Genomic DNA, 57,671 nt, shown 5'->3' on the forward strand with positions numbered 1-57,671 from the left:
AAAGACTCTCTTGCTTTTGTAACATGTAATCACCCGCTACTTTCATCGTTATTACTTTGATTATAAAATAGAACAGCTAACAAATCATTTTTGTTAGCTGTTCTAAGGAGACTTTTTCAGTGGCCTCGCTCTGACCCCAATGTCCCGTTCTTCCTATACTAGTGGTCTATACATCCTTACAATTATACATGTTGTCGTCTTTTTGATACAATTAGTGAAGATAAGTAGGGGGGGTTTTTAGTATGATTGATAAAGATTCACCAATCCCAATTTATTATCAATTAGAAGTACGAATCAGGCAATTAATTGAAACGAACGAGCTAAAACCTGGTGATCTATTGCCATCTGAGCGAGAGTTCACAGAGAAATATAATATTAGTCGGATGACTGTAAGACAAGCGATCAACAATCTTGCAAGCGAAGGACTTTTATACCGTCAAAAAGGAAAAGGCACCTTTGTCGCGGAGAATAAGTTCGAACAAGATCTTTCCGGTTTAACTAGTTTCAGTGAAGATATGACAAGCCGCGGACTCATCCCATCGAATAAACTGATCAGTTTTAAAACTATTTCAGGAAACACCGAGCTTGCCTCTATTTTAAAATTAAATGCAGCGGATACCATTTACGAAATCAAACGAATCCGCCTTGCAAACGATGAACCCGTTGCCCTTGAGACAGTGTATACTCCCAAAAAACTTGTCGGGGAAATGACGAAACAAGATGTCACAACCTCATTCTATCACTATTTGGAAAACAAGCTTCAATTGCAAATAGGGTACGGCACCCAGAGCATCGAGGCTGTACTTGCCACAGATAATGAAATCAACCATTTACGCATCAAAGAGGGGAATCCGATATTACTCATGAAACGGACAAGTTATTTACAAGAAGACTTAGAAACCCCTGTTGAATACGTGAAGTCCGCTTACCGTGCAGATAAATATATCTTCCATTTACAGATGAAACGGGAATCCTAAGGTATCCCCGTTCCATCTTTTTTCCGCTATTTTTTATTTCGGATGCTCCTTACCTCATCTGCCACTGCTTGCACCTGGGTACCAACGATAACCTGAACATTGTTTTTCCCAACAATTTGGACGCCCGGCACACCAGTTGCTTTAATTCTTGGCTGATCTACCTGTTGTGCGTCTTTAACTTCCAGCCTGAGCCGCGTCGCACAATTATCAACGGAGAGAACATTTTCATCCCCACCAAGACCTGCGTAAATTTCACGAGCCATCACTGCAAAGCGATCACCTGCACCAGAGGCTGATTCAGTCGCCGCTTCCACAACTTCATCATCATCTTCCCGGCCCGGCGTTTTCATATCGAACTTAACGATTAAGAAACGGAACAAGAAATAATAAATTACCGCAAACACAAGACCCTGCACAATAAGCATCCATGGCTGATTCGCAAGTGGCAACCGCGAACTCAAGAAAAAGTCGATTGCTCCGGCACTGAAACTAAAACCTGCAGTCCAGCCAAAGGCCGATGCAATAAATAAGGATAATCCTGTTAAGGCTGCATGCACAACATACAAGAATGGAGCTAAGAACATGAAGGAAAATTCAATTGGTTCGGTTACACCTGTCAGGAAAGCTGCAAAAGCCGCGGCCATCAGTAGAGAAGCAACTTGTTTTCTTCTTCTCGTTTTAGCCGTATGATACATTGCTAATGTTGCTGCTGGCAAACCAAACATCATAATTGGGAAAAATCCGGCCTGATACATTCCAGTTATCCCTTTTTCCCCTTGACCGGACCAGAAATTAGCAATATCGTTAATCCCAGCCACGTCAAACCAGAATACAGAGTTTAGGGCATGATGCAGTCCAGTTGGAATTAATAGCCGATTAAAGAAGCCATAAAGCCCAGCACCAACAGAACCTAAGTTACTAATTGCCGTACCGAATGCTACTAATCCAGAATAAGCAATTGGCCAGATTAACAAAAAGAGTAAAGACAAAAGAAGCATCGTACCAGCTGTCATTATCGGAACAAGCCGTTTTCCACTAAAGAAAGCGAGCGCATCAGGAAGTTTCGTCTTACTAAATCGATTATACATCGCGGCAGCAATAAGACCTGAAATAATACCGACAAAGACGTTCTCAATATTGGCAAAAGCCGCATTCACACTTTCCGCTTCAATCCCCTGAAGGAGAGCCACATTATCAACAGAAAGCACTGTAGTAACAATCAAAAAGCCTACCAAACCACTAAGCGCTGCAGATCCATCCCTTTCCTTGGCCATACCGACTGCGACACCAACTGCAAATAAAACAGGGAGGAAATCTAAAATAGCACTACCGGCACTAATGAGGAAAGCTGCTACCTTATTCGCCTCACCCCATCCTTCCGGGTCAATCCCGTAACCGATCCCCATCAGGATCGCGGCAGCCGGCAGTACAGCTACAGGGAGCATGAGCGATTTACCAAGGTTTTGTAAATACTTCATCATAATAATCATCCTCTTCTAGAATTTAATGATGATAAAGCTTGTTCTTGGTCATTTTCCTTTCATCTTTCATGTTGGATTAATAAAAAACGCAATATGATAGCGCTGTCATTTAAAAGGAAAATTTAACTTTTGCTACTGCCCTCCCTTCCATCTTCAAACTGATTGGTAGCACGTAAAAAAAGATTTATTCATATTTATTTTATCAAAATACAGTATGGTTGTCTATACAACTATACGTATGCAAATCCATCATTATACCTAAGAAAACAGCTCTTTATGCTTTTTCATTAATTACTCATTATGCTCATCAGCTCCATCCACATTCCCACTAAGGAAAACAGGCGGAGTAATCCCTTTCTCTGCCAGTGAGGCGATAGCTAGTGCGATAACACTATTTATAATCGCGGCTCTTATAATCGTCGAGCTTGGAGCAAACGGAACCGCAACGTTATCATGCTCCAAGAGTGCATCTCCAAACGGGACATGATTGTCGATATGAAGGTCGCAGTACATAAATCATTTCCTCTTGCGCTTTCTTAAAGAGTTTCTTCAATATCATACTCTTTCCACCTCCGACTTTATAAGTGAAAAATTTACAATCACAGTTTAGCATCCAATATTGCCTGTCTATACATAAGTTGGACATTTAACCTCAAAGTCATCGAGCAAATAGTGAATTAAAGGGATTGCTGTAAAGGTTCGTTAGCATATGAAAGAATAACAAAGACAGGCATACACCTGTCCCTTGCTTAAGTTTCTTAGAGTAAAAACTTGATTAATCTAATAAAAACAAAAACGACCAATTCGGCTTCTTTAACTTATCCACAGCATCAATCGTTGACCAAATACCAGAAATACCCTCTAATCCTCCTACACATGTTTTTTTGTTGCCGTTATAATCTATATCATAGAACCCTAGTGGATTATTTTTATTAAAGAAAGTTAGTAATTCGTCTTTAATTGTTTCCATAAAGTAATATAAATTTTCATCTCTAGTTTCTAAATACATTAATAAAGTTTGATGTAATAAACCTGCATATCCGTGACAATAAGTTGGCGATACAAGCCCAAGTTGATTCAGATTTAATTTTGATAATGAAGAATAAGCGTGTTTAGCCAACTCTTTATATAGTTGATTATTAGTGACTCTTCCACTTAACCATAATGTACGTGCGACACCAGGGGCTCCATAACACCAAGCGAAAGAATACTTATTATATGACTGCAACTTCTTATTTGTGAATTCTTCAAAGCTAATCTTAGATGGCCACCAGACCATTTCCCCATCTTCTTGAGCAAAGTCTATTAAAATGCTGCTTAAATGATGAATCACCTCAACCTGTTTTGGATAATTAAATCCTTGTTCATAAGCAAGTGATAAAAATGCTAAAGGCCCGCATATTCCATGAGATATTCCTAAGTCGAGATGACCATTTTGATATCTATTCCTATCATCTTCAAATTGATTATCAAATGTTATAAAGTAATGGGGGAGTAAAAATCCGTTCACTTCCTGCTGATTGTCTAAAAGAACAAAGTAATCAATCATTTTATTTATTAGTTGGTTTACTTCTTCTTCCTTTGAAAAAAACAATAAATATCTCCCAATTCCTGCCAAACCATAGATCGTTTCGAAATCAAAACTTTGGACGTTACCAGATTGTATATTCTTTTTGGCTTGATTTAAAAAATCTTCTGTACTATTAACTATAAGTTCGTTGATTTGGTGAAGAAAGTTACTATAATACTTTCCATTATTTGAAAGCAAATAAGTAGAAGCTGCGATACCAGTTAATCCTGCCCATAACGATAAATGCATTGGTTGTAAGTTTGTGTTAATATATTGCAGCATATTAGCTCCTACTTCTTCCCATTGCTTTTCTTGTTCCTGAAGTTGTGCGCTTAACATAAGAACTCCAGATAGTCCCGTTGCCAAGGAAAGATCGGGTGTTGTTACTTTGCTTTTTTCGAGGAGTCTTATTAACTTCTTAGGTTCCATTAACGTGTGTTTGAACTGACGTAGAAACTCTTCCATATTTATTTCAAATATTTCAGTATTTTTTTCCATTAGTGGGGTTCCCTCCCTAAACACCAGATATTTATTTTGCCTTTTTTAAATTATTCATTTGCAGTCTATATAGTCTAGAGTAGACACCAGCTATCTCCAAAAGTTCCTCATGAGTGCCTCTTTCTACCACTTCCCCTTGCTGTAAAACAAGAATATGATCGGCAAAGTGCATAGAGGTATAACGATGGGAAATGAATATTCCTATTCTTCCTTCAACTAAATCACCGAACTTTTTAAAGATATTTGCCTCAGCCACTGAATCTAACGCAGCACTTGGTTCATCTAAAATATATAACGAAGCATCACGCATAAAAGCTCGAGCAATAGCTAATCGTTGCCATTGTCCTCCCGAAAGTTGATAACCATCTAGAAAATACTTTCCTAACTGTGTATTCTTCTGTTTAGGTAAGGTTTGAACAAATGCTGTAAGGCCAGACTTTTCTATAGCATCATTCACTCTATTTTCATCGTTTAGATTGTCAATATCTCCGAACCCGACATTTTTCCATAGACTCATCTCGTAGTTCACAAAATCTTGAAAGACTACGCCTAATTCCTTATAAAATAGTTCCGTTGGTATATCCCGAATGGAAATACCATTAATTAATATTTCACCTTCATAATCATTATACAATTTACATATCAGCTTAATTATTGTAGATTTACCAGACCCATTTTGGCCAACTAAAGCAAGTGTTTCTCCTCTTCTAAGTTTGAAATTAACGTTTTTTAAAACATAATTTTCTGTTGCTGGATATTTAAAATATACATTGCGAAACTCAATGGTTTCAATTTCGGAAAAGAATACAGTCTGTTTATCTTTTGTTAAAGCTCCTTCATCGTGACCATCTTTTAAATCTAAAAAGAAAAATAACTGTTGTATATATAAATTATTTTTACAGATATCAACAATATCCCAAACAATGGTTTGAGAGTTAGTATAAGTCAAAGTAATGGCAGAAAAATAGGCAACTAAATTACCGATATTTATATCACCATAAAATCCGGCATAAGCAACATAAAAAACGATGATACCGACAATAATATTCCCACATAATTGCGAGACAATAGACAATTGTGTTCGTTTATTTGCCAAAAATTTATCTTCTTTAAGAAATTGATTAATGATGTTCCTATATTCTTTTAATAGATAATTACTTAAACGATAAATCTTCGCTTCTTTAAAGCTGGAATCCCGCGTTTGTAATTGTAAAAGATACCATGACTTACGTTGATTTGGTACACGATGATAATGAATAAGAAATTCTTTTTTTCCTAAACTTAAATAAGCAAAAAAGAATAGTATAGGAACAAGCCCTAGAAGCAATGTCAATTTCCAATTCCAGGTTAATAGAATTCCAGCTGAAGAAACAAGCGTTACCGCGCCAGTAATAATAGATAGTATTTGTTGAAAGATTTCATATGGTCTAAAATCAGCTTCTTGCTGCGACCGTTGCAATTGATCCTGAATTAATGAATTTTCAAAGTTAGGCAAACTCATCTTTCCAACCTTTTTTATAATTTCAACTTTTACATGGTTAGAAAGATAGGTTTGATAGACGGTCGATGTGTGCATTTGGAAGATCATTAAAAGTTCATTTAAAAAGAATAAGCTAACGAAAACAGCGAGAGGAACCAAGACAATATTAAATTCACTCGTTTGGTTGTTTAAGACAATCGTATTCACTACTTGTTGTGTTGCAATTAAAGTTAAGGCAGGCATTAACCCTCTACTTATACTAAGCACTAAAATACAAAAAAAATAAAATTGGTTTGCTTTCCATAAAATATTAAAGATGCGTGGCCATAGTGAAAAAGTAAATATAATACTTCTTATACTTATTGAGTCTACATTAACCATTATTTTGTACTTCCTTAACTGCATTTTTCTGATTGATCAGTGTATAAAGTAGATGCCTATATAAAGTAATTGCCCTTTTTTCAAATACCCGATCGATTCCAATAAGCCGATTCATATGTAGATGAATCATACTGTCTAGAATATGGGTTTCATCAGAATATAAAAGATGTTCCAATTTATGCTGTTCAATAGCATGTTTGTAAGAAACCAGAGCATCGTTTCGTTGGTGGAGACAGTGAAGGATAAACCTTTCTTCCTCCGAATTGCTGTTAAAACCGTTCAAATAATCATTGAAAAACTGAATGAAAGTGCTTCTATTCTCTCGAAAGTCCTTTAAATACGCTTTATAATTAGTAGAACGGTTCAAAAAATCTAATTGCTGTTCAAAGGACCAACCGTAAGTAGACATATAATGGCTAATGTTTAAAATAGCAAGTTGATCTGAAGGCATCGTTAATCCTACAGTTTGTTTTCTATTCAAAATATCTAAAGATAAAAGACTATCGGAGTAGAATAATTGCTCGGCAACATTCATAAGACCAGGAGAGCCATACCTTTCTATTTCGGGATCATATGTATCAACTGTGCATTTATTAATAATACCTATCTCTAGCATGGAATTTAACCAATCACGAAGAGTTGCAATTGCCTCCTCGGAAATATTGGGTATATTAAATCGAAGTCTGATATGAAATTTAGGGTCTCTATAGCGCATAAAGAAAAAATGGTTATACCAGTTATTATTTTTTATAAAATAATAAAGATGCTCTCCTAAGAATTCTTCTACTCTATTCTCGGCGCAGTAAATTTTTAAATAGATCCAATTACTAAAAGGCAGAAATATCCGGTCTTCATTAGGAATTATCGATAATGGACTTTTTTTAATTTGCTCAGTAAATCTATGTTCATCGACCCATTTACTTTTATTTATGAAAGAAAATACTATTTCCCTAGCATATCCTTCTTCACTATCCAAATATTCGAGTAACGTTAATGTTGTACCATGCTCTAGTTTTGCTACTTCCCGATAGAGATCCTCCATGTGAACTTTATTGTGCAAATCATATAATATTTGATTATCTAAATTAGAAAGATAAACAAATCTAGGTATCTGGTATTTTCTTTTTAATTCAGAAAACTCCAAGCTAAAGTCATTAAAACTTTTTTGTTTTTTAAACATATAGGAATGAAGCGTCCATCTTGCACGGCTCAAAATAATATTCTTATACGTGATTCTTGGTAATGCAGGGAGATTTAAACTAATAATATTACTAAAAAAATATGGATAATTTGTACCCATTCGCTGCATTCCTACTTCAATTAAAAAGCGATAAATATTAGAGCAAATATCTGGATTTAATCTATGACTACTGACAGGAATTATTTCTTTCTGTAGTTTCTTAGATTTTAAGTAAAGCGAATCATGTGTGCTCCCAACAACAACATCTGAAAGCTCAATATGATTTTCATGGTAGTAGTTGCTTACGATGTTTAAAGTATAGTCCCTTCTATTTTTAATTTGACATACATTTAAATTACGAGGATCTATAGTAGCTGGGGTTACTTCTACTAACAATGCATCTGGATGCAATTCTTTTTCTTTCTCATTAATATGTGACCAATATTCTTCTGCTTCAGGAAAATAGTTTATAAACCTCCCTATCGTCGATCCAGCTCCGTTAGCATATGGATTAGCTCCCAGAACAAAGTTGGTTTGATCACCCTTCTTAATAGTCGTAAAAAACATATCAAGGGAATCTGGGGAACGATACTCTTGACTATTCAAATTCCTAATAACATCAATATGTTTTTTTGTTAATTCAAGTTCATTCTTGTTCATTAAAAATGTTTCTGTAATCCATTGAATAAATAAATTATCTATAAATCCGAGTGGATCTTTAGCATTATTCTCCTCACTATTATTTGGATTTGGAGGGTAAGTATAGGAATTAGGAGCACCAATACCAATATCATTATCTAACAATTCTATTAGGGGCACTTCTCTCTCCAATCCGTATTGTTCTAAAAATAAGTTATGGTATTTCTGTAAATTATGATTCACAATTCCACCATTCAAAGCGGTAAGCTGACACAACAAATTAGTAACGTCTTCTATATTTTCTTTTATAGCATCCGATAGAGTAAATGGTTTCCCCTCAGTAATCAGATCAATTTTCAAAGGATCTTTAACGTGTATTAATTTCCTCATCTTTTTCGTTAACTGATGGAAAAATTCTAGACCTTTTCCAATTTCTAGTTCCTCATACTCATTTATTAACAAATCCAATTCTTTTAGTTCGCGGGTTAAGGGATGATCATAATTAACCTCCTCTAATATCGTTAGAATCATTTTCAAAGGATTACTAATTGTATTGGTTAATTCTAAGTTGGTAATTAAAAACTCTTGTTGAATCAAATTAAATAAGAATTTGATAATAATTTCCTCTTCTACCCCTGGGTTTTTCTCCGATAAGATACGTAACATTTCAAGAAATGGAATACCGTTCTTTGTATGCTTAACTACGTCTTGAATAATCTTATTATAATTTATAGTAGTTTCTGTATATGAAATATCAGACTCGTCATTTTTTACACTGTTCGAACTAAAAGCAAGCTTTGCTCGATTCCCTTTGGCTAAGATACTTCCATTTACTTTAATATCTAAACTATAAATCAACTCCACATCACTTTGTAATAGCTTCACTAATTGATGAGCCCATTCCATATCAACTTGAACCTTTTTTCGGTAAGTAAACGAATCGTGAATAGGAGTGTGTTCATGATGAAACGTTCCAATTCCTACTGAAGCACATAAGCCAAACGGTGTTGTTCTAGTTGATATACGGTTTAAGTACCGGAAAACACCTTTAATAACATTTCGTTTATCTTTGGATCTACTTTCTAAATTAGTTCTTTCAATCGAGAAATACAAGGAGGGACTGGATACGGATATTATTTCCTTTATTGCTTTATTACCCAAAACAAGGTTCTTAAAAAACAGTAACTGCTCATCCATTGACATATTGTTTAAAAACTTTTCAGAGACATGATTAAAGAAATATGACATACTCTCGAAAGGTGTCCTTACCATAAAACGATCCAAAACTTGAAGGTTAGATGTTGATTTTCGAGATGTTAGATGGTTTTTTTTCATGTTTCTAGCTCCTTTTTGAAATAAGAAGTTCATCTCGCGGATATAACTTAGAGATGAACTTCTCATTTTAGTAAAAATTATTTATTGCCACAGCCAAAGGAAATACACACTAATGTTGGGCAACTTCTAGATGGACACGCACGGAGTGACACTCTAATAGGTGAAACCGTGTTTGGCGTAGCCACTCCTTTAACTGATACTGAATTTTTTTGTACATTTAGTTCGAAATCCTTTTGCATAATTATTTCTACCTCCAATATTTTTTATTTTGTGATATCACATGCTCATAATAGAATGCACCAAAAAATAAGTCAATATTGCTATTTTTTCCATTAATGATATAATATATCAAGAATGTTACATATATTTCGTAAATGTTACGATTAACATAATATTTTATAGTTTTTGTTTTTTTGTTCTTACATAAACTTAATTAATGTATTATTGAAATAGTTACTTGATTCTGCGAAATTCTTCTTTCTTTCCTGAAGGTCATAGGCTCAAATCTATTTTCTACCAGAAGTCGAATCAAAGTTTCGCAAAAACATACCGGGCTGACTAGTACGTATTACGTTTTTTAAGTTAATTCCAAAATTATGACAGGGGTGATTGGTTTTGAGGGAGAGAATTTTAACAGCAGCTTTAACATTATTTGCCCAAAAAGGCTATTACGCTTCCAGTGTTCAGGAAATCGCTAATTGTGCTGAAATATCTAGGAGTACGTTATACTCGTATTTTACGTCAAAAAAACATATCCTTATTTCCGTTTATCAGTTTTATCTAGATAGCTTATATGAACGCTTACAGCTAGAGTTAATAGAACATAGTGAGTTTGAACAAAGACTACATACTTTTAAAAAGATATTAAGAAACTATTTAAGTGTTCCATTTGAACATGAAGAGTTTTTAATTATGCAAATGAATGAACAAAATATTAATGACCCAGAAGTGGCGAATTATGTTATCGAGAAAAGAAATCAAATTTACAAAAGACTTGTGGAAATCTTGCAATATCTAGGCGGAAAAGAATTAAACTATTGTTCACTAGATATGGTAATTATTTTAAATAGTATAGTTGAGGAGTACAGTACGGTAGCCATTTATGACCGTAAAGATTTAGAATTGGACGATCTTGTTGAGTATATTAGCCAGATTATTACATGTATTTATAAAGGTTTTATTTCGAATCAAATCGTTCCCTTATTGGAGGCTTATGATTTCTCGGAAGAAAGAGAAAATGAAAACGAAAATGAAATCGATGTGTGCTCTGTCCTTAAAAGAAAAGTGGAGGATTTAGAATTAATTATCAAAAATATTCAATTATCAAGAGAGGAGTTCGTAGAAGTAAGTACCTCGGTAAAATTAATACGTAAAGAGCTCGAAAAATCGCAGGGTGGTGATTTAATAATCATACTAGGTTTATTACGTAATATACAGCAAATAAAAGATTTAAGGTATACTGTGGACGTTTGTACTTCAATCATTCAACAAAATTATCTTAAGTAGGTGATCTCTTGTTAGGTGAATTAATAGAAGTCTTTCATATTATTTTACAAATTGTAAAAGGGGAAATACCGCTTACACAGGTTTATACGGTCATTTTTTTACTTATTGCTGTTAGTTTGCTCCACATCGTAAGTGAAGTTATCAAATCCAAAGGAAAAATCAACTTATTAAAATTAATGATGGAAGGAATGGCTACAAGTATTATTATTTTCGTGTTTTACATGGGGGTTTACTTGTTTATATTCAAGATCTTTCACTCCTTTATTAATACAAGTAATGTGCTTAGGGATGAGAACTTAATCTGGTACACGATTATATCGTTCTTTTGTTTTATAACATTATTTTCCTTATTCTATCTTTATAAGAAATTCAATTTATTCGGTCGTTTAGTTATATCCGCTATTCATATCTTGTTGACAGTTTCAATTTTAACGCTAGTTAATAAATATTTGATACCGCAATCAGAATTACCTATATCAGCTATTGTTTGTACGCTTCTATTAAATTTAGGATTTAGTATATTCTTTATTACCTTTGGTACAGAGTCGACACAAAAGGGAAATGAAGGAAAAAAAGTCGCAAAATAATATATTAATGGGACAAAGAGGCTCAATGACCCATTTTTAAATCCTCGGTTTAATGCTATCGACGAACTTGGCTGCGGCGCGGGAGAGTGGGACTGTTTTTAAATGGACAATACCGATATACCGGCTCGGGATTTCCTCTTCCAGCAATACTTCATGGACAATACCGCGGTTTAAATACTCACGAGAAAACTCGCGAACAACACAAGATATGCCTAAGTTCCCTTTCGCAAAATCCATAATAAGATCATAAGAACCAAGTTCGAATACCGGAGACAGTTCATACCCTCTTTCTTTAAAAAACGCATCCACATAATCGCGGGAGACCGTATTTTTTTCAAAAAAGATGAGCGGTAGTTCCATCAAATGATCATAGCTGATCCGATGTTTCGAAATCCGTTTATATTTATCCCCGCAAACGAAAATATCATGAATTTCCATACATGGCGTAACGTCGAACTGCTCATCAGCTATCGGCAAATTACATACCCCGACATCCGCTTCCCCTGCTTTCAAAAACCCCAAAATCTCAGGAGTAGTTCCATTTAACACCTTCAGCTTAATTCCAGGAAAACGCGCATGAAATTCTTCCAAATAAGGTAATAAAAAATAACGGGAAATCGTATCCCCAACTGCAATCCGCAACTCACCACGCCTAAGCCCCTTATACGCTTGAATTTTATCTTCCGCAACGTCGAGAATCCCTAACGCGGAGCTCACGTGCTCCTGCAGCACTTTCCCCTCTGTCGTTAACACAACACCTTTTGGGGTCCGGTAAAACAGCTTGACTTCAAGCTCCTTCTCCAGCCGGGAAATTGCTTGACTCACAGCAGACTGGGTCATAAATAGTTCTGTTGCCGCTTGAGAAAAGCTCTTATTTTGACTGACAATCTGAAACACACGGTATAAATCCAAATTCTCTATCATATAAATTCTCCTAATGACAGGTATTATTATTATTAATTTTACTTATATCACGGATTACAGGTATAGTAAAGAAGGGAAATCAAAAGTTAACAGGGACGTACATAAAGTGAAACTTCATTTAGTGGGGTATGACAGACCGTTAGTGCGTGATAAATATATTCTCATAAAGATTAGGAGAGATTAGATTGGTAAGAGCAGTAGGTACAACAGCACGTGGACTCAGAGCACCAATTATCAATGAAGGCGATGACCTTGAGGGAATCGTCGTCGAAACCGTTTTACAGGCAGCAGAAGTCGAAGGGTACCACATCCGCGACCGTGATATTGTCTCATTAACCGAGTCGATTGTTGCACGGGCACAAGGAAACTATGCGAGCATCGAAGCGATTGCGGAAGATATTAAAAGAAAATTTGCTGGCAAAACGGTTGGAGTCATCTTCCCAATCCTTAGCCGGAATCGCTTTTCCAGCAGTTTGAGCGGAATTGCCCGCGGCGTTAAGAAAATTGTCCTCATGCTGAGCTACCCGGCCGATGAGGTTGGCAACCATTTAGTCAGCATTGATGACTTGGATGATAAAGGGGTCAATCCATGGACAGATGTTTTGACAGAAAAAGAATTCCGCGAGTTATTCGGAGATCGCAAGCACCCGTTCACTGGAGTCGATTATATTGAATATTACCGTAGTATTGTGGAAGCTGAAGGAATTGAATGCGAAATTATTTTTTCCAATAACGCGAAATCAATCCTGGACTACACGAAGCATGTCCTCACTTGTGATATCCATTCGCGCCAGCGGACGAAACGGATCCTAAAGAAACACGGTGCGGAAACTGTTTACGGACTGGACGATATTTTGACAGAACCGATTAATGGCAGTGGTTATAACGAAGCATACGGCCTACTCGGTTCCAATAAAGCGACGGAAGAAAGTGTGAAACTCTTCCCGAATAAATGTCAGGAATTAGTCGATGGGATTCAAGAAAAAATTAAACAAGCAACTGGAAAGACAGTTGAAGTAATGGTGTACGGTGACGGTGCTTTTAAAGACCCGGCCGGGAAAATCTGGGAGCTAGCAGACCCTGTCGTTTCCCCAGCTTACACAGCAGGTCTGGAAGGCACACCGAACGAAATCAAATTAAAATATTTAGCTGATAATAACTTCAGCCATCTGCGCGGAGATGAATTGGACGAAGCAATTGCAGCATTCATTGATAAAAAAGGTGATGACCTTGTCGGATCGATGGAGGCACAAGGTACAACACCGCGAAAACTAACCGACTTAATCGGCTCTCTATCTGACCTCACGTCAGGAAGCGGCGACAAAGGAACACCTTTTGTCTACATTCAAGGGTACTTTGATAACTATACTGATCAAAACTAATTTTAAAACCGGACCACTGGAAAAATTCTTCCTTGTGGCCCCGGTTTTATTCAGCTTCCAGCCGAAGTGGCAGCCGCTGATTGATCTGCTTTCACACAATCGATTGCGACAACAAGAGAAATTATCAGATTTTCTTGGGATTCATCATTGACTCTAACTTGATAACTATCACCCCAAGTAAACCATTTCTTTTTCACATCACCAATGAACTCTCCGTGCTGATACACTTCAAAGTCCATGCCCCACCAATCTCCTGTCACCTCTAAGCCAAGCGCATCAATCGTATAACGTGGTTTAAAAAATGAAAATTCCTTTTTTATTGTGATGACTTCTTCGCCGGCAACAGCAACGGTGAACTTCGGCATCCACGTAAGCACACGTTTCGTAATCCGGGCAACTTCCGCTTCTCTTTCATCCTTAATCGTATAGACTTTCGGGATTTTCATAAAGCTGCCCTCGACGATATATACATCACGCTCATCCGCATCTTTCACCGTAAATCTGCCACTCAGACTGAGTAGTTTTTGCTTTATATACAATTCTTTCATAAAATACCCTCACACTTCGTCAGATTAAAACTCTTCATAGACAGCTGGATCTTGGTCTTTCTGTCTCCCGTCCGGACGAGTCAATTCGGCTATTCTTTTCATTTCTTCCTGTGATAGTTCAAAATCAAAAATTGCAAGATTTTCCCGCTGACGGACAGGTGAAGTCGATCTTGGAATAGCAACCGATCCCAGCTGATAATGCCAGCGCAGAATAACTTGGGATACGGACTTATTATGGCGCGACGCAATTGCCGTTAGAATATCATTATCAAGCACGTTATTCACACGAGCAAGTGGACTCCAGGATTGTGTCTGAACATCATTCTCTTCATGCCATTTCCGCTGCTCCTCCTGATTGAAGAACGGGTGCAACTCAATCTGGTTCACACTTGGCTTCACACCGGTTTCTTTTTCCAGTCGTTCGATATGCTCCGGCAGGAAATTACTCGTTCCGATTGAACGAACCAAGCCCCATCTTTTTGCATCAATTAACGCCTGCCAAGCTTCGACATACACATCCTGCTTCGGGTTCGGCCAGTGGATGAGGTACAAATCATAGTAATCGAGATTCGCTCGGTACAAGGACTCTTGAATTGTCTGCACAGCCAAGTCGTATTGATGGTATCTCCCCGGCAGCTTCGACGTGATGATTAAATCTTGACGCTGCACCCCGGTTTTCCGGACAGCTTCCCCTACTGTACCTTCGTTTTCATAGTTATAAGCGCTATCAAGCAGGCGATACCCATTATCTATCGCACTTGTAATCGACTGGACTCCAACGTTACCATTCATTTTATACGTCCCCAGCCCAATTGCTGGGATTGTTAGTCCATCATTTAATGTAATTTCAGGAATTGATCTGATCATATAAAACCTCTCCTTTTCTATTGATTGCTCTATTTAAATGAGTAATTAAATTTAGTATAACACACTCACCGACCTGATTTCTGTTACTTCTTCCTTTGACAGTCTATAATAGACCATAATGAACGTCATCAGGGAAGAGAGGTGTTTTCAGATGGTTGGTATGGGATACCGAACGATTAAAACAGCAGTCGGTGCAGGAATTGCGATGTGGTTTGCAAGCCTTGTAGACATCCAATTTGCTACTTTTGCAGCGATTCTTGTCATTATGTGTATTGAACGGACGAAAAAACGAACCATTGATACAATTAAGGATAAATTTTTTGCTTGTCTTCTTTCACTTGTGCTCGGAATGGGTGTCTTTGAATTATTAGGCTATCACCCGATTGTATTTGCGATTTTCATCCTTCTCTTTATACCTATCTTAATGAAAGCGCGGATTCAAAACGGGTTTATTACGAGCATGGTTGTCCTCTCCCATATTTATATGATTGGAAATGCAAGTTTTGAAGTGTTCTACCATGAACTATTTATCATTTTCACAGGGATTGGAATTGCCTTCCTTGTAAACAGTATTATGCCAAGTATGAAGAAGGACATCGATCGATATAAATATGAAATTGAAGAAAAATATGCAAAGATCCTCTATGAATTCCATGCTTTTTTAAAAGATAACCACCGGAATTGGGACGGACAAGAGATCAATGAAGCGGAAGAAATTATTAATCAAGCGAAATCGATGGCCACCCAGGATATTGAAAACAATCTATTACAAGAAAAGAGAACGGATTATCATTATTTCAGATTGCGGGAAGAGCAACTCGCCACGTTACGACAAATGCTCCCGATTATCGGCATCGTCTCCCTCTCAGAGATCCACGTGGAACAACGTGAAATGGTTGCCGACCTATTCTTGAACATTAGCGAAAACGTCCGCACGAAGAACGTTGATTCAGTTCTTGAAAAACTGGAAGCTTACGAAGAAGTTTTTCGTGAAGATGAGCTGCCAAAGACAAGAGAAGAATTCGAAGTACGGGCCAATCTCTTTTACCTGCTTTTTGAAATCAAGAATTATTTGCTGGTTAAAAAGAAAGTGATGCGGCAGCGCGAGCCTTTTTCCAATCGGGCTAGCGTGCAACAATCAAGACTAGAATAGAAGGAAGCGAAAAAGCGATGATTGAACTGCGAGAATTAACAACGCCGGAAGAGCTACAAGAAGTAAATGCTTTAGAGACAAGAATCTGGGCGACGGAAATTGTGCCGCCCCACCTGACCATCACCAACGTGAAGAATGGCGGAATCATGATCGGAGCATATGCAGATGGTAAGCTATGCGGCTTCAGCTACGGTTTCCCAGGCTTCCGTGATGGAGAAGTTTATCTCTGCTCTCACATGCTTGGGGTCGATGAACCTTACCGTTCCTGCGGGATTGGTGAAAAATTGAAACAGAAACAGCGGGAGATTGCGCTTCGAAAAGGCTACCGCAAGATGAACTGGACATTTGATCCGCTGGAAACACGAAATGCATATTTGAATTTGACGAAATTACACGGAATAACACATACATATATAGAAAATTGCTACGGTGACATGGAAGACGGCCTGAATCAAGGACTTCCTTCCGACCGGCTTGAGCTGCATTGGCATTTGGAAAGCCCCCATGTGACTGGTCGGGAAATTAGCTTTCCAGAAACAATTATCCCATTTAATTCGATTACTTTCACGAAGGATGAACTACCTGTTTATGTAACGAATCATATTGGAAATCTCACAGCAGAAGCCTATTCGCTGCTCGTCCCTAAAGATTTCCAACATTTAAAGCAAACGAATAAAAACCGCGCACTAGACTGGAGATTGAAGACGAGATATGCTTTTCAACGTCTGTTTCAAGCTGGATTTACAGCCGTAGAGCTGCGAGTTATGGACCAATATGCCGCTTATATTTTTATAAAGTGAAACTTCACTCCGTGGGGTTTTCCCCATATTTAGAGATGGGGGTAGTACAGACCGCTAATGCGTGGTATAAAACAGTATTAATCTTGGAGGAAATGAATCATGAAATTGACAGAGATCACCATCCGTCATTTACAAATGAAATTAAAATCCCCTTTTGCAACAAGTTTCGGAACGTTGGAAAATAGGGACTTTCTAGTACTAGAAGCAAAAGACAAAAGTGGAACGATTGGCTGGGGAGAATCCGTCGCCTTCCGTGCTCCTTGGTATACAGAGGAAACGATGATGACGAACTGGCATATGCTCGAAGACTTCCTCATCCCACTTATCTTGAATAAAAAATTGGAGCATCCAGATGAAGTGAGTAATATTTTTTCCCCGATTCGTAAAAACAATATGGCTAAGTCCACGATTGAAGGAGCGATTTGGGATATCTATGCCCAGCAGACGAATCAATCGCTTGCGGCGGCTCTTGGCGGTAGTGCTCGGCGGATTGAAGTCGGAATCAGCATAGGTATTCAGCGGACTACTGCTGACCTTATCCAACTCATTCACCAGTACGTGGAAGAGGGCTATAAACGCATAAAGGTGAAAATCAAACCAGGGAAAGATGTGCAAATCATCCGTGCTTTACGCGAACATTTTCCGGATCTCCCGATTATGGCAGATGCCAATTCCGCTTATTCATGGGAAGACCTTGATACGTTAAAACAACTTGATGAATTTAACCTCATGATGATTGAACAACCACTTGCCTCCGATGATATCGTCGACCATGCCAAGCTGCAAAAGGAGCTGAAAACACCGATTTGCTTAGATGAAAGCATCAATTCGTTGGAAGATGCGCGAAAAGCGGTGGAACTCGGAAGCACAAAAGTTATAAACGTGAAAATTGGTCGTGTTGGCGGATTGACCGAAGCGAAACGAATTCATGATTACTGTGCAGAAAAAGGCATTCCCGTCTGGTGCGGCGGTATGCTTGAATCTGGAATTGGCCGGGCTCATAATATTGCACTGACATCGCTCGCAAATTTTACTTTGCCAGGTGACACATCGGGGTCCGACCGCTATTGGGAAAAGGATATCATCTTTCCGGAAGTAATCGCGGATGACGGCTATATTATGGTTCCTAAGAAATCCGGGATTGGCTATGAAATCGACCAGGAAACAATTGAAGCATTTACGGTCAATAAAAAACATTATCGATGAATAGACTTCCGGACGTTTTTTCTGTCGGTATTTGGGGAACGATTGAATATAAGAAGGATGATTCAGGATTCTTTGCATTCTCACGTAGCAGACAACAATAAGAAGGAGTGTCTCTCAGATGACGACGTATAATAAACTTGTCCGTGATGGTATACCGGCAATATTGGAACAAAACGATCAAGCGTTCAAAACCGAAACCCTTAATCAGGATCGCTATATTATGGAACTGAAGAAGAAATTGAATGAAGAAGTAATGGAATATCAGGATGCAGCAAATGATGAAGATGCATTAGAAGAACTTGCCGATATCTTGGAGGTCATGCAGACCCTTGTCGGTATTCACGACACATCGATGGAAGAAGTAGAAAAACGTCGAGTGAAAAAGGCAGAGGAATATGGTGGGTTTGAAGAGAAGATTTATTTGATCGATGTAGAGGAGAAATAATAATGAGGCACTTTAATGAATTTCATAATACTTATTTAATGCTTCACCATCACCATATGTAGTTGGTTCGTTCCCAACTACATATGGTGATGAAAAAGCCGACTTTGGTAATTATGAAATTCATTTACTTAGTTAGATTTTTCCCTAAGTGCCTCATTTTTTAATGCCTTATCCCCGGATTGTTCGAGTTTTTTCGCCCGCACATTCCCTTTATAGATAAAATAAAGTGCAAGCACCATAAACAGGATAGCAAGCCCCCGTTTCGCATCTAAAGGAATGACGGTAACGTGGAACCAACCGAAATGGTCGATGATAAGTCCCATCGACAGCTGCCCGCTGATGACGAGGATACTTGTTGATATCATCCCAATTTTTGGAACTACCGTAATATTAATAAGAACAAAGAGCACGCCGCAAAACACACCAAGAAGCTGCCATTTCGGCGCCTCAAAGAGGGCAAATAAATCTCCCCGGCCAAAGAAAAGCACAAGAATCGCAAGCAAGCCTGTCCCAGTAAGGAAAGAGATGAGTGCACCTTCAATTGTCCCGATTCTCCTACCTAATGAGGCATTGACGGACGATTGACTGCTTACCAAGAGTCCACCCATCATCATAAGAAGTATTCCAAGTGTGCCCATTCCCCGTCACCTCCTACTGAATCAAAATAAGAGCAATAAGCATGGACAGAATCGCTAAGATTTTCTCTCGGTTGATTTTCACCTGACTCGCTCCGAGCCAGCCAAAATGTTCAATCACTGTACTCATCAGCAACTGCCCGATGATTAATGCGACCATCGCAATGCCAACGCCGACAAACGGAACACTGATGACAAGCATCGTTAAATAAATGACCCCTAAAAATCCGCCAAAGAGCGTCCATTTAGGAACCGTAACAACATTGGAAAGCTTGCCTTTCCCGAGAAAAAGCCATAATAACCCGAGCATGACGGAACCAACTGCAAAGTTATAAAAACTCGTTTCCAATTGGCCAATCCACTTACCGAGCTGTCCGTAGAATGCCCCTTGGAAACTTACAAGGATTCCCGCCAGTAATGCAAAAAGATAAGCTGTATACCGCATTCCTTCGTTTCCCCACCTTATTCGACTAAAATTCGCTTCTTGTCTAGGCACCTAATGCTTGCCAGACCGCCGCATATACATGTTTCAGTGGTATTTGATGTTTTTCGGCAATTTCCTTACATTCCTCATACTCCGGAGAACTCTGGAAAACTTCCCCATTCCGCAAGCCTTGTTTCACCGTAATTGGTCCCCATTCCGTTTCCACTTTTATAAATTGTCTTTCCATTCGGTGCACGGTAATAGGATAATAGCGGATACCGAGGGTAGTTGTCTCCGTTAACAAAATTTCTTTCATTTTCTCTAACTTTTCTTCAGAACACAACAGCTGAAGCAAAATACCTGGACGATTTTTCTTCATATAAATCGGTGAATAGATACAATCATTCGCTCCAGCAGCAAACAACCTGTCCATCACATACCCGAGCCACTCACCCGGCACATCATCTAGGTTCACTTCCATTTTAAACATGTTGTCATCAATATGTTCTTCATTCGGTGGATGCTTGTGTTCGATATCCATCCACTCCCTCTTCACCATTAGCGATTCGGTCAATCATGACAGCCTGGTAAGCACCGCCGAAACCGTTATCGATATTCACGACGCTCACCCCGCTCGCACAAGAATTTAGCATCGTTAGCAAGGCGGAAACACCTTTAAAACTTGCTCCATATCCGATACTTGTTGGAACAGCGATGACAGGATGCGACACAAGCCCGCCTACAACACTCGCTAATGCTCCTTCCATCCCTGCAACAACTACCGAAACGGTTGCCCCTTGAATTTCCTCCGCATGTTCAAGCAGCCGGTGAATTCCTGCAACCCCGACATCATAAAAACGACGCACATTACTCCCGAACAGCTCAGCAATAATCGCTGCTTCCTCAGCAACCGGCAGATCCGAAGTTCCCGCACAAAGCACTGCAATATAGCCAGTGCGTGTCTTCACCGTCTCCTTTGCTTTCCATGATAGAATTCTTGCCGTGTCATGATAAGAAAGCTCCGGGTGGCGTTTCAGAATTTCTTCCGCCTTTTCTTTCTCAACCCTTGTCACGACGACATCATCCTGATTTTCTTTCATGGCCGTAATGATTGCTGCAATCTGCTCCGGCGTCTTCCCTTCCCCAAAAATAACCTCGGGAAAGCCTTGACGTTGCTTCCGGTGATGATCGACCTTGGCAAACCCTAGCTCTTCATAGGTTGCCAAACTTTTCATTGCTTCTTCTATCGTTAATTCTCCTGCTTGAACTTGCCGTAAAATTTTCTCCATGTTGTCACTTCACTTCCGTCATTACTCTTCTCCAATTACTACCCGCAACACGTTCGGATGTTTCGGGAAGCTTTTCGTTCCTGCTCCGTAGCCAATAAAATCGACCTTCATTGGCGGAAAAGCGATAAATTCTTCTGCGATCACCGCTGCAAAAGCCGCTCCAGTCGGTGTTGTAAGCTCTGATTTTAAATCACTTTTCCCTAATGGAACACCTTTTAAAATCTCGAGCGTTGCTGGCGCAGGAATCGGGTAAATACCATGATCAATATGAATTTGCCCCGAACCCGTTGGAACAGGAGCTGATTTAACTTTTTCAATACCGAGCTGTTCCAATAAAATCGCTGCCCCAACTATATCAATAATCGAGTCCACTGCTCCAACTTCATGAAAGTGCACGTCAGCCAGCGGCATGCCATGAATTTTTCCTTCTGCTTCTCCGATTTTTTTAAAAATACGAAGGGATGTGTCTTTTACATATTCCGTCAACTCTGAATTTGAAATCAGGTCAACGATATCCTTGTAGGAGCGGTGATCTTGGTGGTGATGACCGTGTTCATGATGATGTCCATCATGACCGTGATGATGGGTATGCTCTTCGTGATCATGCGTGTGTTCGTGCTCATGATGATGGTGATGATTTTCCGCGGTGAGTATACAATCAAATTTGGTCGCTGTAATTCCATTTTTATTGACGGTGCTCACCCTTAGTTCATATTCTTCCTCAATATGTAATTTCTTCAATTCTGTTTCTAGTTTAGAAAAATCGCCGCCTGCATCAAGCAAAGCACCGATTGTCATATCTCCGCTTATTCCAGAAAAACAATCGAAATACAGTGTCTTCATCTTTATTACTCCCTCTTTCCAGTCTAGTTAAAGCTACTTCAACGTTAAAAAGAGCAGTTTCCAATCGTAACGAATGAAAACTGCTCACTTTTTTAAGCAAATGCCTTTTGATTGGACTTCAACTGTTCTTGCTCGATTACTTCGTTCATGCTTCCTGTCCGGTATCCGGCAAGGTCGACCGATACATAATCAAAGCCGAACACGTTCAATTGCTGCTGAATCTCCTCGCGCTTGAATAGCACTTCCGTAATTTTCTCTGGCGCAACTTCAATGCGGGCAACGTTATCATGATAACGAACTCGCACTTTGTCGAATCCGAGAGATTGCAGATAAAGTTCTGCCTTATTCACCCGATTGATGATTTCCGCATTCAATGCTGTACCGTATGGAATACGAGAAGCTAGGCTGCATGACGCTACCTTGTTCCAAACCGGAAGATCCAGTTCCTTCGCCAATGCACGTACATCCGTTTTATAAAAATCTGCTTCCTGCAATACACTGCGGATACCTTCTTCCGTTCTCGCTTTCAGACCTGGACGGAAGTCTGCCTCATCATCCTTGATCATGCCATCGAGTACATATGGGTAATCCATTTCTTTTGCAAACTTGTTCAGATGTGTGTAAAGAAGCTTCTTACTATAGTACCAGCTGTCTGGATTGTTCGCGACAATTTCCGGCTGTTCAAGCTCTTTCATTTCTGTAACATGTACTTCTACACCTAAGCTTTTAGCAAGTTCAACAGCTGCATCACGCTCCGAATCACGGAAAAGCTCAGAATCTACAACAACAGCAAGCACCTGATCTCCCAATTCTTCTTTCGCACGCTTCAATACAACCGCGCTGTCCACACCGCCTGAGAAAGCAACCATCACGCGACCCATATCACGTAAAATACCGCCAAGATGTTTGTTCTTTTCATTCAATTTAACCAATCGATTCACCTCATTTTAGTATTTTTTAGGGTAACATTAAGATAATACTTAATTGTAGTTAAGACTTTATGGAGGCACTTACATTTTTGCAAAGAATAGAAGTGCCAGCTATATTATTATTGTACCATTTATTATCCCATCATCATACTTATTTGATTTATCGACTAAACTAAATATCATTTCACGAAATATCCTTTTCACGGACTTTTTGAACATTCCCTAATAACCAACCTCAACGACCGCATTCACAATATACATTAAATCATTTTCATCCTTTTGGTCCTCAAGGAAAATACCGCTCGTTGTTGCCATACCTCCAGCAACCGTTTCTACCGTTACCGTTCCATAAGGAAGCAGACTTTTAATCTTCTCCTCATTAAGCTTTTCCTCATCTTTTGGTACGGCCAGTTTCACGTTCACCCGCATATTGTTCAAGTCCTGATTTGGCAGCATCTTCTTTATTCCTGGCATAGAATTGTAATGGATGGCATCTAAAATCGCGCGCTCGGCAGCTACATTTACGTCCTGGCCGTGGAGATCAATTCCCATTCCTGCTTCGATAAATATAATTTCTTTCATTTATTTTTCCCCTTTCCATTGTTTTTTAACTTCCACTGAGTGAACAACTTTTGCAAACGTTCCTTGCAATAACTTTAATGCGGCGTAATGTAATTGTTCATTATCCGAGACGACACAATTAGAGGGAACCGTTACGAAGAAATCTCTCATAAAAGCATCACGGGCAGTTGTATCAATACACACATTCGTGTATGCTCCGATAATCGTAAGGTGTCTAATCCCGTTTGAACGTAATAAAAGCTCAAGATTTGTCTGGACAAATGCGCTATATCGATTTTTTACGACAACTTTTTCCCCTGGAAGCGGAGAGAAATCATCGTGGATTTCCGCTCCCCAGCTACCCGGCTCACAGTAAGATAAATTACGTTTCTGGTTAGTTCTGCCAAATCGTTCAATTGCAGAAGGTGATTCTGTCCAAGCACTATGTTCCGAGATCACATGGATCACTGGAACCTTAAATTTCCTAGCTGTTTCTAGCAGATTCTTCATATGTTTCATTTGTTCATGAAAAGCATGAATATCTTTGCCACGTTTACCTGCAGTACCTTCCGGGTGACAAAAGTCATTTTGTAAATCGACTAATAGAAGAGCTGCTTTACCGTTTGTTGTATCCATTTTAAATCTCTTCTAACTTTTTATACGTATTCACCGTCTCTTGATCAAGCAAATAAAGCTGATCCAGTAAAGCAGGGATGAATGTACCTGGCCCTTTTGCTTTCTTCATCGCAAGTTCCGCCGCTATTCCGTATGAGGCAGTCACTTCAACACTTGCTTCATACAGGTCTTCCGTAACACTTAAATAAGGTCCAACGAGGGAAGTGAGTAAGCAGCCACTCGCTGTAATATTCTGCAGCATCGGATGGCCATTGTGACAAAGTGTCGTGCGCGTGCCATCTGTAATTACATCCGTTTTCCCAGTTGCAATAACAACCGTGTCATATTCTTTTGCGACTGCTTGAGCAATTTTCGGATCAATCGATTCAACCGTCGAATCAGGGCTTTTCATGATATCAAGCGCTCCGCCAAGTACGGAAATCTCCCCAGCATTCGCCCGGATGGCAGCAAATTTTACCCTTTCCAGTAATTCATTAATCACTTTCGTACGGAATTTCGTTCCACCTGCTGCGATCGGATCAAGAATGACCGGTGTCCCTTTTTCATTCGCTTTAAGCCCTGCTAATAGCATCGCCTCGGCTCGATCCTCGGTTAAAGTTCCAAGATTTAATACAACCGCATCAGCATGACTCGCATTCTCCTCCGCCTCTTTCGGTGTGTTCGACATAGCCGGAGATGCACCAATCGCAATTAGACCGTTTGCCGCAAAATTTGTCGCAACTTCATTCGTAATGTTATAGATAAATGGACTCTTTTCTCGAATTCTTCCAATGTAATCCATGAAAAACTCCTCCTTTTTATAGAATAAAAGTAATTTATAACAAGGTAGTTCTTAAAAAAACCACCCCTGAGATGGAGTGGTTATCGATACAATTTATGTATGCATGCCAACTCCACTTTCCTACGCTAGTATGAACTAGATCAGGTTCAAAGGGATTAAGAAAAAGTCTTATCTCAGCCTGCAGGCACCCCTAGTGGAAAAGTATATTGTTATTTCTTACTAGTCTATCTTATTTTCAATATAAAAGAAAGGGTTTGGGTGCATGCACCCAAACCCTTTCTTTTATTAGAATCCATATGGCCCAAAACCTGGACCGTACTCCCAGAATCCTGGGCCTGCTCCGAAGCCGGGTCCATAGCCAAATCCAGGCCCTGGACCGAACCAAGGGCCGAATCCCGGTCCGAAACCTGGTCCAAATCCGGGACCAAAACCAGGACCCGGCCCAAAACCAAAGCCTGGTCCACCAGCAATTAATCCGCCGCCTAAAAATCCTAACCCAGCTCCAATCAAACCTGCCGCCAGTGGATCAATACCACCGCCCGGACCAGGGCCATGACCATGACCAGGCGGACGTACCCGGTGCATTTCCGGATGGTGCGGTAACGGATGATACATTGGTGGATTATTTACAAATTCATGCATGTATATGCTCCTTTTCTAGAAAATTTCAACTTAGCCTTTCCCTTCTCTACAGCCTATGGCAGAGTAGATGAAACCGCACTAGGCAAATCCCTATTTTTGGAGTGAATTTTGGGTGAAATAGTGAGATGAATCCTTTTCCCCGGTGACTACGTAGTTAAATTATTGAATTTAATCGGGTTTTGAAGGGGCGATCCGTAAAAAATTGTAAGTGGTAGGACATGGATAAGGTAAGTTAGCATAGGGAGGGGAATAGCGTTTGAGAAAACTTCAGTTTATTATCTTTTATCTATTGTTATTCTGGTCGGTTGCACAGACAACATAGAAAATGAGGATTATTGGGCAGAATCAAGGCTTTGTGATTCAAAGAATGACCTCGTATCCTTGATTTATCTCTAATTTATGGCACAAGTTCCAATATTGATTGGCCGCTTGAAGAGGAGTCTTTAAGGTTTTTATAAGCAATATAAAAAGAAATAATTGAACCAATAAAAAAAAGAGTAGCAGCAACAAAGGCAAGTTCTTCTAAAGATATTGTCTCATTTGCTGAGTTTGTTGATTTTGCCTCTCGTGATAATGACATGACGAGTACACCTCCAAATAACTTTTCCTTCTTTAATGTATTCAAGCAAGGAAAATATTTTACTCTTTTCAAAGAAGAACAGCTTTGGACAATGGCTTAACCTGCGGATTCCTTTTAACCTCCGATATTTTGACAGTTCAAAAGTTTTATAGTAATTTGAATGAATTTCATAATTACCAAAGTCGGCTTTTCCATCAGCATATGTAGTTGAGAACGAACCAACTCAACTACATATGCTGATGGTGATGCATGAAATACGTATTATAAAATTCATTAAATTTAATTGAAATTGGAAATTATCTTAAGTTTTCCTTATACACTGAGACGAGGAATAATCAATATGAAAATAAAGAAGGTGTTTCTTTCTCTGACACTACTCCTTATTTCTTTCGGCATCTTACTTAGTGCGTGTGGCTCAAATATAGATACAAACATGGCTGAACCGATGGCCAATTTTGAATTCATCACACAAGACGAAGAAAAGCTTAGTTTAGATGAGTTGAAAGGCGACTGGTGGATTACATATATGTCCTATACTGATTGTAATATTCCGTGTATCGCCAATACCCGCCTCTTGGGTTCCTGCGCATTCCGGAAATACCGCGATGTAAGCATGTTTAATAATCCAAAAAACGACAGGATCATTCTAATGTTGGACCCGCCCCCCCCAAAAGTTAGAGTAAAAAAACTAACTTTTGGGGGTCACCACCGTTCACCTGTCGTTTTTTTATTCGGCCAAATTTACTCTTATTCAATCCCCTCCGCTATTTGCAGAAGCAATTTCTTCGTCATTTCTGTTCCTTCCCCGATTAATTCAAGGAACACATCTTCATATTCCCAAGTAAGGTACATGAACTCTTCATCAATGACCTCAAGAACCGCTTCATTGCCATTCACGGATACTGTTTCCGTCTCCTCATCTTCATATACTTCCCCATAATCTTCCTGTGAAGGATAGATGCTAAAGACAACTCCATTCCTATCTTCATCTTCATAAATCAGATAAACCATCTCAGACTCATCATCCGAATAGTAATAGGATTCCGTTAGTTCATAACCATCCGGTACGAATGACAAATCAGGAATCGTATAATCCACCGTTTCCTTAATCTCCTCTAGTGACATTTCTTCCTCGACAAATCCAAGATCTTCTTCCCAATCCGCTTCTGTTACAGCACTTTCTTTTACTTCTTCCGGAATTTCAATCGGCTCAACCTCGTTCATATTCGACATCGTTACTTCTGCATTTACTTGATAAGCTTCGCCGTCCATTTCGAACTCGGCTTGCACCGTTTGCGATTGAACGAGCATCGTCTCTTTATCAACCTTCATTTCTGTTTCGAAATTGCTGATGGATAAATCTGAGAAATCCTCCTCTTCCAGCGAAACATCCATCGCCAAATCTCCCATCGTAGCATCAAGATATGGTTCAATCAGTTTCTCAAATTCTTCCCCTTCCCCAGCTAATCTGAGCACATAGACCTCATCTTCTTCTGTCATTTCAAATTGGTCAACGAAAGACTCTAGTTTATCAAGTTCTTCCTGGTTCAACTGGTCAAAATTATCTAATCCCATTTCCTCGTCATCCATGATGAGCCATTCGCCAAACATACTCATATACACTTCTTCACCGACAACATATGTTTCAATATCCATGGAAATCCCAGCCATCCCCATTGCCATATCCAAATAGAGGGTGTCCGGATTATGGGTAATATCAGCTGATCCCTCAATCGTCATTTCCATCTCCATTACTTCTGTATCTATTTTCATATCTGTGGAATAGCTTTCCAAGTCTGCATTTGCTTGAATTGCCTGCTCCAATACTTCGCTTACGTTTAGCTGTTCTTTATCTTCCCCACAAGCAGCGAGCAGCAACAGGCTTGCAAGCAGCAATAAGACAATAGTTTTTTTCATCTCTCATTTTCTCCCTTTTACTTGAATGAATTTCATAATTACCAAAGTCGGCTTTTCCATCACCATATGTAGTTGGGAACGAACCAACTAAATATGGTGATGATGAAACATTAAATACGTATTATGAAATTCATTAACTTATGTAATATTTTTAAAAACAACAATCATATCTAAATGACCTCTGACTTTTCTCCCCTTCCCTCCTATAAACATGTATAGGAAAATTCCATTTGTAAAACTCAAGAATATTATACCCCAATACTTGGAAAAAGGGGATAGTTATTTTAGATGGAAGAAAGCCTTTTAATCCAATAGAATGAAACCTAATGACACGACATTCGTATATAAGTTAAGGAATAAATAAATCGGAGGGTATGCAATGAAAAAGTATCTTGTCTTTATCGTTAGTTTTATTGTCATGTACACTGTATTCCAGATACTGTCTGGCATGTTTCTGACATGGATATATATTCCGGATATGAGTTCCGCTTGGTTCATGAGTGCTAATCTATCGCAGGAAACCGTTATTACAGGCAGTAATTCACTTGGGTTGTCATTGCTTACTGCAGTGCTTGCTGCTTCTGTTGCTTATTTTATTCTATTGAAGTTTGCGGGGCGCAGGAAGGGAAATAATTAAATGAAGCTGAGAAAGGGGCAGGATTCTTTCTCACCTGCCCCCTGAATACTCCCGAATCTGCATCCGGCGATTTTTTCTTACTTGCGCACTTTGGAAAAGACGCTTCTCTTCTTCGGTTTCTGGAATCACCCCACTAACTTGAGTCGGTATCCCTTCGCTATTAATCGCAACCATTGTCAGAATTGCAGTAGTAGTTGTTGTTATGTCACCTGTATCCAAATGCTGGCATTCTACTTTCACATATATCTCCATTGATGTTCGCCCAGTAGAAACGACGACCGCTTCCAACGTTAAGATGTCTCCCGCCTTAGCAGTTGAGAGGAAATTCACCGTATCGATCGAAGCCGTGACAACGACACTTCGGCTGTGCTTCATGGCTGCAATTGCTGCTATTTCATCAATGTAAGCTAAGACTGTTCCTCCAAACACCGTTCCCATATGATTCGTATCCGGTGGTAAAATAAGTTTTGACTGAATAGTTCTTGATAACGTTGCAGGCAGTTTTTCTTTCATTCCATAACCTCTCCTTAGTTCGCTATAGGAATCCACTTACATTAATTACGGGAGAGTCTTTTGAGTAATTTATGAAACAATGAAAAAACCCATCAAAGCAGATGGGTATAAAAAGATAGCATCTTCAATAAAACAGTAATTAATTACCGTTAAAAGTCAGAGTCAACCTTATTATACCTTCCCAGCTCCCGAAGAAGATAATGTTCATAATAATGGCAGGTCTCCTGACTTATGCTTCATCCTACTCTAATTCCTTCCCGTCCAAGACAGTGGATTTACTTATTTCGTCAGCATTTACAGTTGCGGGTACAGTTCTGGGTTCGCACCAGATTCCCTATTAGGTCTTCACAGACACCATGATTACGGGTCTTATCGTATGTAGTTATATTCCAATAAAAAACGAAATATTGTATCATTCATCATAGTATAGATTGATTGAAATCGCAATGTTCGTTAAAGATTATTAAAAGTGAAACATATAATAAACTTGGCACGTAATGAAGGTGTATTGAAAATATTCATTATACCTATTATCAAAATTGGAGTGATTTGGAAAATGGAAATTCATACAGAAAGATTAATACTCATTCCTTGTTCTCATGAATCGCCATCCATCTTTTCAACAAAAGATGACAATCTCAGTCCCCATATCGCGGGACCAACGACCTTGAATGAATCTCCCTCGTTCGCAGGATAAGGGAAAAAGTAAAAAAAGCTTGAAAAAGTTGGGGAGCGACAAACACTCCCCCCTCTATTCCTTTAAATCGGCCACATTTCGATATTCTCAGCCATTTCCCAGAACATATATTCAAACTTACTTGTTTTTACAACAATATCTTCAAGCGCTTGCAAATCTTTTTCAGACTTGCCTGCTGTGTAATCGTTAATCAACTTCTGGCAGTTTTCAGCGAGCTCCGTGAATTCAACTGACGAATACATCTGTATCCAATCACCGTAGAACTCATGCTCTAACGACTCGGCATTCTTCGCTAACTCTTTTCCAATGTAGTTATAGCTCCACGCACAGGCCAGCACAGATGCAATCGCATTTTCCACACCACCCAGCTGGGAAACATTCAGCATATAGCTTGTATAAGCAGTCATCGTTGCGGAAGGTTCTGTTTCCTCAAGTTCTTCATTTGTAATTCCGAAGCGAGCCGCATATTCCCGGTGTAATTCCATCTCCATATTCAACGTCCCGTGCAAAAGGTTCGCAAACATCGTCATCGTATGTAAATCTGGTGACTTTGAGCTTCCAATCGCAAAAATTCTTGAATACTCGATTAAATAGACATAGTCCTGCTTCATATAATGCTTGAACTTTTCCTTATCAAGCGTCCCATCCCCGATTCCTTTCACAAATGGATGCTCCAAGTAAGCTTCCCAAATTGGCTGCACTTTTCTCCATAGACGATCTGTAAACTGTTCACTCATAAATTATTCCTCCCTTTTTGGTAAGAATGCTCCACACCACAAAGGGGCGACTCGATTTGCTGATAGCTTAATCAAGCATTGTTTATTTCTTTACCCATTCCATTAAAAATGACCGCTCCTTTATATAATGGAAAAGGCGGTCTGTATATAGCATGCACAATATCGCTATCAAACACCGCTTTCTTTCGCTAGTATCAACTAGATCAAGTTCGAAGGGTTGAGACAGCTTTCCAACTGACTCTCTCAGCAAATTACGCACCCCTAGTGGTGAGAAATATTCTATTAATTCTACTATTGCATAATAATGAGCCTTTAGCAAGGAGAATGGTCAAGCAATCATGTTAGTCATTGTCCTGAAGCTTTCTGATGGCCACTAAGTGCACTCTTCGTTCACTTACTTCCAATACCTTAAATTCCAAATTTCCATACGAAAATATTTCTCCCTCTTCTGGCAAATAGCTGTATTGGCTCAAAATAAAACCTGCTACATTATCAGCTTCTTCGGGAAGATCAACCTGGAAGACAGTATTTAAACGGTGTAACGACAAACGTCCATCACAAATGATAACTGTTTCCGTTTGCTCATGAATCAGTGCATCATCTTCATCCATCTCATCTTCAATATCTTGACCAATCATCGTCTCGATTAGATCCTCATGAGTAATTAACCCTTCTGTTCCACCATATTCATCCAGCACAATTGCGATATGTTTTTTTGCGTCCATCATCTTTTTAAACACCGAGTCAATTGAATTGAACTCGTAAATAAACAAAGGATTCATATCAGAGAATTCTTTAATTCCTTTTCCCGGATTGATCGACCAGGATAAAATGAACTTCGAATGGAAGACACCAACAATATTATCGCTGTCCCCTTCATATATCGGATAGCGCGTATGATGATTTTCTAGCAAAAACTCTTTTGCCTCGTCAAAGGCAATATCAGTCGGGATGGCTTTCATCTCGACTCGATGCGTTTTCAATACGTCGGAAACATTTAATGTTTGGAAATCCATCATCGATTTCAAGCGATACATTTCATCATTTTTAAACGTTCCTTCTGTATGAGCAATATCGACCATCGCCCGCATTTCCGCCTTTGAAATGGTGATTTCCTCACCTTCTCCTTTTCCAAGCAATCTGATTGTTGTTTTTGTCAGGAGATTAAGCAGCCAAATAAAAGGCTTTAAGATTAACAGGATGAGCATCGTTGGATAATAGACGATATAAGAAATCCGTTCGGGAAAAGCTGCTGCAACTGATTTCGGCATCACTTCCGCAAAGATAATAATTAATACGGTAAGTATTGCTGTTGTGATTCCTATATTCCAGCCAAACTCTAAAGCGACAATCGTCACAAGGGAAGGAAGCACGATATTCGGTACATTATTCGCGATTAAAATACCCGGAATAAAGAGATCCGGATTGTTCACGAGCTTGAGTAAACGCTCGGCTTTTTTATCCCCGCTTGCTGCTTTCAGCTGAAGCTTCATCTCATTCGTTGCCGTGAGTGCCGTTTCGCTGCCTGAAAAATAACTTGATGCGATAAAAAGAATAATAATACCGGTAATTAACACTGTCACCATCATTCACCTGCCCTACTTAAAATACATCTATTAAAATCATACGACAAAATTAGAAAAGTAGCATTCTTAGTATCCCCTTAATCGATTCGGAAACAACATTTTTCGACAAATTTGAGAACATGTATGACACCACGAAAGCCCTGAAAGCGCGCTTGTATTAAGATCAGAGCAGTGATATATTTAAGGAAATCTAAAACTGGAGAAGGAGTGAAGAAATGAAATTAATCGTTAAATTACTCGTCGGTATTGTCGCCGGTATTCTTATCGGATTAGTTATCCCAGAATTCATCGTAGAGATTGTCGTAACATTCAAAGACCTGTTCGGACAATTCCTCGGATTTACGATTCCACTTATCATTATTTTTTATATTGCCAGTGGGATTGCGAGTTTCGGTAAGCATTCCGGGAAAATGCTTGGGATCACCGGTGGACTTGCTTATGCTTCCACTATTTTAGCGGGCACGTTAGCATTTATTGTTGCTCTTTTTGTTATTCCAATGCTCGTTGGAAATGGTGGTGCCTCCGCAGAAGAAGCAAGTGGTTTTGATCCTATATTTGAACTTACGATTGACCCGATTACAGGTGTGATGACAGCTTTAGTTCTCGCTTTTGTGTTCGGGATTGGGATTACACGGGTTGAAAGCCCTACATTAAGATCTTTCTTTGATGAGGGGAAAGAAATTATTGAACGTCTCATCTGGAAAGTCATCATTCCAATTTTACCGTTCTACATTGCAAGTATTTTTGCCGAACTTGCTGCAGATGGAACGGTATTTGACACGCTGCAAGCATTCGGGCTCGTACTTGTCATGGCAATTGCAATCCACTGGGTATGGCTCGTCGTCCTTTATATTGTCGCGGGTTCGCTTACCGGGAAAAATCCATTTTCCTTGTTAAAAACAATGCTGCCGGCCTATTTTACTGGACTCGGAACAATGTCCAGTGCTGCTACAATTCCTATAACGGTTCGCTCTTCCAAAAACAATGGGGTAAGTGATGGTGTAGCTGATTCGGCTGTCCCATTGTGTGCGACCATTCATTTGGCAGGAAGTACGATTACACTTGTGATGTGTTCAGTAGCAGTTATGGTGCTTTCTGACGGAATGTCACTGCCAACTTTCGGAATGATGATTCCCTTCATTTTAATGTTAGGAATTATTATGATTGCTGCTCCTGGTGTTCCAGGTGGTGCCGTTATGGCAGCCTTAGGCTTACTTAGCACAATGCTCGGATTTGATGAAACAGCACTTGGATTAATGATTGCATTATACATGGCGCAGGATAGCTTCGGAACCGCAACAAACGTGACCGGTGACGGAGCAATTGCAATGATGGTTGACAAGATTATCGGAGCTAAGTCGGAAGATCCAGCTGCATAAATAATAAAGGTGCCAGACAATTTATTGTCCAGCACCTTTTTTCCATGCAAAATTTTAGGGTAAACTCCCTAGTTCTGGTTTATTTGGTCAACTGCAAGAATTGCGTTTGCTACGTCTTCTGCAGTAATTTCTGGCGATAGATTCTTCATTGTTTCGCCTTCTTGTGTTGCTGCTTCACCTATTCTTACAAGATCTTCAAAGGATACTTTATCCAAATGCATTTCCCTTAAAGTAGTTGGTAAATTCAACGCCTGGTAGAAATGAATGTATTTTCTTAATTCCGCTTCGGAATGCAATTCGAGCATTAACTGAACTAACGTCCCGTAAGCAACTTTTTCACCATGTGTTAAATCATGAATATCACCTTCAAGAACAGTAAATCCATTATGGATTGCATGCGCTGCTGCAAGCCCTCCAGTCTCAAATCCTAAACCAGATAACAATGTGTTTGCTTCAACAACGGCCTCGACCTGTTTCGTGACAAGTCCTTTTTCTACTGCATGATAGGCTGGTATTCCATATTTAAATAATGTCTCTTCACAGGCTTTTGCAATGGCTTGTGCAGCAATACTAGGCTTCCCTCCAGCCATCGTATTCCCACCGCTTTTGATGTTCGCTCTAGCTTCTACCCATGTTGCCATCGCGTCCGCAATTCCAGATGAGAAGAAGCGCGGTGGAGCTTTAGCAACAACTGCGGTGTCAATCAATACAAGATCTGGGTTCTTATTGTAAAACTTGTATGACTCAAATACACCCTGATCATTGTAAATAACAGATAAGGCACTAGTCGGTGCATCCGTTGAAGCTGTTGTTGGAACAATAACAACCCTAACATCAAGCCCATCGGCAATTGCTTTAGCTGAATCCAACGTCTTCCCACCACCAACACCTACAACAAGATCGACCGTCTGACTCTTACCTTCTTCTACGACGCGATCGATTTCATTCAGGGAAGCTTCCCCGTGAAATTCGACAAAATGATAATCCAAACTTACTTCCTTGAAGCTTGCTTCAATTTGCTCGCCGGTGATCCCCCACACGACTTCATCCGATAAAATGAGAGGTTTCGCACCTAAAGCTTTTACATGCCCGCCAATCTCGTTTAATACGTGAGCTCCTTGAATATACTTACTCGGTGATTGAAAAATAACTGCTGACATATTATTCACTCCTCAAGTTGGTTTACATTTTTACTATACCCTATATTTCAGTTGAGATGCCATCTATGGATGACTCATTTGCAACTTTTTCGACAAATAAGCCTAAACAACCTTGTTTTCGATAGCATTCGGGACGTACCGGGCTACCCAACAAAAAAATACTAATCTTAGTATGTTTTCCTTCTCATCTTTATACAATTTAATGAATTTCATAATACGTATTTAATGTTTCATTATCACCATATGTAGTTGGGTTGGTTCGTTCCCAACTACATATGGTGATGGTGAAGCCGACTTTGGTAATTATGAAATTCATTCAATTTAAGCAGATTTTACTTTTGATTTTATAACTGGGTATCCCAGATCTTCAATCGCTTTTTCGATATTTTCAATCCCCACTGTTTCAGAATTGAAATCTGTTTTTACTTTACTGGAGTTGAACATTACTTTAACGCTATCTTTTTCAATACCGTCTAATCCCTTTACGGCGTTCTCAATCTTCTGTAGGCAGGATGGGCAGGATAACGTCTCTAAATGAATCGTTGCTTTTTGCATGGTATCAATCTCCTTTTACTTTTAGTTTTAAGTTTTATTCGTTTGTTCTTCTTTACACTTCTAATATAACACTGTTTCGCTTTTTAAAAATTGACGGCGGTCAAGTTTTCCTTATCTTTTACATTCTTTTAACATGTTTAGGTAGCGTTTTTCGTTTTAGCCATACTCGCATTCGTTTCTGCTATTGTTTCTGTTTCCGTTTTGTTGCCTCTTAAATGGTAGCGGAGGAGTCGCATACCATTAAAGATGACAACCAAGATACTTGCTTCATGAACCAACATTCCAATCGACATGTTCATCCAGTTACTGAACAGTAAGGCAGCTAGTAAGATAGCTACAACGCCGACTGCAATGATAATATTTTGCTTCATATTTCTTGCAGTTGACTTTGTTAATCCTAATGCATGTGGCAAGCGGCTGAAGTCAGAGTTCATTAAGACGACATCCGATGTTTCAATTGCTACGTCTGTTCCACTTCCCATGGCAATCCCAATATCCGCTAAAGCAAGTGACGGACTATCGTTCACACCGTCGCCGACAAAGGCAACGATTTCACCTTCTGCTTGCAGATTTTCAATATAATCTGACTTTTCTTCTGGTAACATATGACCATGTGCTTCCGTTAGACCGAGTTCACGGGCAACTAAATCAACGGTTCCCTGGTTATCTCCGGAAAGGACGACAAGGTTTTTTACGCCAAGTTTCTTCAAGGCTTGCAGATCTTGTTTCACACCTGGGCGGATTTGGTCCCGAATACCCATCAGAACTTTTAATTCTCCATCGACCGCTGTAAGGACAAGGGAGTTTCCGTTTTGTTCAAAACGTTCGACGTCTTTTCGAGCTTTATCATTTAATACTACATTCTCTTGTTCCATTAAAGCGACGTTACCAACTGCAATGCGGTGACCGTTCACTTTTGCAACAATCCCGCCGCCTTTTACTACTTCGGTTTCTTCTACCGTGGAGAATTCCGTCTCCCCAATATCCTGCAGAACTGCTTTTGCTAATGGGTGGTCGGATTCCCGTTCCACACTAGCCAAGTATTCGAGTACTTCTTTTGTATTCTTTCCGTAAAACTCTTTTTCCGCAACTTCCGGGTTGCCAATCGTCAATGTACCTGTTTTATCAAAGACAATCGTGTCGACCTTACTAAAGTCATTGATGACTTCACTACCTTTTAAGAGTACCCCATTACGGGCACCATTTCCGATACCGGAAACGTTGGATACAGGGACACCGATGACGAGGGCTCCAGGACACCCTAAAACAAGAACGGTAATGGCAAGTTCAACGTTATTTGTGAATAACCAAACAATAATACCTAGAACTAAAACAGCTGGTGTATAGTATTTGGAGAATCGATCTATAAAACGTTCTGCTGCTGACTTTGAGTCTTGCGCTTCTTCTACCAGTTCAATGATTTGACCAAATGTTGTATCTTCCCCAACACGATCAGCTTGGATTTGGATTGTTCCGTTTTCTAAGATGGTTCCGGCAAAAACTTCTGAACCGTTTGCTTTACTTACTGGAATAGACTCACCAGTAATACTTGCTTCATTAATATGACCTTCACCAGTTAATACCGTTCCATCTACTGGCACTTTGGCACCCGTTTTTACTAAGAGGATATCGCCTTCATCTACTTCATCCACGTCGACTTCTTCAAATTCCCCATCTTCCATTTGTTTCCATGCACTTTCCGGTGCTAATTCAGTTAATTCTTTGATTGCTGAGCGCGTTTTGTTCAACGTGCGCTGCTCCAAGTAAGCGCCGAATAGGAATAAAAATGTAACAATCGCTGACTCCTCATAATTTTGAATTAGTATCGCTCCAACAACGGCGATGGTAACTAATACATCAATACTGACGACCTTTACTTTTAACGCCTGGTACGCTTGGATTGCGATTGGTGCGATTCCAAGAATAGAGGCAATGATGAGTGACACATTGAAAAGGATTGTATTGTCTAAACCAAATCGACCATAGAATCCAAGGACAATTAAAATAGCACTGACCAACGTGATTTGATTTTTTTTCCCTAAAATATATCTCTGCATATTGCTTCCCTCCACATTTATTTTTTTTGTATTAGCTTTTAATATTAACTCTAATATAGGACGTCACTTAATAATAGTAATTGACGGGCGTCAAAATTTTGATTTCTTTTTGTTCTTGTCTTGTGTTTTTGCTAAGGCTTTATAATAAGCCGAGAATCAAGCATTTAAATTGACGGAGGTCAAGATACCCACCCTTCACATAAGATAAACATGGATTCACGTTTCTCGGGTAGTAAGTGGTGCTGTCAACGACCGGTTGAGACAGATGTTAGATTGCTTTGAGTAATGACGTGTACTGCCAACCATTTTATGAAAACTAAACGTGCGAAATTTGAGTAATTAAACACCAAAAAAGCCGGTCTCCTACTTTGGAAACCAGCTTTCAATCTATTTTGTGTAAATTTAATTCAGGTAATTCATCGGATCCTGCAGGGCACCATTCTTATATACTTCAAAATGTAAATGAATACCTGTCGAGTTACCAGTGCTACCCATAATACCGATTACGGTTCCTGTACTTACTTGTTGTCCAACCGACACATTAATAGACGATAAATGTCCATAGATTGTTTTTAATCCGCCACTATGCTCAATCTCTACTCTATTGCCAAGACCACCAGCAGAGCCTGCTTTCGTGACTACCCCGTCAGCAGCAGCTAAAATATTATGATTGCTTGGTCTTGCGATATCAATTCCATTATGCATTCTTCCCCAGCGCGGTCCAACATAACTGGAGATATATCCTCCCACGGCAGGCCATGCAAGATAACCACCACTTGAACCAACACTATCTGAAGCAACTTTAGTGTCCGGTGCTGGCTGAGTTTTCGTTACCGGCTTTGTAAGTGCCGCCATATTTTCCTTCACATCTTTTTCAAGTGCTGCAAGTTTATTGTCTTCAAGTTTTAATTCTTCCACTTTAGCAACAAGTTTTTCTTCTTTTTCTTTTAAGTTCGCTTGTTTTACTTTTGTCTCTTTTTCTTGGTCTTCAATTAATGCTTGCATTCCTTCTAACTCTTGTTTCAAATCTTTTAACTCATCAAGTTTATCAACAACTTCATCTTGCTTTTCTTCTACTATTGCTTTATCCGCTTCAATTTGTTCCATCAATGTAACATCAGAGTCTGTAATCTTATTTATTGCACTTACACGGCTAATGAAATCCCCAAAACTTTGCGAACCGAACAATACTTCTAAGTATGAGATATCTCCGCCACTTTTCTGGTAAGCAACCGCCCGTTCTTTTAAGATGTCGAAACGCTGTTCAATTGCTTCTTCCAGTTCAGCAATTTCCTCTTCTAGTAAGTCTATCTCTTCTTGGGTGTGCGCAATATCTTCTTCATTCTTCTTCATAGAGGCTTTGTTTTCTTCAAGTGCTTTCTGTATTCGGCTAACTTCGACATTCATTTCTTCTAATTCAATTAGAATATCAGCTACTTCTGATTCCGCTTCAGAAAGGTCCACTTTTAAATCTTTTCGATCCTGTTGCAGCTCTGTTTCCTTATCCTTTAGATCTTCTAATGAGTCTGCAGATGCCGTCGTACCAAAAAATACACTACCAAAACCGACCACTGCCATCGTGGCCATTGTTACTATTTTTCTTTTCAACTTCTCGTTCCCCATTTCATTCAAATTCATTATTATACAAACTATATTTAACGTTATCTATGATAAAATCCACCGTCGTGAAATTTTGATGTTTTCTTTCGATAATCCATGGGTAATATAGCACATTTTGATTTCGCAGAAGTTAATACAATATTACAGTTGTATATCAAAATTCGACATAATATTGCATCATTTGTAATAGTTCTTTAGTTTTCTTACTGATCAGTATGCTTTAAATGCTGTTAACTTGCTCCTTGTTCAGCTTATTAGTAGAATGAGAGGTTGGTAGACTGATAAGTGAAACTTCATTCAGTCGAGGGATTAATGCGTAATAAATTTTTAAGAGATGGAGTGAAGTTGTAAGATTGCTGGAAAGAAAATTTGATGAAATGCTTCAAGTTAAGACTAAAGGACTAAGAGAATGGCGTAAACAGACTGATGAATATAATCGATATGAAGCAACACCATACGCCGCTCTTGAAAAGTTATTCCGCTCGTATAAATTAAAACCCAATGACCATGTAGTTGACTTTGGCAGCGGAAGGGGCAGGGTGTCCTTTTACATCCACCATCATTTCGATGTGACTGTAACAGGCGTAGAAATGAATGATCTCACTTTCGAGGAATCACAGATAAATAAGGCATTATATACACGAAAAAACAAACATCTAAAAGCACCAATACACTTTGAATTTGGACTTGCCGAGCAATATGAAATTAAGCCTGAAGAAAATGTGTTTTACTTTTTTAACCCGTTTTCCGTATCCATATTTAAGCAAGTTGTTCAAAACATTCTACAATCCACGAAAGAACATAAACGTCCCGTGGACATCATCTTCTATTATCCCCTTCCGGAATTTAAAAAGTTCCTTAAAAAAGAAACGCCTTTCCGATTAATTAACAAAGTAAAAGCGTATAAACAACATGGGAAACATGGAAAGTTCCTGATCTATCGTTTGGATTAGCCCGTTATCCAGAGTCTGGCTTCATTGCTGAATGCCAGACGTTTTTTTGTTTCGGAAAAATTCAGGAATCGCTAAACTACCCGAACACCCATGAACGTTACTCGTTCGGGGGCTTAGATATTATCAAAGACCGATTACTCTGTAGTTTAAATTCGAATCGTGCCAAGCATCACGAACCAGCTGTGCTATTACTAACTAAAATTGAACCTCTCATGACTAAAGTCACAAGATTCTTGGGAAGAGAGTATACTTGATGAATAGTGACATACACCATCATCAGCGGTTTCTCTTATTGACCAAGCTAGCCCCGAAGTACCTGCGGTTGTTTTTGCTTTAACTTAAATTCTGAGCATGTAATCTTAGACCTTCCTTTAGGATATTTTTACTTGCGTTGATATCACGGTCATGATGGGCTTGACACTTAGGACAAGTCCATTCACGAATGTGGAGTGGCTTCTTGCCGTCTTGATGGCTACAGGCCGAGCAAAGTTGACTGGTTGGAAACCATCTGTTTATCTTGATGATTGCACGACTATGCCATTCCGCCTTATACTTTAATTTCGCTACAAACTTAGACCATGATACGTCCGAAATACTTTTTGCTAACTTACGATTACGTAACATCCCTTTGATGTTTAAGTCTTCGATACAGATCACATCGTGGTTTTTAATGATTTCTGTACTTAACTTATTTAAAAAATCGTTATGCTGATTGACAACTTTTTCATATAAGCGAGCTACTTTTCTTTTTTGCTTTTGATAGTTTTTTGCTTCGGATAATATAGTGCCATTTTCTTTAGCGACTAGAGCACGTCTAGATAGCTTTCGCTGCTCCCGTTTTAGTTTCTTTTCCATTTTTGAGGTTAAGCGATTGTTGTCTATTTTACGACCATCCGAAAGAATGGCAAAATTAGTAACTCCTAGATCGATACCAATAGGAACAATCTTTTTATCTAATACTTCTATCTTTTCTTCACAAAGAATGGATACAAAATAATTGCCACTGGCATGTTTACGAATGGTTGCATTTAAAATACGCCCTTTTAGTTCTCGGCTTTTAGCACATTTAACAAGTCCCAGCTTTGGTAATTTGATGCATTTCCCTTTTAATTCAATATTATTATTCCCATTTTTAGTCTTGTAGCTTTGGATAGGATGGTTTTTACTTTTAAATACAGGTTTATTATTTTGTTTCTTAAGGAAACGAGAGAAGGAATCAGCGAGGTTTCTAATGGAGGATTGGAGAGCTATGCTATCCACATCTTTTAACCAATGTGTAGCTTCTGCCTGTTTCATTTTTGGAAGCATTGCTGAACAAGCGTTGTAAGATAAGCCTTTTTTATTTTTAGCATATTCTTCATTCCAAAGGGCAAGAAAGTGATTATATACAAACCTGGAACAACCGATTGTTTTAGCAATTAAAACCTGCTGTTTTTTATTTGGATAGACGCGAAATTTATATGCTTTATGTCTTAACACTACACTCACCTCCCTTTACTTATCAGTAAATAGAACATTCGTTCCTGTGTAAATAGAAAAAGTCCGGAAGCGTCAAAACAAATCAATTTACTCATGACTGAATGAAGTCACGAGTGTTCTTGATTTATTTATAAACTTTTAATTGAGTTATTGTACCGTGATTTATACTGTAGTCAGAGAAGGGCGGGGGAGTCATGACAGAAGAAATTAAAATTCTCACTGTAGAAGTAGATTATGAAATTGCTCGGATTATGCGTGATCATTTGGTGAGAGAAGTTACGCTACTCACTTCTATTACAAGATCCTAATGTAGATGAAGAAGAAATCTTAAAGTGGACAGAGAATATGGTACTAAGCTCGGAAGAATAGCCGAATAAAATAGAAGTAGTGCCTAGTATCAAGATATGCTAGGCACTACTAGCATTAAAATCAGCTTATGCTCCTTTACTTCATACAAATCCACGCCTGCACTCCTAATAGCGAATCGAATATTTCGTTGGTTTAGCATTACCACCGATCCCCACTGTTATTTCCAAGTCTTTTGGAGAATAAATGACCGTATGCAACGTTCCAAAAAATTCATCATAATTATGGGAAAATAGGGGTGAATCCTCCCTATTGAAATGATCATACCATTCCGCTATAGCAGGATTTTTCTGAAGTAAATCGTTTACATACGTTTGACGGGCGGTAGACCCCTGCAACTGTATTTTACTACCATTTTTAATCTGTAGCGATTCGGATTCAAAATGGTTGGTGCACACAAGAGGTACAGCTTCTGTAATGATTTGTTTATCTGGCGTCGCCTCCACTTTGATGCTTCTACCACTTCGGTCTGTAATGGAATAGTTGTAACAATAACCATGGGGAATGCGTTGGATTAAGGTCGTTGCCTCTTCTATATCGGCACACTGTTCCAATAACATTCTGACAATCGTTGTCGAAATAAATCCCTCTGCCCGCTCCTCATTATTGACAAAATGCAAACCAACAACTAGACCCTTTTCATTCATTCCATCCAATCGACCGATAATTTGCTGACTGAAGCCTACACTTCTGTAACCATTCGTTGGGTTTGTAAATACAAGTCTTGCATCATACAATTGCGGACTAAAGTCATAATTACGGATGTACATTCCATTTGTTACTAAACTCGTGCATCCCATCTTAGGTAATACAACATCATAGCCACTAAATAGAAGTGCCATATCCATATCCACCTCTAGCCCATCTGCAAGACCTTTTATTTCCGCCAGCAAGTTGGGAGAAAACTTTCTTAATAGTCGTTCAGCTTTTCGTATATTCGGAGTTTCGTTTACTTTCCATAGTTGTTTCATTTGTTCCAATAGGGAAGTCTGCTTGATCTCTTTCCCTTGCATTTTTCCAACTTGAAAATAGTCACCTTGCAAATCTACCACTTTCACTGCCAACTTTTTATTCATTCATTATAGCTCCTCTTATGAAAATATTTGATCATCATTCTAATTACTTTTTAAACAACCTTGTGAAAATCCTCGTTCTCTCTTTCGTGCTGACACTTTCCCTCTTCTTCTCCTGCATGTCATTCATCGCTTTCATTAAGTACTCATCCCGCTTCCGTTCATAATCCCTTTGCTCCTTCTCCTGTTCATCCATCTGTTCACTTGGAAAGCTATGCTGCTGTAATAGTAGCTCTTCATACCCATTCATCCGCTCATGCATATGATGCAGCATCGCTAACAACTGTTGATTCTGTTCCCCCAAATTCTGTAGCTCCTCCATCATCTCTTTATGAATTGGGGGCTCGTTTACCAAAGACTCTTCTGTTTCCGCTCTTTTCGCCGGTACATGAGAATCAGCTGTATCATCTAACAAGTGCTTCACCTGTCCATGCTGATGACCTTGTTCTAATAAGGAGCGGATTTCCTTTATCGTTGCAAACGAACTTTCATGGATGAGATATGCCTTTTTCTCACCTCTTTTTATAGTCAAGAAATCTCTGTACTGTCTTGCATATCTTCTTACTGTTTCTGGAGGTATATTCACTTGTTCGGAGACACTCGCAACCGGAAACCATTTATTATCACTGTTCATGATACCCATCCTCCATTCATGTCTATTTAATCTGTTACTTATATCAATACAACTTTTCAATCGTTAATTCCTTCTTGATTATCCATCTTTTCATCGTAAAAATTCGACAAATTATGTACCTAAGATTCATTTGGCAGACACCCCCGCAAATGGTATACTAATCCTTTATCCAATTAGAAAGCAGGCATACTTATGACTCTATCGGCATCAAAACAAACAACAATTATCATTAGCAGTTTCGTGCTATTCTTGCTCCTTGCGATATTCAGAGAGCAGTTTATACATATGGACGAAGCCATCTATGCATGGCTGACAGCATACGAATCATCAGGTATCTTTTCAATAATGGAGGGTCTTACAGATATTGGATCCGGTGAAATGATTTTAATTATTACTTTCATTATCGCAGCTATTCTTGCGTTCAAACGGCTGTGGAGCTATGCCTTATTTTCACTTGTTGTTACATTCGGTGGCCTTTTCATCAATTTAGCTTTAAAAAGGACGATTCAGCGCGGCAGACCTGGAGAATCAAGAGACCTGGAAGTGTTCGGCCATTCGCTTGATGTGACTTCTTATAGTTTTCCAAGTGGTCACTCGATGCGGATTGTTCTTCTATCTCTTCTATTAATCTTTCTAGCTGTTCATTTCGTAAAATCACGCACGTGGAAAGCAAGCATGGTTATCTTATTAATTATCCTGCCCGTACTTGTGTGTCTAAGCCGGATTATGATTGGCTTGCATTATTTCACAGATGTCTTAGCGGCTACATTTGCTGCGATTTTTTGGTTTCAGATTTGTTACTTTTTCTTTAATAGAAAACTCTTTTCTAAAACAAAAGAACAGCAAAAAAGGATGCCCGTCTAACCGAGGCATCCATCTTCATCTACATACATTTAACTCGCCGTAACCTCTTCCTCATGTTTCGTCTTCTTACTATCCAACTGCACCTGTTCAGGCTTCACTACGAAAATACTAATCAATGCCCCAATAGAAAACATCGCCATCACGACATACAGCACCGCATCAAACGACCCTGTCTTTTCCAGCACAAAGGCACTTAATTGATTACCCGTAAGCCCAGCAAACGCCCATGCCGACAAGGTTAATCCATGAACAGTAGATATACTATCTAACCCGAACCTGTCTGATAACAATGGTGGTAAGGATGAGAATCCACCGCCATAACCTGCATTCACAATACAAAGAACAGCAATAACCAGGATTGAGATTGAATGATTCATCGCATCCATCCCGACTGCTAGTAAAATAATGGCAATCGATGAAGCATAAATGATTTTATAAATGGAATTCCTGTCCTTCACCCGGTCTCCCCAAGCGGAAAAGACAATCCTGCCCCCGGCATTAAATACCGCGGTTAACGAACTAACTAGACCAATCGCACCGAAACTGATGAAAGCTAACATTCCTTTTTCCTGTGCAATCAGGGCAAGTCCCGCTGTAATATTGATATAAAACATGAGCCAAATTCCGATAAATGTTTTATTTGTCAACACTTTTATATAACGGAATCCCTCAGTCTGTGCGCTTTCTTTTTCATATCCTGCTGGTTTCTTTAATGCAAGATGCCCGATAACCATCATCACGAAATAAATACCTGCCAAAATATAAAACATCATGTAAATGTTTGTAGGATTTACAAGCAGGCCTTCATCTGTCCTTGCTCCAAGTAACTTTTCCATTAACGGACTTGCTATCACCTTTGCTAAGCCAAAGCCTGCCACCGCAAGCCCCGTCGCTAAACCTTTCTGTTCCTGAAACCATAGCATTAATGTTTTTACCGGAGTTAAATATCCGATACCAAGGCCGATTCCCATCACAATTCCGTAAGAAAAGTAAATACCGAACAAGGACTTTTCATAAATAAAGAAACCTGTCCCAACCATTCCTGCAACAAAAAACAATGCGGAAAGCAATGATGATTTATGGATATCTTTTTCAACTAATTTCCCGCCAAAAGCCGCCGATATCCCAAGAACAAAAATGGCTAAACTAAATGCCCACTCCACCTCACCGACAGATTTTCCAATAAAGACGGCAATATCTGCTTTAAATAATGACCAACAATACACCGTACCGATGCTGCAATGAATGAGTAATGCCGGAAGTACAGCACGAAACCATTTGTTATTAAAAATATCCACCTCTAACCTCCGTTCACAAATTCGCCTCAGAAATAAAAGGCGTATGTTTGAATTACTTAACAACTCTATGTTTGTGTTTTAGTTAATAAAAATCAAAAAATGTTATTATTTATATAAATAATACACAATTTACGAACATTATCAGGTTTAGTATAAATCATTATCCGGAATAAATAAACAGCTATTTTGTCAAAATCTCAATCATCTACTGTAATAAAGAAAACGGTAAACTCTACCACTTGCATTAGAAAGCGCAAACACCTATAATGGAAATAGTTCTAGGATTGTTACTGGCTAGCAGGCAAAACCTGAACGAGTTAGAATAAGGGGCGAAGTGTCCCCATTTCAACTTGTTCGGGTTTTTTAATACTTCATTTAGGACAGTGATCACTGTGAAAATAAAGAAAGTATTTAATAACAATGTCGCCTTGACAGAAGATGCGAACCAGACTGAAATGGTTGTTATGGGTAAAGGTCTTGCGTTTCAAAAGAAAATTGGCGACACGATTGATATGGAAAAAATAGAAAAGACGTTTGTCGTACCTTCGCAAGGTTTTACGGATAAGTTCTCTGCCTTACTCGATGAAATTCCGCATGAGATCCTTGTCATATCAAGAGATATTGTCGATATTGCGATGAAAGAACTGCAGACTGATTTAAATGATTCGCTCTACCTATCGCTTGCAGATCATATCGACTTTGCCATTACCCGAACGAAGGAAGGACTTCCAATTAAAAATCCGCTCGCTTGGGAAGTGCGGAAGTTTTACCGAAAAGAGTACGATATTGCACGAAACGTTCTTGACCTAATTGAGGAAAGAATGGGGATTCGTCTCCCTGAGGACGAGGCGGCATCGATTGCACTCCATCTATTCAATGCCAAACAAGGTGACACTGGAATGGAAGAAACGATGACAATGACGCAAATCGTTACGGACATTACAGACATTGTGAAATATCATTTTGGGATTGAATTTGATATGGATTCGATGAATTACAGCAGATTTATTACGCATTTACGCTATTTTGCTTATCGGATGCTGCGAAAAGAGCTCCATAAAGATGATCGAGAAAGCAGCTTGTTTGAACAAGTAAAAGGCGAATATCCTGAAGCATATGCGTGTACACAGAAAGTCCAAGCTTATTTAAATAGACAATATGGAGTGGAAATGACGAAGGATGAAGCAACTTATTTCATGATTCATATCCATCGCGTCTCCCACCGAGAAAAAAATAATTAACAGTCAGGATTGTTACTGGTTAGGCAGGCAAAACCTGGGAAAGATACATAAGTAGACTAATTTTAAGTCGATTTATGTATCTTTCCCAGGTTTTTATTTTTGAAAAAATAAGGAGTGAATATCGTGGACAATAAACAATTAGCAGAAAAAATCATTGAACATGTCGGGGGTGAAGAAAATGTAAACTCTCTCGTACACTGCGCGACGAGGTTGCGCTTTACACTTGCTGATTCCCAGAAGGCGGATAACAAAGCGCTACAGGAAATTCCGGACGTCCTGACCGTCGTAGAAAAAGGTGGCCAATACCAGGTCGTTGTCGGAAATAAAGTGGGTAAAGTTTATACAGAAATTATGAAACATCACAACATCCAAGCTGGAGATACGGAGAAAACGGATGGTGGAGATGATCAGGAAAAAGCCGGTGTGGTCTCTAAGATATTTAAATATATTTCCGGAACCCTAACACCGCTTATTCCAGCCTTAGCAGGTGCCGGGATGATCAAAGCACTGCTTGCCGTCCTTTCCATGTTGAATTGGATTAATGTGGAAGGCACTACATATGCAGTACTCGATGCGGCATCAGGTGGTCTATTTTACTTCTTGCCTATCTTCATCGGTTTTTCGGCTGCGAGGCATTTAAATGCCAATCCTTTTGTCGGTGGTACCATTGCCGCTGGGTTAATGGCGCCTAGCTTTACAGCCCTTATGGAGTACGCGGGTGATGTAGACTTCCTAGGAATCCCGCTCATCGTTTCCGATTATTCATCGACAGTTTTTCCGCTTTTACTAGCGATGGCCATCTATGCGCCTCTTGAACGACTGATCAAAAGGTATACACCAGATACGATTCAATTATTCTTTGTGCCAATGATCGGGATTTTAGTTATGGTGCCTTTAACCGCACTCGTATTTGGCCCGTTTGGTGAGTACTTAAGTGCAGGTATTGCAGCTGGAGTTCTATGGTTATCCGACTTTTCAGCCATCCTGACAGGACTTATTATCGCAAGTGCTTGGCCATTCCTCGTTATTCTAGGAATACACTGGGGCGTTGTACCAATCATGATTGATAACTTCGATGTCGGAGATATTATAAATCCAATCACAGGAGCAGCGGTATTTGCTCAGATCGGGATTGCCTTTGGTATTTTCCTCCGTTCCAGACAGAATAAAGACTTACGATCTTTATCCCTTGCAGCAACATTATCTGGATTGTTCGCCGGAGTTACAGAGCCCGCTCTCTATGGCTTGATTTTAAGATACCGTAGACTAATGCCGCTCGTATTAATTTCCGGTGCTGTCGGCGGAATCATTGTTGCGCTATTTAATGTCAAGCTCTATACCTTTGTATTTAACAGTATATTTTCTATCCCGGCTTATTCACCGATGGTTGGTTACGCAATAGGGATTGGAACTGCCTTTGCAATCGGAACTATATTAGCATTTATCTTCGGTACAGAAGGTAAAAAGAAAGAAGTAGAAACAGAAGAAACAAAAGAAGAAATGAAAATGGAAGAAACGCCTGCAATTACCGAGAAAGAAGAAAAAGGAAGAGTAACGTTAACTACTCCATTAGCAGGGGAAATGATTCCATTAGAAGATGTGGACGACCCAGTATTCTCAAGCGGAGCAATGGGTAAAGGTGTTGGAGTTGAACCGAGCGATGGCGTTGTTGTCGCACCATTTGACGGGAAAGTAGTTACCCTCTTCCCCACGAAACATGCGATTGGCTTAGAAAGTGAGGACGGTGTAGAAGTATTAATTCACATTGGCCTTGACACAGTTCAATTGGATGGAAAACACTTTGAAGCGCATGTTGACGCAGAAGCAACAATTAAAAAGGGACAGAAGTTAATTTCCTTTGATATTGAAGGAATTAAAAATGAGGGTTACCAAACGACAACTCCTGTCATTATTACGAATACAGCTGATTATTTAGATATTATTCCAGAAAAATCAAGATATGTTGGGTTAGAAGATGACATATTAACTGTCGTGAAATAACTTTAAGAGACGACAGCTAATTATAAATAATATAAAATGAAGGAGAGATAGAATGGCTACATTCAAATCACAATTTCCAGAAGGCTTCTATTGGGGTGGTGCAACGGCGGCCAACCAAATCGAGGGTGCTTTTGATGAAGATGGCAAAGGATTATCGGCAGCGGACTTTGTTGAATATATCCCTAGGGAAGAGCGGAAGCGAGATAATGCGATGGAAATTACATCCGAACAAATCCGGAAAACATTAAGCGGTGAATCGACTGCCCGCCATCCAAAACGAGAAGGAATCGATTTTTACCATCGTTATAAAGAAGATATTGCACTTCTTGCTGAGATGGGCTTTAAAGCATTTCGACTTTCCATTCACTGGTCAAGAATTTTCCCGAACGGTTATGATGAGACGCCAAATGAAGCTGGATTGCAGTTTTATGACAATGTGTTCGATGAGTTAGCGAAATATAATATCGAACCAGTTGTGACCTTGTCTCACTACGAAACTCCTTATGGTTTAACAGAAAAATATAACGCCTGGGTTTCACGTGAAACAATTGATCATTTCGTACGTTACGCAGAGACAGTATTTACCCGTTATAAAGATAAAGTTAAATATTGGATGACCTTTAACGAAATCAATATGATTACAATCAGCCCGTATACCGGTGGTGGAATCTTATCTGATAAAGAAGAAAACCCGGTGCAAGCAAAATTCCAAGGACTGCATCATCAATTCGTAGCGAGTTCCCTTGCAACGAAGAAACTTCATGAAATTATTCCAGATGGAAAAATGGGTTGTATGCTTGCAAGAATGAGCCACTATCCGAACACACCAAACCCTGAAGACGTGCTCAAAGCGCAACAGGATAACCAGGAAAACCTTTTCTTTGCAGATGTTCATGCTCGCGGTGAGTACCCGAAATATCTGGACCGTTTCTTCGTAGAAAATGATATTGAAATTGTGAAGGAAACTGGCGATGATGAGATTTTAAAACAATACCCTGTCGACTACATTTCATTCAGCTATTATATGTCGATGGTATCTTCTAACTCCCCTGAAGGCGAGCGCACGGAAGGTAATCTCATGAACACATTGAAAAACCCTTACCTCGAAGCATCAGAGTGGGGCTGGCAAATTGACCCAGTTGGTTTACGGGTAGTGTTAAACGAGCTGTACGACCGTTATCAACTGCCGCTCTTCCTTGTTGAAAATGGCTTAGGAGCCTATGATAGAGTCGAGGAAGATGGCTCGATCCATGATGACTATCGTATCGATTATATGAGAAAACATATCGAACAAATGAAAGAAGCAATCGGTGATGGCGTTGATTTAATGGGTTACCTCGCCTGGGGACCGATTGATCTCGTATCGATGTCAACAAGCGAAATGTCGAAGCGTTACGGCATGATCTACGTTGACAAGGATGATGAAGGTAATGGTACACTGGAAAGAAGCAAGAAAGATTCCTTCTACTGGTATAAGAAAGTCATTGAAAGTAACGGCGAAGAACTATAAGCTATAGTTTTAATAAATAAATATTGGAGATGAGATAAATGGTAGAAAAAAAGTTTACAGTTATTGATAAAGTAGGAATTCATGCACGTCCAGCATCAGCCTTAGTACAGGCTGCTGGACAGTTTACATCAGACGTTCAGTTAGAATACAACGGAAAATCCGTTAACCTAAAATCCATCATGGGGATCATGTCACTCGGAATTGGCCAAGACGCTGAAATCATCATTCGTGCTGAAGGTGACGATGAACAAGCAGCATTGGAAAAACTAGAAGAGACAATGAGTAAGGAAGGATTAGCAGAATAATGACGCTATTAAAAGGTATCGCGGCTTCAAGTGGCATCGTACTTGCTAAAGCTTACCGGTTAATCGAACCAGATCTTTCCTTTGAAAAAAGAAAAGTGGAAGACACGGCAAAGGAAGTCGAACGGTTCCAAGTCGCCCTTAGTGTATCGAAGGATGAACTTGAAGCAATTCGTGAAAAGGCAAAAGTTGAATTGGGCGAGGATAATGCTGCAATATTTGAGGCACACTTACTCGTATTAAGTGACCCAGAGCTAATCTCGCCTATTGAGGATAAGATTAAAAATGAACAAGTGAATGCAGAATATGCCCTGAAAGAAACGGCTGATATGTTCATTACAATGTTCGAACAAATGGATAATGACTATATGAAAGAACGTGCCGCAGACATCCGCGATGTGACGAAACGCCTTCATGCCCATTTACTTGGTGTGCAACTCCCGAACCCGAGCATGATTTCAGAAGAAGTAATTATTGTCGCAGAAGACTTGACACCATCCGACACCGCGCAATTGAACCGTCAATTTGTCAAAGGCTTTACAACGGATATCGGCGGCCGGACTTCCCACTCTGCAATCATGGCTCGCTCCATGGAAATCCCTGCAATAGTCGGGACAAAAACGGTGACAGAAGATGTTAAGGATGGCGATTTCCTTATTATTGACGGGCTTAAAGGTGAAGTTCATATTAACCCGACAGAGGAAACAATCGCTTCTTATAAAGAAGAACAGATTCGTTATGAAGAGAAAAAAGCGGAATGGGCCAAGCTTGTTAATGAGAAGACCGTAACGGCAGACGGCGAACACGTTGAATTAGCTGCTAATATCGGAACACCGGATGATTTGGAAGGTGTGAAGAATAATGGCGGGGAAGCTGTTGGGCTTTACCGTACTGAATTCCTTTATATGGGACGCGACCAATTGCCGACAGAGGAAGAACAATTCGATGCATATAAAGCAGTCCTAGAAGGCATGGACGGAAAACCTGTCGTCGTTCGTACGCTAGATATCGGCGGAGATAAGGAACTACCTTATTTAGATTTACCAACAGAAATGAACCCGTTCCTTGGATTCCGTGCGATTCGTCTTTGTTTAGAGGAACAAGATATTTTCCGTGTGCAACTACGTGCATTGCTTCGAGCAAGTGTCTTTGGCAACTTAAAAATTATGTTCCCAATGATCGCGACCCTTGCAGAATTTAGAGAAGCGAAAGCAATTTTAGAGCAAGAAAAAGAAATATTGGTAGCAGCAGGTACACCGGTTTCTGATGAAATCGAAGTTGGAATCATGGTAGAAATCCCTTCTACTGCTGTACTCGCAGACCAATTCGCAAAAGAAGTGGATTTCTTCAGTATTGGAACGAATGATTTAATTCAATACACTATGGCTGCTGACCGCATGAACGAACAAGTCTCTTACCTTTACCAGCCATACAATCCAGCCATTTTACGTCTTGTAAAAATGGTAATCGACGCCTCACACCGTGAAGGTAAATGGACAGGTATGTGTGGTGAAATGGCCGGCGATGAGCTAGCTATTCCACTCCTGCTTGGACTCGGACTAGATGAGTTCTCCATGAGTGCGACATCTATCCTACAAGCCAGATCACAAATTCGTGGATTGAGTAAGCGGGATATGGTGGAACTTGCTGAGAAGGCTTTAGAAATGAGAACCGCAGAAGAGGTCGTTGCGGAAGTGAAGAGAGTAACGGAAGAGAAGTAAATGTAATGAGCAGCATCTTTAGGCGGTTAATTCCTCTTCAAGATGCTGCTTTTTCCTACACGAAAAGAAGGTTTGATAGTGATTAAATTAGAATCACTCCTCCCTAATAGATTGGGACTTAAAATCATTCAAGATCTAGAAGAAATGGGCATAGGGCACACGATTATTGCATGCACAAGAGATTTATGCAGCTATACAAAAAGACATCTCCCCGGAAGGGAAAAAAATTGTAAGAGGATCATACGCAGAAGTGAAAGAAGTAACAGATTTCGTGGAAATCTCAGATGATTTCATAAAAATTACCTCAGGAGTGATTGGGATGCCGACTAATCGGATGATGCAGATATTAAAAGAGCTAATGTCCACTAAAACTCCAATTACCAGTAATGATTTAGCTAACAATATTCAAGTAACATCAAGAACGATTCGAAATGATATAAAGGAACTTAATGAGATCCTATTACATAGTGGTGGATGCATTAAGTCAACCAGAGGAATTGGCTATGTACTGGAAGTAAAAGACACTGATACATTCAAATTGTTTTTGCAAAGGCTGTTTAAAAACTCGGATACTCTAGCAAACCAATCACCAAATACACCAGAAGAGCGCGTTAGCTATATTATTCGAAAACTTTTATTAGCAAATGGTTACATAAAATTAGACGATATTGCTGAAGAACTATATATAAGCAAATCAACTCTACAAAATGATTTAATTGAAGTAAGAAAAATAATAAAAAGTTTTAAACTAGAGATAGAAAGTAAACCATATTATGGTGTGAAGGTTACAGGGAGTGAAATGAATTTTCGCTTTTGCTTGTCGGAGTATTTATTGAATAGAGAAAGTATTACATTCGATATGCCACCCCCCCCCCCCCGGATTCCCTATTTTCAAAAAAAGAATTTAATAAAATTCAAGCTATCATTTTGGGAGAAATTCAAAAGAATGAGATTTATCTATCTGATATTGAGTTAAATAATTTAAGTATTCACTTCGCTATCGCTTGTAAACGAATTCGCGATGAAAATTATATCCTTCTCCCACCTGAGGACTTTGAAGGAATATACACAAAAAAAGAATACAAAGTGGCGGAAAAAATAGTAAAAAAAGTTGAATCGTCTTTTGACGTTTGTTTTCCTGCGCAGGAAATTGCATATATTGCGATTCATCTCTTAGGGATGAATAAAATTGCAACAACTAATTTAAGTCAACAAGAGTTTGAAACATTTGTAGATAATGAATTAAGAGATATAATCAATGAGATTATTATGAAAATAGATGAACGATTAAAATTACAATTAAAAAACGATAAAGAACTGTTTATCGCGTTAGGATTGCATTTGAGACCAGCAATAAATCGTCTACGCTATGGAATGAATATGCGAAACCCATTGTTTGATGAGATTAAAGCAAAATATCCACTTGCATTTGATGCTGCGATTTTAGCAAGCAAAGTTTTAAAAAATAGATTAGAGATTGAAATTGATGAGCACGAAATTGGCTATATTGCGTTACATATAAAGGTCGCCATGTACAGACAACAAATGAATCAAGATGTAAAGCGTTGTATTATCGTTTGTGCATCTGGCTCGGGTAGCGCCATGTTACTTAAGTATAAATTGCAAGCTAAGTATTTTAATCAATTAATAGTTGTAGATACAATCGATTATTATCGTTTAAATCAAACTACTCTAGAACAAATTGATTTTGTTATTACAACTATCCCAATTGAAAGCAAGTTACCTGTGCCAGTAATATTCGTAAATACAATATTAGGTACAAAAGATATTGAACAAATAGAAGATTGTTTACAAGATAGGGATAAAGATAAGGTCGTCTATGTGAAAGAGGAACTAATCTTTCTTCATCAAGAACTCGAGACAAAAGAAGGCACTATTCAATTTTTAGTGAATGAACTAGAGTCGGCAGGCTATGTTGATGACTCATTTGGTAAGTCAGTACTTGAGAGAGAACGATTATCGCCAACTAGTTTCGGAAACTTGGTTGCCATCCCCCACCCCATGAGTCCGCACACAGATGAAACAATTTGGGCGATATGCACGTTGAAAAAGCCTATTAATTGGGGAGAGAATCGTGTACAATTTGTTTGTTTATTAAGTCTAGGGAAGAATAAAACTCCTAATATAGAGGGGATGTATGATTATTTAATTGGAATGATTGATAACGAAAAAAAGGTCAAACAGCTGATAAATTGTGAGAACAAGAAAGAATTTTTGGAGATACTAAACAATATAGATTAAAGCAATATATAGAAAATTCCGGGTTGATATTACCCGGTCTTTTTTATTGTGTAAATATAGATTAATTTCCATGTAATCTTTTCCTTAGCGTTAAGGAAAAACTATGGATTCAATCGAAAGCGATTTCACATTATTATATATATGTAAGCAGAGTCAAATGAATAGATTGTATTGACTTAAGGGGGGCAAAGCAGCATTGGATATAGAAGAAGTAAGCTTTCAAATCATATTACATGGCGGAAACGCTCGAAACTTGGCAATGGAAGCAATCCGGCATGCTAAAGTAAGAGAATTTGAAGCAGCTAATCAAAAAATCCAGGAAGCAAATGAAGAAATGAGTAAAGCGCATCGGTTCCAAACGGATCTGATCCAAGGAGAAGCTCGTGGTGAAAAAATAGAGATTCGTTTGTTACTTATACATGCACAAGACCATCTCATGAATGCAATGACAGTTGTTGATTTAGCTGAAGAAGTAATTGAACTTCATAATAAAATTAAATAATTGGAAAGGGGATTATTATGTCTAATCATAAGTTGAAAGTGGCTACAATTGGTGGAGGTTCAAGTTATACACCAGAATTAGTCGAGGGCTTTATTAAACGATATGATGAATTTCCATTGACCGAATTGTGGTTGGCTGATATTGAAGAGGGTAAAGAGAAGCTTGAGATTGTAGGTAACCTTGCTAAACGAATGATTGAAAATGCAGGTCTCCCGATTGATGTTCACTTAACACTTGATCGAAGAGCCGCACTAAAAGATGCCGACTTTGTCACAACTCAATTCCGTGTCGGTTTGCTCAATGCACGTGCAAAAGATGAACGTATCCCACTTAAATATGGTGTACTTGGTCAAGAAACGAACGGCCCAGGGGGGTTATTTAAAGGTTTACGTACGATCCCAGTCATCTTAGATATTGCCAAAGATATGGAGGAACTTTGTCCAAATGCGTGGTTAATCAACTTTACAAATCCTGCTGGGATGGTAACAGAGGCAGTTCTTCGTTACTCCAATATTGATAAAGTTATCGGTCTGTGTAATGTACCTATTGGAATGGAGATGGGGATTGCTAAATTACTAGACGTAGAACACTCCCGAGTTCGTATTGATTTTACCGGGCTAAACCATATGGTATATGGGTTAGATGTATATGTTGATGGAGTTAGTGTCAAAGATGAAGTAATTGAGAAGTTATCCGATCCGGCAAATAGTAGTTTTGTCAAAAATATAGATGGTATGGGTTGGGAGCCAGCGTTTATTCAATCTTTAAATGCTCTTACGTGCCCCTATCATATGTACTACTATAAATCAAAAGAGATGTTAGATAAAGCAATAGAAAGTGCTGAGAAAGAAGGAACTCGTGCAGAGGTTGTTCAGAAATTAGAAGAAGAGTTATTTGAGTTATATAAAGATGAAAATCTAAATATTAAGCCGCCACAACTCGAAGAACGTGGAGGAGCGTATTATTCCGATGCAGCTGTTCGTTTGATCACTTCCATCTATAAAGATAAGCGTGATATTCAACCAGTTAACACAAGGAATAATGGCGCGATCGCAAGTATTCCCGCAGATTCAGCTGTGGAAGTAAGTAGTATTATTACAAAGGACGGTCCAATTCCATTAACAATGGGGGATATTCCTGTAGCAGCACGTGGACTAGTTCAACAAATTAAATCATTTGAACGGACTGCGGCAGAAGCAGCTGTGACAGGAGATTATAATAAAGCAGTTCTCGCATTAGCAATTAACCCGCTTACGCCTTCTGATACGATTGCAAAGAAAATTGTGGATGAAATGTTGGAAGCGCATAAAGAATATTTACCACAATTTTTCCAAACTGAAACAGTAAATTAATTTGAATATGGTTCTGGAGAAAACATTTCCGGAACCGTAAGAGGACTTATTGGATTCATAATTAAGGAGGGACTAGTACAGTGTTACACAAAAAACTTAAACCATTTCCGACGGATTTCTTATGGGGAGCCGCTTCAGCTGCATATCAAGTAGAGGGTGCATGGGATACAGATGGAAAAGGAAAGTCCAATTGGGACGAATTCGTCCGTATTCCTGGGAAAACATTCAAAGATACCAACGGCGATGTAGCTGTTGATCATTACCATCGCTACAAAGAAGATATAGCTTTAATGGCTGAAATGGGCTTGAAAACCTATCGATTCTCTGTAGCATGGACACGTATCTTTCCAAATGGAAAAGGAGAAGTAAATCAAAAAGGTATAGATTTTTACAATCGTTTAATTGATGAGTTGGTCAAGCATGGTATTGAACCAATATTAACCATTTATCATTGGGATTTACCACAAGCTCTTCAAGATGAGTATGGTGGCTGGGAATCAAGGCAAATTGTCGAGGACTTTAGAAATTATAGTATTACATTATTCAAGGAGTTCGGAGACCGTGTGAAATATTGGGTTTCATTAAATGAACAAAATATATTCACTAGACTGGGCTATCAAACAGGTATGCACCCACCCGGGGTAAAAGATGACAAACTATTCTATCAAGTGAACCACCATGCTAATTTAGCAAATGCGATTGCTATTAAGGAATTTCGTAACTATGTTCCTGATGGAAAAATTGGACCAAGTTTTGCATACTCACCAGCCTATGCAGCCACATCAAAACCAGCAGACATATTAGCTGCAGAAAACGCGGAAGAGTTAACAAACCACTGGTGGATGGATGTCTACACATGGGGTGAGTATCCAAAAGCAACTTGGAATTACCTCAAGCGTAGAGGTATTGCTCCACAAGTAAAAGAGAGCGATTTCACACTATTGAAAGAAGGAAAGCCTGACTTCATGGGAGTGAA

Annotated in this window: 52 protein-coding genes, 1 pseudogene and 3 riboswitches (1 of these 56 running past the window's edge); of the genes and pseudogenes, 22 read left to right on the top strand and 31 right to left on the bottom strand. The window is 39.1% G+C overall.

What is annotated here, in order from left to right; all coding sequences use genetic code 11:
- Window positions 1-242 precede the first annotated feature (242 nt).
- The gene (locus L3V42_RS05965) at window positions 243-977 is read left to right on the top strand and encodes a GntR family transcriptional regulator (protein WP_188855897.1); all 735 of its coding nucleotides are present in this window, start codon (window positions 243-245) and stop codon (window positions 975-977) included.
- Window positions 978-1,003: 26 nt separating this feature from the next.
- Here L3V42_RS05965 and nagE read toward each other — a convergent pair whose 3' ends face one another.
- The 5 genes and pseudogenes from nagE to L3V42_RS05990 form a co-directional block, all read right to left on the bottom strand.
- The gene (gene nagE / locus L3V42_RS05970; protein WP_188855898.1) at window positions 1,004-2,458 is read right to left on the bottom strand and encodes an N-acetylglucosamine-specific PTS transporter subunit IIBC; all 1,455 of its coding nucleotides are present in this window, start codon (window positions 2,456-2,458) and stop codon (window positions 1,004-1,006) included.
- A 291-nt stretch (window positions 2,459-2,749) separates the two neighbouring features.
- Window positions 2,750-2,962 (bottom strand): annotated as a pseudogene (locus L3V42_RS05975) (hypothetical protein); the annotation flags it as partial.
- Between the two features lie 271 nt (window positions 2,963-3,233).
- Window positions 3,234-4,526: a lanthionine synthetase C family protein gene (locus L3V42_RS05980; protein WP_238471532.1), complete on the bottom strand. Its 1,293-nt coding sequence runs from the start codon at window positions 4,524-4,526 to the stop codon at window positions 3,234-3,236.
- A 31-nt stretch (window positions 4,527-4,557) separates the two neighbouring features.
- A complete protein-coding gene (locus tag L3V42_RS05985) occupies window positions 4,558-6,387 on the bottom strand; it encodes an ABC transporter ATP-binding protein (protein WP_238471533.1) in 1,830 nt (609 codons plus the stop codon).
- The gene (locus tag L3V42_RS05990) at window positions 6,380-9,541 is read right to left on the bottom strand and encodes a lantibiotic dehydratase (RefSeq protein WP_238471534.1); all 3,162 of its coding nucleotides are present in this window, start codon (window positions 9,539-9,541) and stop codon (window positions 6,380-6,382) included. Before L3V42_RS05990 ends, L3V42_RS05985 begins: the two co-directional genes overlap by 8 nt.
- Window positions 9,542-10,156: 615 nt before the next feature.
- Here L3V42_RS05990 and L3V42_RS05995 point away from each other — a divergent pair.
- Entirely contained in the window at window positions 10,157-11,047 is an 891-nt protein-coding gene (locus tag L3V42_RS05995) for a TetR/AcrR family transcriptional regulator (RefSeq protein ID WP_235763361.1), read from the top strand.
- 8 nt (window positions 11,048-11,055) lie between these two features.
- Window positions 11,056-11,634, top strand: coding sequence for a hypothetical protein (locus L3V42_RS06000; protein WP_238471535.1), 579 nt, complete (start codon window positions 11,056-11,058; stop codon window positions 11,632-11,634).
- 36 nt (window positions 11,635-11,670) lie between these two features.
- Here the strand turns inward: L3V42_RS06000 and L3V42_RS06005 are convergent, their stop codons facing one another.
- Window positions 11,671-12,558 carry a LysR family transcriptional regulator gene (locus L3V42_RS06005; protein ID WP_235763359.1) on the bottom strand — a complete coding sequence of 296 codons (888 nt, stop codon included), beginning with the start codon at window positions 12,556-12,558 and terminating at the stop codon, window positions 11,671-11,673.
- A gap of 185 nt (window positions 12,559-12,743) precedes the next feature.
- Here L3V42_RS06005 and L3V42_RS06010 point away from each other — a divergent pair, with 185 nt between their 5' ends.
- A complete protein-coding gene (locus tag L3V42_RS06010; RefSeq protein ID WP_238471536.1) occupies window positions 12,744-13,940 on the top strand; it encodes a coenzyme F420-0:L-glutamate ligase in 1,197 nt (398 codons plus the stop codon).
- A gap of 50 nt (window positions 13,941-13,990) precedes the next feature.
- On the opposite strand, the gene L3V42_RS06015 is transcribed toward L3V42_RS06010, so the two are convergent.
- Together L3V42_RS06015 and L3V42_RS06020 are read right to left on the bottom strand one after the other, a co-directional pair.
- Window positions 13,991-14,488, bottom strand: coding sequence for an LURP-one-related/scramblase family protein (locus tag L3V42_RS06015; RefSeq protein ID WP_238471537.1), 498 nt, complete (start codon window positions 14,486-14,488; stop codon window positions 13,991-13,993).
- Between the two features lie 24 nt (window positions 14,489-14,512).
- Entirely contained in the window at window positions 14,513-15,355 is an 843-nt protein-coding gene (locus L3V42_RS06020; RefSeq protein ID WP_235763357.1) for an aldo/keto reductase, read from the bottom strand.
- A gap of 151 nt (window positions 15,356-15,506) precedes the next feature.
- On the opposite strand from L3V42_RS06020, the gene L3V42_RS06025 reads away from it, so the two are divergent.
- The 4 genes from L3V42_RS06025 to L3V42_RS06040 all read left to right on the top strand — a co-directional run bounded on the left by L3V42_RS06025 (window position 15,507) and on the right by L3V42_RS06040 (window position 18,959).
- Window positions 15,507-16,508: an aromatic acid exporter family protein gene (locus L3V42_RS06025; RefSeq protein WP_238471538.1), complete on the top strand. Its 1,002-nt coding sequence runs from the start codon at window positions 15,507-15,509 to the stop codon at window positions 16,506-16,508.
- A 17-nt stretch (window positions 16,509-16,525) separates the two neighbouring features.
- Entirely contained in the window at window positions 16,526-17,308 is a 783-nt protein-coding gene (locus tag L3V42_RS06030; RefSeq protein ID WP_238471539.1) for a GNAT family N-acetyltransferase, read from the top strand.
- 99 nt (window positions 17,309-17,407) lie between these two features.
- The gene (gene menC, locus L3V42_RS06035) at window positions 17,408-18,514 is read left to right on the top strand and encodes an o-succinylbenzoate synthase (protein ID WP_238471540.1); all 1,107 of its coding nucleotides are present in this window, start codon (window positions 17,408-17,410) and stop codon (window positions 18,512-18,514) included.
- A 118-nt stretch (window positions 18,515-18,632) separates the two neighbouring features.
- A complete protein-coding gene (locus L3V42_RS06040; protein WP_235763353.1) occupies window positions 18,633-18,959 on the top strand; it encodes a nucleoside triphosphate pyrophosphohydrolase in 327 nt (108 codons plus the stop codon).
- Window positions 18,960-19,087: 128 nt separating this feature from the next.
- Here L3V42_RS06040 and L3V42_RS06045 read toward each other — a convergent pair whose 3' ends face one another.
- The 12 genes from L3V42_RS06045 to L3V42_RS06100 all read right to left on the bottom strand — a co-directional run bounded on the left by L3V42_RS06045 (window position 19,088) and on the right by L3V42_RS06100 (window position 28,196).
- A complete protein-coding gene (locus L3V42_RS06045; protein ID WP_235763352.1) occupies window positions 19,088-19,597 on the bottom strand; it encodes a DMT family transporter in 510 nt (169 codons plus the stop codon).
- Window positions 19,598-19,610: 13 nt separating this feature from the next.
- Complete coding sequence (locus L3V42_RS06050; protein WP_235763351.1) at window positions 19,611-20,039, bottom strand: DMT family transporter; 429 nt, start codon at window positions 20,037-20,039, stop codon at window positions 19,611-19,613.
- Window positions 20,040-20,082: 43 nt separating this feature from the next.
- Window positions 20,083-20,559, bottom strand: a complete 477-nt coding sequence (gene larC2 / locus L3V42_RS06055) for a nickel pincer cofactor biosynthesis protein LarC2 (RefSeq protein ID WP_235763350.1) — start codon at window positions 20,557-20,559, stop codon at window positions 20,083-20,085.
- A complete protein-coding gene (larB, locus tag L3V42_RS06060; RefSeq protein ID WP_235763349.1) occupies window positions 20,528-21,307 on the bottom strand; it encodes a nickel pincer cofactor biosynthesis protein LarB in 780 nt (259 codons plus the stop codon). The genes larC2 and larB overlap by 32 nt, the downstream gene beginning before the upstream one ends.
- A 21-nt stretch (window positions 21,308-21,328) precedes the next feature.
- Window positions 21,329-22,150 carry a nickel pincer cofactor biosynthesis protein LarC gene (gene larC / locus L3V42_RS06065; RefSeq protein WP_238471541.1) on the bottom strand — a complete coding sequence of 274 codons (822 nt, stop codon included), beginning with the start codon at window positions 22,148-22,150 and terminating at the stop codon, window positions 21,329-21,331.
- Window positions 22,151-22,242: 92 nt separating this feature from the next.
- On the bottom strand, window positions 22,243-23,082 hold the full coding sequence (larE, locus tag L3V42_RS06070) for an ATP-dependent sacrificial sulfur transferase LarE (protein WP_255783424.1): 840 nt from the start codon (window positions 23,080-23,082) through the stop codon (window positions 22,243-22,245).
- Window positions 23,083-23,301: 219 nt separating this feature from the next.
- Complete coding sequence (locus L3V42_RS06075) at window positions 23,302-23,661, bottom strand: Lin0512 family protein (RefSeq protein WP_235763347.1); 360 nt, start codon at window positions 23,659-23,661, stop codon at window positions 23,302-23,304.
- On the bottom strand, window positions 23,662-24,276 hold the full coding sequence (locus tag L3V42_RS06080; RefSeq protein ID WP_235763346.1) for a cysteine hydrolase family protein: 615 nt from the start codon (window positions 24,274-24,276) through the stop codon (window positions 23,662-23,664).
- Between the two features lies 1 nt (window position 24,277).
- Window positions 24,278-25,057 (bottom strand): hydroxyethylthiazole kinase, encoded by a 780-nt coding sequence (gene thiM / locus L3V42_RS06085; RefSeq protein ID WP_235763345.1) that lies wholly within the window; start codon window positions 25,055-25,057, stop codon window positions 24,278-24,280.
- A gap of 100 nt (window positions 25,058-25,157) precedes the next feature.
- Window positions 25,158-25,259, bottom strand: a riboswitch (TPP riboswitch).
- Between the two features lie 83 nt (window positions 25,260-25,342).
- On the bottom strand, window positions 25,343-25,699 hold the full coding sequence (locus L3V42_RS06090; RefSeq protein ID WP_238471542.1) for a hypothetical protein: 357 nt from the start codon (window positions 25,697-25,699) through the stop codon (window positions 25,343-25,345).
- Between the two features lie 397 nt (window positions 25,700-26,096).
- Window positions 26,097-26,279, bottom strand: coding sequence for a hypothetical protein (locus L3V42_RS06095; RefSeq protein WP_235763342.1), 183 nt, complete (start codon window positions 26,277-26,279; stop codon window positions 26,097-26,099).
- Window positions 26,280-27,026: 747 nt separating this feature from the next.
- Entirely contained in the window at window positions 27,027-28,196 is a 1,170-nt protein-coding gene (locus tag L3V42_RS06100; protein WP_235763340.1) for a DUF4367 domain-containing protein, read from the bottom strand.
- A gap of 379 nt (window positions 28,197-28,575) precedes the next feature.
- Between L3V42_RS06100 and L3V42_RS06105 the strand changes: the two genes are divergently transcribed.
- Window positions 28,576-28,833: a hypothetical protein gene (locus L3V42_RS06105; protein WP_235763339.1), complete on the top strand. Its 258-nt coding sequence runs from the start codon at window positions 28,576-28,578 to the stop codon at window positions 28,831-28,833.
- Between the two features lie 30 nt (window positions 28,834-28,863).
- On the opposite strand, the gene L3V42_RS06110 is transcribed toward L3V42_RS06105, so the two are convergent.
- The 3 genes from L3V42_RS06110 to L3V42_RS06120 form a co-directional block, all read right to left on the bottom strand.
- Window positions 28,864-29,346: an acyl-CoA thioesterase gene (locus L3V42_RS06110; RefSeq protein ID WP_238471543.1), complete on the bottom strand. Its 483-nt coding sequence runs from the start codon at window positions 29,344-29,346 to the stop codon at window positions 28,864-28,866.
- A 197-nt stretch (window positions 29,347-29,543) separates the two neighbouring features.
- Window positions 29,544-29,720, bottom strand: a riboswitch (cobalamin riboswitch).
- A 385-nt stretch (window positions 29,721-30,105) separates the two neighbouring features.
- Window positions 30,106-30,780, bottom strand: a complete 675-nt coding sequence (tenA, locus tag L3V42_RS06115; RefSeq protein ID WP_238471544.1) for a thiaminase II — start codon at window positions 30,778-30,780, stop codon at window positions 30,106-30,108.
- Window positions 30,781-30,943: 163 nt separating this feature from the next.
- A riboswitch (TPP riboswitch) is annotated at window positions 30,944-31,053 on the bottom strand.
- A gap of 68 nt (window positions 31,054-31,121) precedes the next feature.
- Window positions 31,122-32,369 (bottom strand): hemolysin family protein, encoded by a 1,248-nt coding sequence (locus L3V42_RS06120; protein ID WP_238471545.1) that lies wholly within the window; start codon window positions 32,367-32,369, stop codon window positions 31,122-31,124.
- Between the two features lie 212 nt (window positions 32,370-32,581).
- Between L3V42_RS06120 and L3V42_RS06125 the strand changes: the two genes are divergently transcribed.
- On the top strand, window positions 32,582-33,745 hold the full coding sequence (locus tag L3V42_RS06125) for a dicarboxylate/amino acid:cation symporter (RefSeq protein WP_238471546.1): 1,164 nt from the start codon (window positions 32,582-32,584) through the stop codon (window positions 33,743-33,745).
- 68 nt (window positions 33,746-33,813) lie between these two features.
- Here the strand turns inward: L3V42_RS06125 and L3V42_RS06130 are convergent, their stop codons facing one another.
- From L3V42_RS06130 to L3V42_RS06145, 4 genes are all read right to left on the bottom strand, one after another.
- The gene (locus L3V42_RS06130) at window positions 33,814-34,905 is read right to left on the bottom strand and encodes a glycerol dehydrogenase (protein WP_235763334.1); all 1,092 of its coding nucleotides are present in this window, start codon (window positions 34,903-34,905) and stop codon (window positions 33,814-33,816) included.
- 321 nt (window positions 34,906-35,226) lie between these two features.
- On the bottom strand, window positions 35,227-35,460 hold the full coding sequence (locus L3V42_RS06135; protein WP_235763333.1) for a heavy-metal-associated domain-containing protein: 234 nt from the start codon (window positions 35,458-35,460) through the stop codon (window positions 35,227-35,229).
- Between the two features lie 137 nt (window positions 35,461-35,597).
- On the bottom strand, window positions 35,598-37,517 hold the full coding sequence (locus tag L3V42_RS06140; RefSeq protein ID WP_238471547.1) for a heavy metal translocating P-type ATPase: 1,920 nt from the start codon (window positions 37,515-37,517) through the stop codon (window positions 35,598-35,600).
- 402 nt (window positions 37,518-37,919) lie between these two features.
- Window positions 37,920-39,125 (bottom strand): murein hydrolase activator EnvC family protein, encoded by a 1,206-nt coding sequence (locus tag L3V42_RS06145; RefSeq protein WP_238471548.1) that lies wholly within the window; start codon window positions 39,123-39,125, stop codon window positions 37,920-37,922.
- Window positions 39,126-39,490: 365 nt separating this feature from the next.
- On the opposite strand from L3V42_RS06145, the gene L3V42_RS06150 reads away from it, so the two are divergent.
- The gene (locus L3V42_RS06150; protein WP_238471549.1) at window positions 39,491-40,090 is read left to right on the top strand and encodes an SAM-dependent methyltransferase; all 600 of its coding nucleotides are present in this window, start codon (window positions 39,491-39,493) and stop codon (window positions 40,088-40,090) included.
- A 333-nt stretch (window positions 40,091-40,423) separates the two neighbouring features.
- Here the strand turns inward: L3V42_RS06150 and tnpB are convergent, their stop codons facing one another.
- From tnpB to L3V42_RS06165, 3 genes are all read right to left on the bottom strand, one after another.
- The gene (gene tnpB, locus L3V42_RS06155; RefSeq protein WP_238471550.1) at window positions 40,424-41,569 is read right to left on the bottom strand and encodes an IS200/IS605 family element RNA-guided endonuclease TnpB; all 1,146 of its coding nucleotides are present in this window, start codon (window positions 41,567-41,569) and stop codon (window positions 40,424-40,426) included.
- A 473-nt stretch (window positions 41,570-42,042) separates the two neighbouring features.
- Window positions 42,043-43,011, bottom strand: coding sequence for a C45 family autoproteolytic acyltransferase/hydrolase (locus L3V42_RS06160; protein WP_235763328.1), 969 nt, complete (start codon window positions 43,009-43,011; stop codon window positions 42,043-42,045).
- A 43-nt stretch (window positions 43,012-43,054) separates the two neighbouring features.
- Entirely contained in the window at window positions 43,055-43,642 is a 588-nt protein-coding gene (locus tag L3V42_RS06165) for a MerR family transcriptional regulator (protein ID WP_235763327.1), read from the bottom strand.
- A 192-nt stretch (window positions 43,643-43,834) separates the two neighbouring features.
- Between L3V42_RS06165 and L3V42_RS06170 the strand changes: the two genes are divergently transcribed.
- Entirely contained in the window at window positions 43,835-44,506 is a 672-nt protein-coding gene (locus tag L3V42_RS06170; protein ID WP_238471551.1) for a phosphatase PAP2 family protein, read from the top strand.
- Between the two features lie 29 nt (window positions 44,507-44,535).
- Here L3V42_RS06170 and L3V42_RS06175 read toward each other — a convergent pair whose 3' ends face one another.
- Window positions 44,536-45,804 carry an OFA family MFS transporter gene (locus tag L3V42_RS06175; RefSeq protein ID WP_235763325.1) on the bottom strand — a complete coding sequence of 423 codons (1,269 nt, stop codon included), beginning with the start codon at window positions 45,802-45,804 and terminating at the stop codon, window positions 44,536-44,538.
- Window positions 45,805-46,196: 392 nt separating this feature from the next.
- On the opposite strand from L3V42_RS06175, the gene licT reads away from it, so the two are divergent.
- The 10 genes from licT to L3V42_RS06225 all read left to right on the top strand — a co-directional run.
- Window positions 46,197-47,045 carry a BglG family transcription antiterminator LicT gene (gene licT, locus L3V42_RS06180; protein WP_238471552.1) on the top strand — a complete coding sequence of 283 codons (849 nt, stop codon included), beginning with the start codon at window positions 46,197-46,199 and terminating at the stop codon, window positions 47,043-47,045.
- 123 nt (window positions 47,046-47,168) lie between these two features.
- Complete coding sequence (locus tag L3V42_RS06185; RefSeq protein ID WP_238471553.1) at window positions 47,169-49,046, top strand: beta-glucoside-specific PTS transporter subunit IIABC; 1,878 nt, start codon at window positions 47,169-47,171, stop codon at window positions 49,044-49,046.
- A 52-nt stretch (window positions 49,047-49,098) separates the two neighbouring features.
- Complete coding sequence (locus L3V42_RS06190; protein WP_235763322.1) at window positions 49,099-50,556, top strand: glycoside hydrolase family 1 protein; 1,458 nt, start codon at window positions 49,099-49,101, stop codon at window positions 50,554-50,556.
- A 38-nt stretch (window positions 50,557-50,594) separates the two neighbouring features.
- The gene (locus tag L3V42_RS06195; RefSeq protein ID WP_235763321.1) at window positions 50,595-50,861 is read left to right on the top strand and encodes a phosphocarrier protein HPr; all 267 of its coding nucleotides are present in this window, start codon (window positions 50,595-50,597) and stop codon (window positions 50,859-50,861) included.
- Window positions 50,861-52,579, top strand: a complete 1,719-nt coding sequence (gene ptsP, locus L3V42_RS06200; RefSeq protein WP_238471554.1) for a phosphoenolpyruvate--protein phosphotransferase — start codon at window positions 50,861-50,863, stop codon at window positions 52,577-52,579. The genes L3V42_RS06195 and ptsP overlap by 1 nt, the downstream gene beginning before the upstream one ends.
- 166 nt (window positions 52,580-52,745) lie before the next feature.
- Window positions 52,746-53,555, top strand: a complete 810-nt coding sequence (locus tag L3V42_RS06205; RefSeq protein ID WP_238471555.1) for a BglG family transcription antiterminator — start codon at window positions 52,746-52,748, stop codon at window positions 53,553-53,555.
- Window positions 53,507-54,841 (top strand): BglG family transcription antiterminator, encoded by a 1,335-nt coding sequence (locus L3V42_RS06210; RefSeq protein WP_238471556.1) that lies wholly within the window; start codon window positions 53,507-53,509, stop codon window positions 54,839-54,841. Before L3V42_RS06205 ends, L3V42_RS06210 begins: the two co-directional genes overlap by 49 nt.
- Before the next feature lie 196 nt (window positions 54,842-55,037).
- Entirely contained in the window at window positions 55,038-55,343 is a 306-nt protein-coding gene (locus L3V42_RS06215; protein WP_188859092.1) for a PTS lactose/cellobiose transporter subunit IIA, read from the top strand.
- Window positions 55,344-55,360: 17 nt separating this feature from the next.
- Entirely contained in the window at window positions 55,361-56,695 is a 1,335-nt protein-coding gene (locus L3V42_RS06220; RefSeq protein ID WP_238471557.1) for a 6-phospho-beta-glucosidase, read from the top strand.
- Window positions 56,696-56,775: 80 nt separating this feature from the next.
- Window positions 56,776-57,671, top strand: the 5' portion of a protein-coding gene (locus tag L3V42_RS06225) for a glycoside hydrolase family 1 protein (protein ID WP_238471558.1). 589 nt of this gene lie beyond the right edge of the window; 896 of the gene's 1,485 nt are visible here — the first part of the coding sequence; the start codon lies at window positions 56,776-56,778; the stop codon falls past the right edge of the window.

This window comes from Oceanobacillus alkalisoli (assembly GCF_022213125.1).
GTDB classification, from domain to species: Bacteria; Bacillota; Bacilli; order Bacillales; family Amphibacillaceae; genus Oceanobacillus; species Oceanobacillus alkalisoli.

What these genes read in the sequence shown, in the direction of transcription:
- L3V42_RS06020 (WP_235763357.1), bottom strand. Translation starts at nt 15,355, where the DNA reads ATGATCAGATCAATTCCTGAAATTACATTAAATGATGGACTAACAATC.
- L3V42_RS06120 (WP_238471545.1), bottom strand. Translation starts at nt 32,369, where the DNA reads ATGATGGTGACAGTGTTAATTACCGGTATTATTATTCTTTTTATCGCA.
- L3V42_RS05965 (WP_188855897.1), top strand. Translation starts at nt 243, where the DNA reads ATGATTGATAAAGATTCACCAATCCCAATTTATTATCAATTAGAAGTA.
- L3V42_RS06040 (WP_235763353.1), top strand. Translation starts at nt 18,633, where the DNA reads ATGACGACGTATAATAAACTTGTCCGTGATGGTATACCGGCAATATTG.
- ptsP (WP_238471554.1), top strand. Translation starts at nt 50,861, where the DNA reads ATGACGCTATTAAAAGGTATCGCGGCTTCAAGTGGCATCGTACTTGCT.
- larB (WP_235763349.1), bottom strand. Translation starts at nt 21,307, where the DNA reads ATGGAGAAAATTTTACGGCAAGTTCAAGCAGGAGAATTAACGATAGAA.
- L3V42_RS06090 (WP_238471542.1), bottom strand. Translation starts at nt 25,699, where the DNA reads ATGCATGAATTTGTAAATAATCCACCAATGTATCATCCGTTACCGCAC.
- L3V42_RS06045 (WP_235763352.1), bottom strand. Translation starts at nt 19,597, where the DNA reads ATGGGCACACTTGGAATACTTCTTATGATGATGGGTGGACTCTTGGTA.
- L3V42_RS06170 (WP_238471551.1), top strand. Translation starts at nt 43,835, where the DNA reads ATGACTCTATCGGCATCAAAACAAACAACAATTATCATTAGCAGTTTC.
- L3V42_RS06005 (WP_235763359.1), bottom strand. Translation starts at nt 12,558, where the DNA reads ATGATAGAGAATTTGGATTTATACCGTGTGTTTCAGATTGTCAGTCAA.
- L3V42_RS06015 (WP_238471537.1), bottom strand. Translation starts at nt 14,488, where the DNA reads ATGAAAGAATTGTATATAAAGCAAAAACTACTCAGTCTGAGTGGCAGA.
- L3V42_RS06190 (WP_235763322.1), top strand. Translation starts at nt 49,099, where the DNA reads ATGGCTACATTCAAATCACAATTTCCAGAAGGCTTCTATTGGGGTGGT.
- larC (WP_238471541.1), bottom strand. Translation starts at nt 22,150, where the DNA reads ATGAAGACACTGTATTTCGATTGTTTTTCTGGAATAAGCGGAGATATG.
- L3V42_RS06110 (WP_238471543.1), bottom strand. Translation starts at nt 29,346, where the DNA reads ATGAAAGAAAAACTGCCTGCAACGTTATCAAGAACTATTCAGTCAAAA.
- L3V42_RS06105 (WP_235763339.1), top strand. Translation starts at nt 28,576, where the DNA reads ATGAAAAAGTATCTTGTCTTTATCGTTAGTTTTATTGTCATGTACACT.
- L3V42_RS05980 (WP_238471532.1), bottom strand. Translation starts at nt 4,526, where the DNA reads ATGGAAAAAAATACTGAAATATTTGAAATAAATATGGAAGAGTTTCTA.
- L3V42_RS06160 (WP_235763328.1), bottom strand. Translation starts at nt 43,011, where the DNA reads ATGAATAAAAAGTTGGCAGTGAAAGTGGTAGATTTGCAAGGTGACTAT.
- L3V42_RS06100 (WP_235763340.1), bottom strand. Translation starts at nt 28,196, where the DNA reads ATGAAAAAAACTATTGTCTTATTGCTGCTTGCAAGCCTGTTGCTGCTC.
- L3V42_RS06135 (WP_235763333.1), bottom strand. Translation starts at nt 35,460, where the DNA reads ATGCAAAAAGCAACGATTCATTTAGAGACGTTATCCTGCCCATCCTGC.
- L3V42_RS06140 (WP_238471547.1), bottom strand. Translation starts at nt 37,517, where the DNA reads ATGCAGAGATATATTTTAGGGAAAAAAAATCAAATCACGTTGGTCAGT.
- L3V42_RS06025 (WP_238471538.1), top strand. Translation starts at nt 15,507, where the DNA reads ATGGTTGGTATGGGATACCGAACGATTAAAACAGCAGTCGGTGCAGGA.
- L3V42_RS06220 (WP_238471557.1), top strand. Translation starts at nt 55,361, where the DNA reads ATGTCTAATCATAAGTTGAAAGTGGCTACAATTGGTGGAGGTTCAAGT.
- L3V42_RS05985 (WP_238471533.1), bottom strand. Translation starts at nt 6,387, where the DNA reads ATGGTTAATGTAGACTCAATAAGTATAAGAAGTATTATATTTACTTTT.
- L3V42_RS06095 (WP_235763342.1), bottom strand. Translation starts at nt 26,279, where the DNA reads ATGTCATTATCACGAGAGGCAAAATCAACAAACTCAGCAAATGAGACA.
- L3V42_RS06030 (WP_238471539.1), top strand. Translation starts at nt 16,526, where the DNA reads ATGATTGAACTGCGAGAATTAACAACGCCGGAAGAGCTACAAGAAGTA.
- L3V42_RS06125 (WP_238471546.1), top strand. Translation starts at nt 32,582, where the DNA reads ATGAAATTAATCGTTAAATTACTCGTCGGTATTGTCGCCGGTATTCTT.
- L3V42_RS05990 (WP_238471534.1), bottom strand. Translation starts at nt 9,541, where the DNA reads ATGAAAAAAAACCATCTAACATCTCGAAAATCAACATCTAACCTTCAA.
- L3V42_RS06130 (WP_235763334.1), bottom strand. Translation starts at nt 34,905, where the DNA reads ATGTCAGCAGTTATTTTTCAATCACCGAGTAAGTATATTCAAGGAGCT.
- L3V42_RS06165 (WP_235763327.1), bottom strand. Translation starts at nt 43,642, where the DNA reads ATGAACAGTGATAATAAATGGTTTCCGGTTGCGAGTGTCTCCGAACAA.
- L3V42_RS06075 (WP_235763347.1), bottom strand. Translation starts at nt 23,661, where the DNA reads ATGAAAGAAATTATATTTATCGAAGCAGGAATGGGAATTGATCTCCAC.
- menC (WP_238471540.1), top strand. Translation starts at nt 17,408, where the DNA reads ATGAAATTGACAGAGATCACCATCCGTCATTTACAAATGAAATTAAAA.
- tenA (WP_238471544.1), bottom strand. Translation starts at nt 30,780, where the DNA reads ATGAGTGAACAGTTTACAGATCGTCTATGGAGAAAAGTGCAGCCAATT.
- thiM (WP_235763345.1), bottom strand. Translation starts at nt 25,057, where the DNA reads ATGGATTACATTGGAAGAATTCGAGAAAAGAGTCCATTTATCTATAAC.
- nagE (WP_188855898.1), bottom strand. Translation starts at nt 2,458, where the DNA reads ATGATGAAGTATTTACAAAACCTTGGTAAATCGCTCATGCTCCCTGTA.
- larC2 (WP_235763350.1), bottom strand. Translation starts at nt 20,559, where the DNA reads ATGGATATCGAACACAAGCATCCACCGAATGAAGAACATATTGATGAC.
- L3V42_RS06050 (WP_235763351.1), bottom strand. Translation starts at nt 20,039, where the DNA reads ATGCGGTATACAGCTTATCTTTTTGCATTACTGGCGGGAATCCTTGTA.
- L3V42_RS06080 (WP_235763346.1), bottom strand. Translation starts at nt 24,276, where the DNA reads ATGGATACAACAAACGGTAAAGCAGCTCTTCTATTAGTCGATTTACAA.
- L3V42_RS06195 (WP_235763321.1), top strand. Translation starts at nt 50,595, where the DNA reads ATGGTAGAAAAAAAGTTTACAGTTATTGATAAAGTAGGAATTCATGCA.